General features: G+C 52.3%; 54 protein-coding genes, 1 tRNA gene and 1 other RNA gene (1 of these 56 cut by a window edge). 27 read left to right on the forward strand and 29 right to left on the reverse strand.

The features are described 5' to 3' along the window. On the reverse strand, window positions 1-246 hold the beginning of the coding sequence (ompW, locus tag EBC_RS13680; protein WP_013202403.1) for an outer membrane protein OmpW. 387 nt of this gene lie to the left of the window's left edge; 246 of the gene's 633 nt are visible here — the first part of the coding sequence; it begins with the start codon at window positions 244-246; its stop codon lies beyond the left edge, outside the window. Between the two features lie 339 nt (window positions 247-585). Here ompW and EBC_RS13685 point away from each other — a divergent pair, with 339 nt between their 5' ends. The 3 genes from EBC_RS13685 (at window position 586) to yciA (ending at window position 2,416) form a co-directional block, all read left to right on the forward strand. Then, the gene (locus EBC_RS13685; RefSeq protein WP_013202404.1) at window positions 586-1,323 is read left to right on the forward strand and encodes a YciC family protein; all 738 of its coding nucleotides are present in this window, start codon (window positions 586-588) and stop codon (window positions 1,321-1,323) included. 67 nt (window positions 1,324-1,390) lie between these two features. Further along, entirely contained in the window at window positions 1,391-1,927 is a 537-nt protein-coding gene (locus tag EBC_RS13690) for a septation protein A (protein ID WP_013202405.1), read from the forward strand. Between the two features lie 57 nt (window positions 1,928-1,984). Then, complete coding sequence (yciA, locus tag EBC_RS13695) at window positions 1,985-2,416, forward strand: acyl-CoA thioester hydrolase YciA (RefSeq protein ID WP_013202406.1); 432 nt, start codon at window positions 1,985-1,987, stop codon at window positions 2,414-2,416. Window positions 2,417-2,473: 57 nt separating this feature from the next. Here yciA and tonB read toward each other — a convergent pair whose 3' ends face one another. Then, window positions 2,474-3,214, reverse strand: coding sequence for a TonB system transport protein TonB (gene tonB, locus EBC_RS13700; protein WP_013202407.1), 741 nt, complete (start codon window positions 3,212-3,214; stop codon window positions 2,474-2,476). Between the two features lie 205 nt (window positions 3,215-3,419). Between tonB and EBC_RS13705 the strand changes: the two genes are divergently transcribed. Continuing rightward, window positions 3,420-3,716, forward strand: coding sequence for a YciI family protein (locus EBC_RS13705; RefSeq protein ID WP_013202408.1), 297 nt, complete (start codon window positions 3,420-3,422; stop codon window positions 3,714-3,716). Window positions 3,717-4,021: 305 nt separating this feature from the next. Here the strand turns inward: EBC_RS13705 and EBC_RS13710 are convergent, their stop codons facing one another. The 3 genes from EBC_RS13710 to EBC_RS25790 form a co-directional block, all read right to left on the reverse strand. Continuing rightward, on the reverse strand, window positions 4,022-4,303 hold the full coding sequence (locus EBC_RS13710) for a hypothetical protein (protein ID WP_041692020.1): 282 nt from the start codon (window positions 4,301-4,303) through the stop codon (window positions 4,022-4,024). A gap of 311 nt (window positions 4,304-4,614) precedes the next feature. Continuing rightward, window positions 4,615-4,767, reverse strand: coding sequence for a cold shock small protein YmcF (gene ymcF, locus EBC_RS26400; protein WP_105759746.1), 153 nt, complete (start codon window positions 4,765-4,767; stop codon window positions 4,615-4,617). Window positions 4,768-4,926: 159 nt separating this feature from the next. Next, window positions 4,927-5,100, reverse strand: coding sequence for a YciY family protein (locus EBC_RS25790; RefSeq protein WP_134824267.1), 174 nt, complete (start codon window positions 5,098-5,100; stop codon window positions 4,927-4,929). A 150-nt stretch (window positions 5,101-5,250) separates the two neighbouring features. Between EBC_RS25790 and cls the strand changes: the two genes are divergently transcribed. Together cls and EBC_RS13720 are read left to right on the forward strand one after the other, a co-directional pair. Then, window positions 5,251-6,711: a cardiolipin synthase gene (cls, locus tag EBC_RS13715; RefSeq protein WP_013202410.1), complete on the forward strand. Its 1,461-nt coding sequence runs from the start codon at window positions 5,251-5,253 to the stop codon at window positions 6,709-6,711. A 47-nt stretch (window positions 6,712-6,758) separates the two neighbouring features. Beyond that, window positions 6,759-7,082, forward strand: coding sequence for an HI1450 family dsDNA-mimic protein (locus EBC_RS13720; protein WP_041692021.1), 324 nt, complete (start codon window positions 6,759-6,761; stop codon window positions 7,080-7,082). Window positions 7,083-7,140: 58 nt separating this feature from the next. Here the strand turns inward: EBC_RS13720 and oppF are convergent, their stop codons facing one another. From oppF to EBC_RS13755, 7 genes are all read right to left on the reverse strand, one after another. Further along, window positions 7,141-8,142 (reverse strand): murein tripeptide/oligopeptide ABC transporter ATP binding protein OppF, encoded by a 1,002-nt coding sequence (oppF, locus tag EBC_RS13725; protein WP_013202412.1) that lies wholly within the window; start codon window positions 8,140-8,142, stop codon window positions 7,141-7,143. After that, window positions 8,139-9,155 (reverse strand): ABC transporter ATP-binding protein, encoded by a 1,017-nt coding sequence (oppD, locus tag EBC_RS13730; RefSeq protein ID WP_013202413.1) that lies wholly within the window; start codon window positions 9,153-9,155, stop codon window positions 8,139-8,141. The genes oppF and oppD overlap by 4 nt, the downstream gene beginning before the upstream one ends. Before the next feature lie 11 nt (window positions 9,156-9,166). Further along, window positions 9,167-10,075, reverse strand: coding sequence for an oligopeptide ABC transporter permease OppC (oppC, locus tag EBC_RS13735; RefSeq protein ID WP_013202414.1), 909 nt, complete (start codon window positions 10,073-10,075; stop codon window positions 9,167-9,169). A gap of 14 nt (window positions 10,076-10,089) precedes the next feature. After that, entirely contained in the window at window positions 10,090-11,010 is a 921-nt protein-coding gene (gene oppB, locus EBC_RS13740; RefSeq protein ID WP_013202415.1) for an oligopeptide ABC transporter permease OppB, read from the reverse strand. Between the two features lie 84 nt (window positions 11,011-11,094). Further along, window positions 11,095-12,726 carry an oligopeptide ABC transporter substrate-binding protein OppA gene (oppA, locus tag EBC_RS13745; protein ID WP_013202416.1) on the reverse strand — a complete coding sequence of 544 codons (1,632 nt, stop codon included), beginning with the start codon at window positions 12,724-12,726 and terminating at the stop codon, window positions 11,095-11,097. A gap of 168 nt (window positions 12,727-12,894) precedes the next feature. Next, window positions 12,895-14,451, reverse strand: coding sequence for an ABC transporter substrate-binding protein (locus tag EBC_RS13750; protein ID WP_231853718.1), 1,557 nt, complete (start codon window positions 14,449-14,451; stop codon window positions 12,895-12,897). Between the two features lie 703 nt (window positions 14,452-15,154). Further along, complete coding sequence (locus tag EBC_RS13755) at window positions 15,155-15,802, reverse strand: YchE family NAAT transporter (protein WP_013202418.1); 648 nt, start codon at window positions 15,800-15,802, stop codon at window positions 15,155-15,157. A gap of 488 nt (window positions 15,803-16,290) precedes the next feature. On the opposite strand from EBC_RS13755, the gene adhE reads away from it, so the two are divergent. After that, window positions 16,291-18,975 (forward strand): bifunctional acetaldehyde-CoA/alcohol dehydrogenase, encoded by a 2,685-nt coding sequence (gene adhE / locus EBC_RS13760; protein ID WP_013202419.1) that lies wholly within the window; start codon window positions 16,291-16,293, stop codon window positions 18,973-18,975. A 125-nt stretch (window positions 18,976-19,100) separates the two neighbouring features. Here adhE and tdk read toward each other — a convergent pair whose 3' ends face one another. Further along, window positions 19,101-19,718: a thymidine kinase gene (tdk, locus tag EBC_RS13765; protein ID WP_013202420.1), complete on the reverse strand. Its 618-nt coding sequence runs from the start codon at window positions 19,716-19,718 to the stop codon at window positions 19,101-19,103. Window positions 19,719-20,254: 536 nt separating this feature from the next. Between tdk and hns the strand changes: the two genes are divergently transcribed. Continuing rightward, window positions 20,255-20,662 carry a histone-like nucleoid-structuring protein H-NS gene (gene hns / locus EBC_RS13770; protein WP_013202421.1) on the forward strand — a complete coding sequence of 136 codons (408 nt, stop codon included), beginning with the start codon at window positions 20,255-20,257 and terminating at the stop codon, window positions 20,660-20,662. A gap of 131 nt (window positions 20,663-20,793) precedes the next feature. Here the strand turns inward: hns and EBC_RS13775 are convergent, their stop codons facing one another. The 5 genes from EBC_RS13775 to rssA all read right to left on the reverse strand — a co-directional run bounded on the left by EBC_RS13775 (window position 20,794) and on the right by rssA (window position 26,300). Next, a complete protein-coding gene (locus EBC_RS13775) occupies window positions 20,794-21,801 on the reverse strand; it encodes an NAD-dependent epimerase (RefSeq protein ID WP_013202422.1) in 1,008 nt (335 codons plus the stop codon). A gap of 14 nt (window positions 21,802-21,815) precedes the next feature. Beyond that, the gene (locus EBC_RS13780) at window positions 21,816-23,156 is read right to left on the reverse strand and encodes a UDP-glucose dehydrogenase family protein (protein ID WP_013202423.1); all 1,341 of its coding nucleotides are present in this window, start codon (window positions 23,154-23,156) and stop codon (window positions 21,816-21,818) included. Between the two features lie 26 nt (window positions 23,157-23,182). Further along, a complete protein-coding gene (galU, locus tag EBC_RS13785) occupies window positions 23,183-24,091 on the reverse strand; it encodes a UTP--glucose-1-phosphate uridylyltransferase GalU (protein ID WP_013202424.1) in 909 nt (302 codons plus the stop codon). 194 nt (window positions 24,092-24,285) lie between these two features. Continuing rightward, on the reverse strand, window positions 24,286-25,299 hold the full coding sequence (rssB, locus tag EBC_RS13790; RefSeq protein ID WP_013202425.1) for a two-component system response regulator RssB: 1,014 nt from the start codon (window positions 25,297-25,299) through the stop codon (window positions 24,286-24,288). Window positions 25,300-25,382: 83 nt separating this feature from the next. After that, window positions 25,383-26,300 (reverse strand): patatin-like phospholipase RssA, encoded by a 918-nt coding sequence (gene rssA, locus EBC_RS13795; RefSeq protein ID WP_013202426.1) that lies wholly within the window; start codon window positions 26,298-26,300, stop codon window positions 25,383-25,385. Between the two features lie 101 nt (window positions 26,301-26,401). Between rssA and EBC_RS13800 the strand changes: the two genes are divergently transcribed. From EBC_RS13800 to xthA, 5 genes are all read left to right on the forward strand, one after another. Continuing rightward, window positions 26,402-26,860, forward strand: a complete 459-nt coding sequence (locus tag EBC_RS13800; protein WP_013202427.1) for a YchJ family protein — start codon at window positions 26,402-26,404, stop codon at window positions 26,858-26,860. A gap of 46 nt (window positions 26,861-26,906) precedes the next feature. Further along, entirely contained in the window at window positions 26,907-27,755 is an 849-nt protein-coding gene (gene purU / locus EBC_RS13805; RefSeq protein WP_013202428.1) for a formyltetrahydrofolate deformylase, read from the forward strand. Window positions 27,756-27,958: 203 nt separating this feature from the next. After that, window positions 27,959-28,043: transfer RNA gene (locus tag EBC_RS13810), tRNA-Tyr, on the forward strand. Window positions 28,044-28,083: 40 nt separating this feature from the next. Then, a non-coding RNA gene (locus EBC_RS24820) (RtT sRNA) lies at window positions 28,084-28,180 on the forward strand. A 277-nt stretch (window positions 28,181-28,457) separates the two neighbouring features. Next, the gene (gene xthA / locus EBC_RS13815) at window positions 28,458-29,276 is read left to right on the forward strand and encodes an exodeoxyribonuclease III (RefSeq protein WP_013202429.1); all 819 of its coding nucleotides are present in this window, start codon (window positions 28,458-28,460) and stop codon (window positions 29,274-29,276) included. Between the two features lie 93 nt (window positions 29,277-29,369). Here the strand turns inward: xthA and EBC_RS13820 are convergent, their stop codons facing one another. The 4 genes from EBC_RS13820 to EBC_RS13835 form a co-directional block, all read right to left on the reverse strand. Beyond that, window positions 29,370-29,726: a YnjH family protein gene (locus EBC_RS13820; RefSeq protein WP_013202430.1), complete on the reverse strand. Its 357-nt coding sequence runs from the start codon at window positions 29,724-29,726 to the stop codon at window positions 29,370-29,372. Further along, entirely contained in the window at window positions 29,726-31,639 is a 1,914-nt protein-coding gene (locus EBC_RS13825; protein WP_013202431.1) for a DNA topoisomerase III, read from the reverse strand. Before EBC_RS13825 ends, EBC_RS13820 begins: the two co-directional genes overlap by 1 nt. Before the next feature lie 16 nt (window positions 31,640-31,655). Continuing rightward, window positions 31,656-32,702, reverse strand: coding sequence for a selenide, water dikinase SelD (selD, locus tag EBC_RS13830; protein WP_013202432.1), 1,047 nt, complete (start codon window positions 32,700-32,702; stop codon window positions 31,656-31,658). A 151-nt stretch (window positions 32,703-32,853) separates the two neighbouring features. Further along, the gene (locus tag EBC_RS13835) at window positions 32,854-33,405 is read right to left on the reverse strand and encodes an NAD(P)H nitroreductase (protein WP_013202433.1); all 552 of its coding nucleotides are present in this window, start codon (window positions 33,403-33,405) and stop codon (window positions 32,854-32,856) included. 193 nt (window positions 33,406-33,598) lie between these two features. Here EBC_RS13835 and sppA point away from each other — a divergent pair, with 193 nt between their 5' ends. The 3 genes from sppA to pncA all read left to right on the forward strand — a co-directional run bounded on the left by sppA (window position 33,599) and on the right by pncA (window position 37,184). Beyond that, the gene (sppA, locus tag EBC_RS13840; RefSeq protein ID WP_013202434.1) at window positions 33,599-35,455 is read left to right on the forward strand and encodes a signal peptide peptidase SppA; all 1,857 of its coding nucleotides are present in this window, start codon (window positions 33,599-33,601) and stop codon (window positions 35,453-35,455) included. Between the two features lie 85 nt (window positions 35,456-35,540). Beyond that, the gene (gene ansA / locus EBC_RS13845) at window positions 35,541-36,560 is read left to right on the forward strand and encodes an asparaginase (protein WP_013202435.1); all 1,020 of its coding nucleotides are present in this window, start codon (window positions 35,541-35,543) and stop codon (window positions 36,558-36,560) included. A 9-nt stretch (window positions 36,561-36,569) separates the two neighbouring features. Then, window positions 36,570-37,184, forward strand: coding sequence for a bifunctional nicotinamidase/pyrazinamidase (gene pncA, locus EBC_RS13850; protein WP_041692329.1), 615 nt, complete (start codon window positions 36,570-36,572; stop codon window positions 37,182-37,184). Between the two features lie 79 nt (window positions 37,185-37,263). On the opposite strand, the gene EBC_RS13855 is transcribed toward pncA, so the two are convergent. Together EBC_RS13855 and msrB are read right to left on the reverse strand one after the other, a co-directional pair. Further along, complete coding sequence (locus tag EBC_RS13855; protein ID WP_013202437.1) at window positions 37,264-37,542, reverse strand: YeaC family protein; 279 nt, start codon at window positions 37,540-37,542, stop codon at window positions 37,264-37,266. 5 nt (window positions 37,543-37,547) lie between these two features. Continuing rightward, window positions 37,548-37,958, reverse strand: a complete 411-nt coding sequence (msrB, locus tag EBC_RS13860; RefSeq protein ID WP_013202438.1) for a peptide-methionine (R)-S-oxide reductase MsrB — start codon at window positions 37,956-37,958, stop codon at window positions 37,548-37,550. A gap of 340 nt (window positions 37,959-38,298) precedes the next feature. Between msrB and gapA the strand changes: the two genes are divergently transcribed. Both gapA and EBC_RS13870 read left to right on the forward strand, forming a co-directional pair. Then, the gene (gapA, locus tag EBC_RS13865) at window positions 38,299-39,294 is read left to right on the forward strand and encodes a glyceraldehyde-3-phosphate dehydrogenase (protein WP_013202439.1); all 996 of its coding nucleotides are present in this window, start codon (window positions 38,299-38,301) and stop codon (window positions 39,292-39,294) included. 67 nt (window positions 39,295-39,361) lie between these two features. Next, entirely contained in the window at window positions 39,362-40,240 is an 879-nt protein-coding gene (locus EBC_RS13870; protein ID WP_013202440.1) for a D-hexose-6-phosphate mutarotase, read from the forward strand. A gap of 49 nt (window positions 40,241-40,289) precedes the next feature. Here the strand turns inward: EBC_RS13870 and EBC_RS13875 are convergent, their stop codons facing one another. Continuing rightward, on the reverse strand, window positions 40,290-41,141 hold the full coding sequence (locus EBC_RS13875; RefSeq protein WP_013202441.1) for an aldo/keto reductase: 852 nt from the start codon (window positions 41,139-41,141) through the stop codon (window positions 40,290-40,292). 81 nt (window positions 41,142-41,222) lie between these two features. Further along, window positions 41,223-41,972 (reverse strand): MipA/OmpV family protein, encoded by a 750-nt coding sequence (locus EBC_RS13880; protein WP_013202442.1) that lies wholly within the window; start codon window positions 41,970-41,972, stop codon window positions 41,223-41,225. Window positions 41,973-42,404: 432 nt separating this feature from the next. Between EBC_RS13880 and yeaG the strand changes: the two genes are divergently transcribed. The 6 genes from yeaG to EBC_RS13910 all read left to right on the forward strand — a co-directional run bounded on the left by yeaG (window position 42,405) and on the right by EBC_RS13910 (window position 51,282). Continuing rightward, window positions 42,405-44,339, forward strand: a complete 1,935-nt coding sequence (yeaG, locus tag EBC_RS13885) for a protein kinase YeaG (RefSeq protein ID WP_013202443.1) — start codon at window positions 42,405-42,407, stop codon at window positions 44,337-44,339. Window positions 44,340-44,411: 72 nt separating this feature from the next. After that, window positions 44,412-45,692 carry a YeaH/YhbH family protein gene (locus tag EBC_RS13890; RefSeq protein ID WP_013202444.1) on the forward strand — a complete coding sequence of 427 codons (1,281 nt, stop codon included), beginning with the start codon at window positions 44,412-44,414 and terminating at the stop codon, window positions 45,690-45,692. Between the two features lie 293 nt (window positions 45,693-45,985). Beyond that, a complete protein-coding gene (locus EBC_RS13895; protein ID WP_013202445.1) occupies window positions 45,986-47,713 on the forward strand; it encodes a potassium/proton antiporter in 1,728 nt (575 codons plus the stop codon). Between the two features lie 105 nt (window positions 47,714-47,818). After that, window positions 47,819-48,052, forward strand: coding sequence for a DUF1480 family protein (locus EBC_RS13900; RefSeq protein WP_013202446.1), 234 nt, complete (start codon window positions 47,819-47,821; stop codon window positions 48,050-48,052). A 420-nt stretch (window positions 48,053-48,472) separates the two neighbouring features. Beyond that, the gene (gene wbaP, locus EBC_RS13905; RefSeq protein ID WP_013202447.1) at window positions 48,473-49,939 is read left to right on the forward strand and encodes an undecaprenyl-phosphate galactose phosphotransferase WbaP; all 1,467 of its coding nucleotides are present in this window, start codon (window positions 48,473-48,475) and stop codon (window positions 49,937-49,939) included. A gap of 143 nt (window positions 49,940-50,082) precedes the next feature. Next, complete coding sequence (locus tag EBC_RS13910) at window positions 50,083-51,282, forward strand: multidrug effflux MFS transporter (protein ID WP_013202448.1); 1,200 nt, start codon at window positions 50,083-50,085, stop codon at window positions 51,280-51,282. Here the strand turns inward: EBC_RS13910 and dadX are convergent. Both dadX and EBC_RS13920 read right to left on the reverse strand, forming a co-directional pair. After that, a complete protein-coding gene (dadX, locus tag EBC_RS13915; protein ID WP_013202449.1) occupies window positions 51,275-52,345 on the reverse strand; it encodes a catabolic alanine racemase DadX in 1,071 nt (356 codons plus the stop codon). The two genes, EBC_RS13910 and dadX, sit on opposite strands and share 8 nt — an antisense overlap. 29 nt (window positions 52,346-52,374) lie before the next feature. Next, complete coding sequence (locus EBC_RS13920) at window positions 52,375-53,670, reverse strand: D-amino acid dehydrogenase (RefSeq protein WP_013202450.1); 1,296 nt, start codon at window positions 53,668-53,670, stop codon at window positions 52,375-52,377. 525 nt (window positions 53,671-54,195) lie between these two features. Between EBC_RS13920 and EBC_RS13925 the strand changes: the two genes are divergently transcribed. Next, window positions 54,196-55,731 (forward strand): SpoVR family protein, encoded by a 1,536-nt coding sequence (locus EBC_RS13925; RefSeq protein WP_013202451.1) that lies wholly within the window; start codon window positions 54,196-54,198, stop codon window positions 55,729-55,731. Between the two features lie 55 nt (window positions 55,732-55,786). Here EBC_RS13925 and fadR read toward each other — a convergent pair whose 3' ends face one another. Then, entirely contained in the window at window positions 55,787-56,506 is a 720-nt protein-coding gene (gene fadR / locus EBC_RS13930; RefSeq protein WP_013202452.1) for a fatty acid metabolism transcriptional regulator FadR, read from the reverse strand. A gap of 310 nt (window positions 56,507-56,816) precedes the next feature. On the opposite strand from fadR, the gene dsbB reads away from it, so the two are divergent. Beyond that, window positions 56,817-57,347, forward strand: a complete 531-nt coding sequence (gene dsbB, locus EBC_RS13935) for a disulfide bond formation protein DsbB (protein ID WP_013202453.1) — start codon at window positions 56,817-56,819, stop codon at window positions 57,345-57,347. A gap of 141 nt (window positions 57,348-57,488) precedes the next feature. Beyond that, on the forward strand, window positions 57,489-57,653 hold the full coding sequence (locus EBC_RS25970) for a hypothetical protein (protein WP_173363014.1): 165 nt from the start codon (window positions 57,489-57,491) through the stop codon (window positions 57,651-57,653). The last annotated feature ends 18 nt before the right edge of the window (window positions 57,654-57,671 follow it).

Here is a 57,671-nt window from a genome sequence, read left to right on the forward strand (position 1 = left end):
ATGGCGGAACGGCGTCGCGCCAAGCAGTTCAATACCAATGTTGTCGGTCGCCATATAGGTAAACGTCAACCCAAGCTGGGTATTATTACTGACGTCGAATTCTCCGAGGCCAAGCACGTTATCCGATCCACCGGTAGGTCGAACCGTGGCAGAGCCTGCACGCATAAAGAAATCCCCTGCCTGATGAGCAGAAGCCGCCACGGGCAGTAATGCCACCACCGCCAGAACCAACGCTTTCACTTTCATATCCACTCCTTTGCAAAAAAATACGCTATCGCGCAATCGTTGTTTTTATTGGCGACAGTTTTACGTTAATTTTTGCAAAGATCACCCAAATCAATTCTTTCAAAGTCCTTAAAAAACATAGAGTTGATTTAGATCAATTTTCTGGCTTTATTCAACACCGCGTCGCCAGTCTTTCCCCTCTGCGGGTCAAATCACGGTAAATTGGAGTGCGCTGAAAAATGCGCTTTACTGACCGCTAATACCTTCTTTAATCGAAAGTTATGTAAGTCAGGGTGCCAGGTTGCCCGCAGACCATGTACAATCGCCGGATCGCAATAATCGGCTGTTCAAGGAGTCTACATGTCATTCACGGCAGGTTCGTTATACCGTGACACGGGGAATTTTTTCCGCCATCAACTGGTTACCATCATTCTGATGGCACTGCTCACCTCTTTTATTACCGTGCTGATTGGTCATGCGCTCACGCCTGGCGCCGATCAGTTATCGATCCTGACCGACGGTGACAATGGTTCTGGCATGAGCCTGATCGAAATGGTGCAAAATATGTCGCCCGATCAGCAACGCGTCCTGCTGAAAGCCTCTGCGGCCGGCACCTTTGCCTCGCTGGTAGGCAACACTTTGCTGCTCGGCGGTATGCTCAGCCTGCTGCCGATGGTGTCAGCCGGTCAGCGCGTCAGTGCACTGCGTGCGATTGGTGCCTCTGCGCCGACGCTGCCACGCTTGCTGCTGCTGGTGTTCCTGATGACGCTGATTATTCAGCTTGGGTTTATGGCGCTGGTTGTACCCGGACTAATTCTGGCCGTGGTGCTGTCGCTGGCACCGGTGATCCTGTCAACAGAGAAGGTCGGTATCTTTGCCGCCATGCGGACCAGTACCCGTCTGGTATGGAGCCAGATGAAGGTGGTTGCTCCGGCGATTGCCGTCTGGCTGCTGGCTAAAGTGGTGGTGCTGTTCCTCGCCTCTTCACTGACCATCCTGCCGGCCAATGTCGCCTCGGTGGTACTGAACGCGCTCAGTAACCTTGTCTCAGCGATACTGATCATTTACCTCTATCGCCTGTATATGCTATTACGTTAATGGCCGCTGCGAGCTTCAGGGCTCGCAGTCGCTACGTAATTTCTAAGCCTGGTATCCGGAAGCCTTTATGAAGCAGTTACTCGATTTCCTTCCACTCGTGGTCTTTTTCATCTTCTATAAGCTGTACGATATTTTTGTCGCCTCAGGCGCCTTAATCGCCGCTACCGCGCTGACCTTAGTCATCAGTTGGGTGCTGTATCGCAAGCTGGAAAAAATGACCATTATCACTTTCGTGCTGGTTGCCGTGTTTGGCACCCTGACGCTGGTGTTCCATAACGATGAGTTCATCAAGTGGAAAGTGACCGTGATCTACACGTTATTTGCCGTTGCGTTGCTGTTCAGCCAGTTCTGGATGAAGCAGCCGTTGATCCAGAGCATGTTGGGTAAAGAGCTGACCCTGCCGTCTTTCGCCTGGAAAAAACTGAATATTGCCTGGGCGATTTTCTTCTTCGCCTGCGGTCTGGCAAATATCTACGTGGCGTTTTGGTTATCTCAGGAGTTTTGGGTTAATTTTAAAGTGTTCGGTCTGACCGGACTCACCCTGCTCTTTACCGTCGTCAGCGGTCTGTATATTTATCGTCTGATGCCACAAGAAGAAAAATAATCACAGAGCCCGGCAATCGTCCGGGCTTTTTGCCCTTTTTTACTGAGAAGCCTGACAATGAATGATGACAACAACAGAGTGCCGCAGGGCGAGATGGTGCTGCGTACGCTAGCCATGCCTGCAGATACCAACGCCAATGGCGATATCTTTGGTGGCTGGCTGATGTCACAAATGGATATGGGTGGTGCGATCCTGGCGAAAGAGATTGCCGGTGGTCGCGTGGTGACCGTGCGGGCCGATGGCATGACCTTTCTGAAGCCGGTTGCCGTTGGCGATGTGGTGAGCTGTCACGCACGTTGCATCCGCACCGGCACCAGCTCGATCACCATCAATATCGAAGTGTGGATCAAGAAAGTCTCTTCTGAACCCATTGGTCAGCGCTACTGCACCACGGAAGCGGTATTTGTCTATGTTGCCGTTGATGGTGCCGGGAAATCGCGTCCGCTGCCTGAAGGGAAAAGCAACTTCAGCTACGTCGAACAGGGTTAAGGTTGTCGGGTTTACCTGTTGATCGGACAACAAAAAGGCGGGTCTCCCCGCCTTTTTCTATTCGATGCTGCTGCCGCCGTTAATCTTGAACACGATATTCATGGTCATGTCTTTGCCCGGCTTATTGGCTTCATAACGCCATTTCTTCATCGCCTGCTTCACTTCACGCTCAAACATATTGCGCGGCTCAGCCGACAGAATGCGAATGTTACCCACCTCACCAGAACTGTCTACGTCGAACTGCACACGCACCCGGCCTTCCATCCGCAGTGCAAAGGCACGTGCGGGATAGGCAGGCTTGCCAACGCTCAGGGCCTTAGGTCCGGTAGAAACCGCTGTGGATGGCGCTGGCGACGTTTTCGGCGCGGTTGAAGGCTTAGGCGCCACCGCCGTCTTCTCGTTGTTGAACGGCGAAGCCTGACGCGGTTCAGTGTGCGGCTTAACCTCTTTCTTCGGTTTTACCACTTCCTTCTTCACCGGTTTAGGCTTGGGCTTCGGCACCGGTTTAGGGATTGGCACCGGCTCAGGCTTCGGCGGTTCTGGTGCAGGTTCAGGCACCGGTTCTGGCTCGGGCTCTGCGACTGGCTCGGGCGCAGGTTGCGGTGCAGGCTGAGGTTCCGGCTGCACTTCAGGTGCGACCATGGAGACGCTAATCGGCTGAGACGCTTTGGGCACTTCAACAACCTGGTGAAAAGAAGCATAAAGGATCCCCCCAATCACCGCGGCATGCAGTCCTAATGAGAACAGCGTCGGCAGTGAAATACGGCGGGGTAAAGAATGTTCTGCAAGCGTCGTCATAATATTTCTGCTGTTAGTGTTGAAGCGCAATTGTAAATGCAAATAGCAATCAGTTTCAACAACCTCTCGGCTTTACCGCGGCGATTTAACAAGAAAAACGCACTGAGCTGCGCCTAATCAAGCCAGAGTGCGCTTTAGTTTGCAGATTGGTTAACGATCACTTAACGTGAGTGCCGACGATATTGACCTGACAGGAGTTGTAAACGTGCTCTATGTAATTTACGCGGAAGACAATGCTGATTCTCTCGAGAAGCGTACCGCTGTACGTCCTGCTCACCTTGCGCGTCTGCAACTATTGCAGGATGAAGGTCGGCTGATTGTGGCTGGCCCAATGCCAGTGGTGGACAGTAACGAGCCAGGCAAAGCGGGCTTTAGCGGCTCAACGGTTATTGCTGAGTTCCCGTCACTGGAAGAGGCGCAGTCCTGGGCGCAGGATGACCCTTATATCGCCGCAGGCGTGTATAAGCAGGTTGCGGTGAAGCCTTTCAAACGCGTGTTCTGATTACGCGGATAAATTATGATATTCAATCGGTTGTGATGATTGAATAGAGCCAGAAAATCCAATCGGTACACATCTAAGTACCCACCGTTTTTCTGGCTCATCATTTCATATTCACGTTTATATCGTCAGCCGGCGCATCAGTGACGGGCAATGAAAGGGCTGATAATTGACCTATGAATAGGGCTGCGGTGGGTTAGCGGGTTCGATGGCATATTGGGGAGAGCAGACGGAATGGGCGCTCTTGCCGGGGGCTAAACGTGGTGGAGTCGCATTTGCATTTCTACGGTTTCAACAACCTGGTGCCTTCATTCATTCACCCTCTCCACTTGTCGGAGTTGCGTATGAAGTTTGTCCTGGCCACTGAGGGGCATTAAACGCCGGCTGAAAATGCCCGCACGCATAATATTTCTCCCTTCCGTTGTTAGAAGTCCTGACTCACACTTCACGTACCAGGCGGGAGCGACCTCACCACTGATATCGCTTTTACTTGGGCCTAAAAAATTGATCAGTTCGACAATTTTACCTATGTTTTCTGAAACATTGGCGGAAATGATCATCGCCAACCCTCCGGGCTGCATCTTACTCATCAAACTCTCCACATCCCCAGGAACTTCTGTTTCGAAAAAATGCCGCAGCCATTATACGGGCCATTTTGATGATGAGAATAGGTATCATTACTTACATAATTAATGCCTGTGATCATGCCCTGATCCCTATCGATTTTTTCCCCTCTCTTGCTTACGTTCGGCTCTTATTGCGTAAAACGAATCAAGCTCTTTATGGGAGGTGGCCTAATTAACGTGGAGGGGTTATCACAGATGTAAAAATAAAAATGACATCGCAGAGCTGATTTGAGGGTTCTGCTCAGCGATGGTCGGCACGCATTATCTGTTCTGCATTATGAGACAGGCAATAAAGAGTAACTCACTGTCATTATGGATTTGCAGAAGATGCAGAGTGCGCCGTGGGGATTCTTGCTGGTGACATTGTGCATGGAGAAACGAAACTGGCTGCCGCAACATGATGGGCATTGGTATTTTAACTTAGAGATAGAAACCTACTTTTTTTGCTTAAGAGACAACACCCTAACATCAAAACACGTTCTCGTCACCCCTTGTCACCGAGTTGAAGCCGACAAACGCCTATTTAATGACGCGCCTGGTGTTTGCCGGGTACATTACCTGGAAAGCGATCGTCCCGGCAAATTATTTCAAGGGATCTGGGTAATGAAAAGAATAGACCGGCGTTGTTGCTGGCTCACCTGGTGGCGGATGAGATGCATCCGGCCATATCTGCGGGATTGCCCTTCCAGCCAGCGTGCTCTGCGCCGCTGAATCTGCCGTGACATGCGCCAGCGTGCAACTTCATTTCTACTCCGTCTCATCTTGCCCTCTTCACTTGAAAAACTCGCGCCGCATTATAGACCTTTCTTAATGCCCGCCAGGTCCGATGACTTTAAAAAGGAAAAGGTTTCGCCTGCTGTCATCAACACGTAAACTCCCTCTATTCAAGCGTGAACAGGACTTCCACTTACATGACGACATTTTATTCAGTACTCAGCTGGCTGCTGGTATTTGGCTACTGGCTGCTGATCGCCGGGGTTACGCTACGTATCCTGATGAAGCGCCGCGCCGTACCGTCTGCCATGGCCTGGCTACTGATTATTTATATTCTGCCGCTTGTAGGGATCATCGCCTATCTGTCGTTCGGTGAGCTGCATCTGGGTAAACGCCGCGCCGAGCGCGCCCGCACCATGTGGCCGTCAACCGCCCGGTGGCTGAATGATTTAAAGTCCTGTCACCACATCTTCTCGCATGAAAACAGCGATGTGGCGCGTTCCCTGTTCCAGCTGTGTGAAAATCGTCAGGGCATTGCCGGCGTGAAAGGCAATCAGCTGCAGCTGCTCACGTCTACCGATGAAACGCTTAAGGCGTTAGTGCGTGATATCCAGTTGGCACGCCATAATATCGAGATGGTGTTCTATATCTGGCAGCCAGGCGGCTTGGCCGATGAGGTTGCAGAATGCCTGATGGCCGCAGCGCGTCGTGGCGTGCATTGCCGACTGATGCTGGATTCAGCCGGTAGCGTGCAGTTCTTCCGTAGCCCGTGGGCGGCAATGATGCGCAATGCCGGTGTGGATGTGGTGGAGTCACTTAAGGTCAGCCTGTGGCGCGTGTTTTTACGCCGCATGGATCTGCGTCAGCACCGCAAAATCGTGCTAATTGATAATTACATCGCGTATACCGGCAGTATGAACCTGGTCGATCCGCGTTACTTTAAGCAGGATGCCGGCGTAGGTCAGTGGATCGATTTGATGGCCCGTATGGAAGGTCCCGTTGCCACCGCCATGGGCATCATCTACTCCTGTGACTGGGAGATTGAGACCGGTAAACGCATATTGCCGCCACCGCCCGACGGCAACATCATGCCGTTTGAAGAGGAAAGCGGTCATACCATCCAGGTGATCGCTTCCGGGCCCGGCTTCCCGGAAGACCTGATCCATCAGGCATTGCTCACCGCGGTGTATGCCGCCCGTGAGCAGCTGATTATGACCACGCCCTACTTTGTACCCAGCGATGATTTGCTGCATGCCATCTGCACCGCCGCTCTGCGCGGCGTCGACGTCAGCATTATTGTGCCGCGCCATAACGATTCAATGCTGGTTGGCTGGGCGAGCCGGGCCTTTTTTGCCGAGCTGCTGGCCGCCGGCGTGAAGATTTACCAGTTTGAAGACGGTCTGCTGCATACCAAGAGCGTGCTGGTCGATGGTCAGCTCAGTCTGGTGGGCACGGTGAATCTCGATATGCGCAGCCTGTGGCTGAATTTTGAAATCACTATGGTGATTGACGATGATGGTTTTGGTGGCGATCTGGCCCGCGTACAGGACGATTATATCGCCCGATCGCGGCTGGTTGATGGCCAGCGTTGGTCAAGACGTGCCTACTGGCAGCGTATTGTTGAACGACTGTTTTACTTCTTTAGTCCGTTGCTGTAAAACGAGCGGAATTGCACAGCGCCCGCAGGGGCATTATGGGAAATGTTATGGATTTAAATAACCGCCTTACCGAAGATGAAACCCTTGAACAGGCCTACGATATTTTCCTGGAGCTGGCGGGTGATAATCTTGATCCAGCCGATATCATTTTGTTCAATCTTCAGTTTGAAGAGCGTGGCGGCGCCGAACTCTTCGATCCTTCAGAAGACTGGTCTGAGCATGTGGATTATGATCTGAACCCGGACTTCTTCTGTGAAGTGGTGATTGGTCTGGGCGATGCTGATGGCGAGCCGATCAATGATGTCTTTGCCCGCGTGCTGCTGTGCCGTGAGAAAGACAACAAGCTGTGCCATATCCTGTGGCGTGAATAATTTTTTCAGCGCAGAGAGTTAAAAGGCCGGGCAAATTGCCCGGCCTTTTTCGTTTGGCTTACAGCGGATCGACCTTCAGACAGGATACCGCATGATGGAAGCTTCCCTCCAGCAACGGACGGGTTATCGCGCATTCCGGTCCGGCAATCGGGCAGCGCGTTCTGAATACGCAGCCTGACGGCGGATTGATTGGCGAAGGCAGTTCCCCTTCCAGCAGCTGAATCACCTTGTTTTTTTCCAGGTCCGGATCGGGGATCGGCACGGCTGACATCAAGGCTCTGGTGTAAGGATGCTGTGGATTCTGATACACCTCTTTATAAGTACCCAGCTCCACCGCATGGCCCAGATACATCACCAGAACGCGGTCGGAAATATGCTTGACTACCGCCAGGTCATGCGCGATGAAAATCAGTGACAGGCCCATTTCACGCTGCAGTTTCTGCAACAGATTGACCACCTGCGCTTGAATCGACACGTCCAGCGCAGAAACCGGTTCATCACAGATGATCAGTTTTGGCTCGAGGATCAATGCACGGGCAATACCGATTCGCTGACACTGGCCGCCGGAGAATTCATGGGGATAACGGTTGATCAGGTTTGGCAGCAGGCCCACCTTCATCATCATCGTTTTTACCCGCTCCTTCACTTCCTGGCGCGGCATTTTAGGATGGTAGGTGCGCAATGGCTCAGCGATGATATCGCCAATGTTCATGCGTGGATTCAGTGAAGCCAGCGGATCCTGGAAAATCATCTGGATATCGCTGCGCGCTCTGCGCCACTCTTCTTCACACTGCCCCAGCAGATCGCGACCCAGCCAGGCAACGCGCCCTTCGGTAGCCTTGACCAGTCCGATGATGGCGCGCGCCAGCGTCGACTTGCCGCAACCGGATTCACCGACCACGCCTAACGTCTCACCTTCGTAGAGGCGCAGGCTGACACCATCAACGGCTTTCAGGGTTTTTGACGGTTGCCAGAACCACTGCTTACCGTCTTTGATATCAAAATGGACTTTGAGATCGGCAATTTCTAACAGAACTTTCTTTTCAGCTACCGCGCTCATACCAGCTCCTCCACGGGTTTAAAGCAGGCACGCAGGCGTCCTTCACCAAATGGCTCCAGCGGCGGCGCGGTGGAACAGATTTCCATCGCATGTTGGCAACGAGGCTGGAACGGACAGCCTTTTGGTAAACGCAGCAGGTTTGGTGGATTACCGGAGATGGTCACTAACGAGTCACCTTCCTCTGCATCCAGACGGGGCACCGCATTCAGTAAACCAATCGAGTAAGGATGCGTTGGCTGATAGAACACGTCACGTGCGGTGCCATATTCCATCGTTCTTCCGGCATACATCACCAGCACGCGGTCACAGATCCCGGCGACGACACCCAGATCGTGGGTGATCATAATGATGGCGGTATTGAATTCGCGTTTCAGATCGTTCAGCAGCGTCATGATCTGTGCCTGCACCGTCACATCCAGCGCGGTGGTCGGCTCATCTGCAATCAGCAGCTTCGGCTTGCACAGCAGCGCCATGGCAATCATTACGCGCTGGCGCATGCCGCCGGAGAATTCATGTGGATACATCTTCATTCGCTTGCGCGCTTCCGGCATTTTCACCGCATCCAGCATTCGCACTGACTCTTCGAAGGCCTGAGCACTGTTCATGCCCTTGTGCAGCTTCAGCACTTCCATCAGCTGTTCACCGACCTTCATATACGGGTTCAGTGAAGTCATCGGGTCCTGGAAGATCATCGCAATCTGCTCGGCACGCAGTCTGTTCAGCTTATTCTCTGGCAGATTGAGGATTTCATTGCCATTAAACAGCGCAGAGCCGCCAATACGGCCGTTGTTCGCCAACAGCCCCATCAGGGCAAAGGCCGTCTGGGATTTTCCGGAACCGGACTCACCCACGATGCCAAGGGTTTCACCGGCACGCAGATTGAAGTTCAAATCGTTCACGGCAGTGACATCACCGTCTGGCGTACCAAAGGTGACGCGCAGATCTTTTACGTCCAGCAGAAGGTCGGTTCCCGCTTTTTTTGCCATTGCTGGCTGCATTTCAATTACGCTCATCGGGAAACTCCTTAACGATCTTTCGGGTCGAGGGCATCACGCAGGCCATCGCCGATAAAGTTGAAACAGAACAGCGTCACCACCAGGAAACCGGCCGGGAACATCAGCAGCCATGGCGAGACTTCCATGGAGTTCGCCCCGTCGCTCAGCAGCGCGCCCCAGCTACTCAGCGGCTCCTGGGTGCCCAGGCCAAGGAAGCTCAGGAAGGACTCAAACAGGATCATGCTTGGCACCAGCAGCGAGGCGTACACCACCACCACGCCCAGTACGTTCGGCACGATGTGACGCAGTACGATGCTGAAGGTGGAGACCCCGCCAACGTGGGCGGCTTCAATAAACTCTTTGCGCTTCAGGCTCAGGGTTTGGCCGCGCACAATACGCGCCATATCCAGCCAGGAAACCAGGCCGATAGCGACGAAAATCAGCAGAATATTGCGGCCGAAGAAGGTCACCAACAGGATCACGAAGAACATGAACGGGAAGGAGTTAAGGATTTCCAGCAGGCGCATCATCACCGAGTCGGTTTTGCCGCCCAGATAGCCTGCCAGCGAGCCGTACAGCGTGCCGACCAGCACCGCCACCAGCGCAGAAGCAATCCCCACAATCAGCGAGATACGTCCGCCAATCGCCACACGCACCAGCAGATCGCGGCCCGATGAATCGGTGCCGAAGTAGTGTTTTGACACCATATCCGGCGCAGCTGACATCATGCCCCAGTCGGTATCGTCATAGGTAAAGGACGACAGCATCGGCGCAAAGATGACAAACAGGGCAATCAACAGCAGCACGACCAGGCTGGCTAAGGCGGCACGGTTGTGGATAAAGCGTCGACGCGCATCCTGCCACAGGCTACGGCCTTCTATTTCCAGCTTTTCGCTGAAGGCTTCGAGAGCTTCGCTCTTTTTCTTACTCAACATCATGGCGAGCTCCGCGATTAATAACGAATTTTTGGATCGATAACGGCATACAGCACGTCAACAATCGCATTGAACAGAATGGTCAGCACACCTACCAGAATGGTCAGGCTCAGCACCAGCGAGTAGTCGCGGTTTAATGCGCCATTCACAAACAGCTGACCGATACCCGGCAGACCATAAATGGTTTCGATCACCATCGAACCGGTGATGATCCCGACAAAGGCCGGCCCGAGGTACGAGAGCACCGGCAGCATGGCGGGTTTCAGCGCATGGCGCAGCACGATGCGGCGCATCGGTAACCCTTTGGCGCGTGCCGTACGGATAAAGTTAGAGTGCAGAACCTCAATCATTGAGCCGCGGGTAATACGCGCGATGCTGGCGATATAGGCCAGTGACAGAGCGACCATCGGCAGGATCATATATTTGACCTCGCCACCGTTCCAGCCACCGCCCGGCAGCCATTTCAACGCTATCGCGAAGATCAGAACCAGCAACGGCGCAACCACGAAGCTGGGTATCACCACGCCGGTCATTGCCACCCCCATCACCACAAAGTCCCACTTGGTGTTCTGCTTTAATGCGGCGATGACGCCAGCAGCTACCCCGAGGATCACCGCGAGAAGAAATGCAGCCAGTCCCAGTTTTGCGGAGACCGGGAACGCATGGCCGACCAGATAGTTAACCGAATAGTCTTTGTATTTGAACGAAGGACCGAAATCTCCGTGGGCCAGCTGCACCAGATAGTTGGTGTACTGCTTCCAGATCGGATCGTTCAGATGGTATTTGGCTTCGATATTGGCCATCACCTCAGGCGACAGCGTGCGTTCACCGGTAAAAGGACTTCCCGGTGCTAAGCGCATCATAAAGAAGGAGATAGTAATCAGAATAAGTAACGTCGGAATCGCTTCCAGAAAACGACGAAAGATGAATTTTACCATTGCCCGTACCTGCTGGCTTGTGCCTCAGCACTGCTTAAAATATACACGCTGGGGGAAGGTCGCCCTTCCCCCAAATTGTTGCGATTAATGCTTGATGATATACAGATTTTTGTCGTACACGTTGTCCAGCGCATCTTTACCGGTGTAGCCACCGACGTAGGTTTTCACCAGACGGGCGTTCACGTAGTAGTAGACCGGAACGATTGCTGAGTCTTTATCAAGGATTTGCTCGGCTTTGGCGTACAGGTCGCTACGGCTTTTCTCATCACTGGCTTTCGCAGAATCGGCCATCACTTTATCGAATGCCGCTGACTTATAGTGAGCCGTGTTGGAGCTGCTGTCAGAAATCATGGTGTTCAGGAACGAGCTCGGTTCGTTGTAGTCCGCGCACCATGCGGCACGGGAAACGTCAAAGTTGCCCTGGTGACGCGTATCCAGGAAGGTTTTCCACTCCTGGTTGTTCAGCTTGATGTTCACGCCGAGGTTTTTCTTCCAGATCGACGAGGCGGCAATCGCCAGCTTTTTGTGCAGATCGGAAGTGTTATACAGCAGCTCGAAGGTCAGTGGCTTGTCGGCAGTGTAGCCCGCTTCCGCCAGCAGTTTTTTCGCTTCGGCATTACGTTTGTCCTGAGACCAGCTGAACCACTCTGGCTTGGTCAGGTTGGCACCGTCGGTGGCTGGCGGCGTGTAGCTGTAGGCCGGCAGTTGACCCTGTGCCAGCACCTTGTTAACCATGATGTCACGGTCCAGGCCCAGCTTCAGCGCTTCACGAACGCGTGGGTCGGTGAATGGTGCTTTCTGGTTGTTGATTTCGTAGTAGTAAGTACACAGGTACGGATCAACATGCAGCTCTTTCGGGTTATCGCGCTGCAGTTTTTTGAACAGCTCGATTGGCATGTTGTTGTAGGTCATGTCGCTGCCATCGTTACTGAAGTAGCGGTTAACGTCGCTGACTTCAGACGAAATTGGCAGGAAAGTCACTTTATCCAGTTTGGTGTTGGCGTTGTCCCAGTAGTCCGGGTTACGCACGACCACGATACGTTCGTTGATCACGTGCGCCTGTAATTTGAACGCGCCGTTACCGACCCAGTTTTCCGGCTGAGTCCACTTCTCACCGAATTTGTCCACGGCTGGTTTATAAACCGGAGACATGGATGGGTGGATCAGTAATTTGAAGAAGTAAGGAACCGCTTCGCTCAGCGTCACCTGTAAGGTGTTGGCATCCAGCGCCTTCACGCCCAGTGTGTCAGGGCTTTTCTTGCCGGCGATGATGTCATCGATGTTTTCCAGATGACCGTATTGCAGGTAACTGGCATAGGGCGACGCGGTTTTAGGATCGGCCAGGCGCTGCCAGCTATAAACGAAGTCCTGCGCGGTTACAGGCTCACCGTTGGACCATTTGGCATTCTTACGCAGATGGAAGGTCCAGACTTTGCCGTCTTTGTTTTCCCAGCTTTCTGCCACGCCAGGGATTGGATGCCCCTGAGTATCACTGATCACCAGACCTTCAAGCAGGTCACGGCTGACGTTGGATTCAGGCACACCTTCAATTTTGTGTGGGTCAAGGGACTGAACTTCATCGCCATTGCCCTTTACCAGCTCCTGTTTTGCCGCTAAATCGACGCCCGCAGGCACCGTAGCAGCCATAGCCAGATTGCCTGCCAGCGCAGTCATAATGCCAAGAGCAATCAGGCTTTTTTTCGTGATGTTGGTCATGAGTTACCTACTCCAGTTTTTATCATTGCTAATGTGGTCTGAATAATCATCAGCTACCCCCGTTATCGGGTTATTTGCCTGGCGAACCGGAACGTGGATCCGCCTGGTGATGGTGCTTTACCCTGCCTGTTTCTTTCTTTGCGATCGGTCGAAAACGTTCGCCCAATCTCAATGCTTAACGATGTAAAAATACTTCACGTCGGTCAGATCCTGAGGATCTTTGCCGGTAAACCCGCCAACCCAGGGTTTTACCAAGCGTGCGCTGACGCGGTAATAAACCGGCACGATAGCCGAATCACGATCGAGCTGCTGTTCAGCCTGCTGATAAACGGCCGGACGCTCACGATCAGAAACGGTCAGTGATTTCGCGATCAGCGCATCGAATTTGTCGCTTTTATAAAACGCCGTATTGCTGGAAGAGTTGCTTAACATGGCGTTGAGGAAAGTCGAGGGTTCGTTGTAATCCGAACACCAGGTTGCACGCGCCACGTCGAAATTCCCCTGATGACGGGTATCGAGCATGGTTTTCCATTCCTGGTTATCCAGCGAGACTTTGGCCCCCAGGTTTTTACTCCACATTGATGCAGCGGCAATGGCCTGCTTTTTATTCACATCAGAGGTGTTGTAAAGCAGGCTGAAGGTCAGTGGTTTCGCGCTGCTGTAACCGGCTTCCACCAGCAGTTTTTTGGCCTGCTCGTTACGCTGCTGCTGAGTCAGCTTCATCCAGTCTGGCTGGGTTAATTCGGCACCATCAATAAACGGCGGCGTGAAGCCACCGGCCGGGATCTGTCCCTGGCCCATAATTTTGTCGGTGATGATGCTGCGGTCGAGCGTCAACTTCACCGCGGTACGTACCCGGGGATCGTTAAACGGCGCGCGTTTGTTGTTCAGCTCATAATAGAAGGTGCAAAGCAACGGGCTGATGCGCACCTGCGTGCCCAGCGTTTTCTTCAGCGTTGGGAATAAATCCGGCGGTAAAGCGCTGTTGGTCATGTCGATTTCACCGCTACGGTAGCGGTTAACGTCGCCGGACTCTGACGCGATCGGTAGGAAGGTGGCGGTTTCAATCACCGATTTGGCATTGTTCCAATACAGCGGGTTGCGCTTGACCACGATCTTCTCGTTAATCACCCACTCACCTAACGTATAGGCGCCGTTACCAACATAGTGGCCCGGCAGTGTCCACTGCTCGCCCCACTGCTCTATCGCCTTGCGATAGACCGGTTTCAGCGAGGTATGCGCGGTTAGGGCGATAAAATAAGGAACGGGTTCGCTCAGGGTCACCTGAAGATGGCGATCGTCCAGCGCCTTCACGCCCAGCTCACTGGCCGGCTTCTTCCCCGCCAGGATGTCATCGATATTTTCAATATGGGCATATTGCAGGTAGCTGGCATAAGGCGAAGCCGTTTTTGGATCGACCAGACGCTGCCAGCTGTAGACAAAATCAGCGGCGGTGACAGGCTCACCATTGCTCCACTTTGCGTCAGCACGCAGGGTGAACGTCCAGACTTTCCCCTGCTCGCTTTGCCAGCTTTCCGCCACGCCCGGAACCACATGCCCGTTGTTGTCAGTGGTTGTCAGACCTTCCAGCAGGTTCAGAATGATGTTGCTTTCCGGCACACCCTCAACTTTTTGCGGATCCAGTGAAGACACTTCCGTGCCGTTGTTAATCACCATGGACTGCTGTGCGGCCAGGTTAATACCTGCGGGTACTGAAGCGGCCATTGCGCTGCCGGTACCGATAGTCAAACTCAAGATAACGGCCTGACTCAGATGCTGACGGGAAAACGGAATGCATTTCATTAAGCGTTGATAACCTGTGTTCGTGGATCGGCAGCCAAATCGGAAAAAGTGGTAGTCAATTGCACATCCGATGCCAGTTTTAAACAAAGCATTCGAAAACTATCAGAACGCTGATTTTTACGCCAAAGCAAAATGACAAAAATGTTACCTAATTCTCTTTTATCACAACTAATTAATATGATGAAATGTTATTTAACAAGTGAAATTAACACATAACCTAATGATAAATAGATAGTTAAGTGCATTAACGCCTATAAAACACCCACTTTGACTGGTGTCATAGTGCAAAATTTAATCTAATTTCTTCACTTCGCGCTGTTTTCAGCTTTAGATATTACGATGATGGTTTTTTACAGGATATAAATCTGGTAATGCGCAACTGACACGGCAATATACAGTGTTAAAAAAGTAACAATTCATCAATAAGCATTGCTGGATGAGGGAGTTGCAGACGTTTGCAGTAATTACATTAATAACCGCAACGGCAAGTTAAGCGAAATGAATAATTGCACTAACACAGTGCTTAAAAAGGCCCATTTGCACTGATTTGGTGCTTCATTTTGTTGCAGCCAAAAAAAAAGCGCAGATTATGCGCTTTTCAGGGGGTTTTTCAGTGCGGGTTTTTTTACGTGACTAATCCCGGGAATAAAGCCCGCAATCCGGTGACCACAAACTCAATACCTAATGCCATCAGCAACAGGCCCATAATACGGGTGATGACGTTTATACCCGTCTGACCCAGCACTCTGACCATCAGAGGGGCTGCCCTGAATAACAGCCAGCAGCAGAACGCAAACAGGGCAATTGCCACGCTGAATCCCAACAGGTTTTGCCAGCTGTGATAACGGGTACTCCAGACTATGGTTGAGCTGATCGCACCCGGCCCAGCCATTAAAGGCAACGCCAGCGGAACCACGCCAATACTTTCTCTGATCGCGGACTCTGATTTTTCTTGTTTGTTCTGCTTATCTTCGCCCAGTTTCCCGCTGATCATAGACATCGCAATCGTCACCACCAGGATCCCGCCGGCAATACGGAAGGAATCGATAGAGATGCCAAAGATATGCAGGATGCCATCACCGAGAAACAGCGAGGTCCAGAGGATAATCGCCACCGATACGTTGGCGGTCAGATTGGTTTTATTACGGGCAGCTGCAACCTGATAACTGGTCATGCTGATAAACACCGGAATGATCCCCACCGGATTCACCAAAGCAAACAGCCCAACAAAAAATTTGATATAGCCGGAAAGGTCTAAAAGTGCCGGATTCACGTGATGCTCCTGAAAGGGCCAATTTACTGGCGGCTAATGTACGGGAAAACCCCTGGGTTTGCCATGGCATTACTTCGAATTTTCATCTGGATTAACGCGCATTTATCAGTGCTTTTCACTGTCTTTCAGGCTGCATAAGGTTCTTAAGATCTGCCGCGCAAAACGTAACGACACTTATTCAAACCCCATCCTCGCAAAGGCGATAATTGTTGCTGCTGAAAGGTGTCAGCTTGGGGTAAAGATGATCTAAATCAAAATTGGCTTACCTCTAAGTGAGTAAGCTTTGAATCACCAAATGGAGTGGTAAGTCGATGCCCTGGTCGTGGTGAGTAAAGTCAGGTGCAGACTCTTTCAGTAAACCTGTAGAACTTTTTAGCAGGAATTCAAGTTAGTCACAGCGAGATCACAACACATTAACAACGCATGACTATACTTCCTGATTCTGACTTGTTTACTAATAGAGTTTAACTTCCATCAGGAGATGCATTATGGCCGTTACTAATGTTGCTGAACTTAACGCACTTGTTGAACGTGTTAAAAAAGCACAGCGCGAATACGCCAACTTCACTCAAGAGCAGGTCGACAAAATTTTCCGTGCCGCAGCGTTAGCTGCAGCAGATGCACGCATTCCACTGGCCAAAATGGCCGTTGCGGAATCCGGTATGGGGATCGTTGAAGACAAAGTTATCAAAAACCACTTCGCTTCCGAATACATCTATAACGCTTACAAAGACGAAAAAACCTGCGGTATTCTCGGTACTGATGAGACCTTCGGCACCATCACTATCGCTGAACCTATCGGCCTGATCTGCGGTATCGTGCCAACGACTAACCCAACTTCTACCGCCATCTTCAAAGCGCTGATCAGCCTCAAAACCCGTAACGGCATTATCTTCTCACCACATCCAAGAGCGAAAGACGCGACCAATAAAGCGGCCGATATTGTGCTGCAGGCTGCTATCGCCGCCGGTGCGCCAAAAGATATCATCGGCTGGATCGATGCCCCGTCTGTTGAGCTGTCAAACCAGCTGATGCACCACCCAGAGATAAACCTGATCCTTGCGACCGGTGGTCCAGGCATGGTTAAAGCGGCCTACAGCTCCGGTAAACCAGCAATTGGTGTGGGTGCAGGTAATACCCCGGTAGTTATCGATGAAACGGCAGATATCAAGCGTGCTGTGGCATCTATCCTGATGTCCAAAACCTTCGATAACGGCGTAATCTGTGCGTCTGAGCAGTCCGTCATCGTGGTCGACTCCGCTTATGACGCGGTTCGCGAGCGTTTCGCCAGCCACGGCGGCTACATGCTGCAGGGCAGCGATTTAAAAGCTGTGCAGGATATCATCCTGAAAAACGGTGGGCTGAATGCCGCTATCGTGGGCCAGCCAGCGGTGAAAATTGCCGAGATGGCCGGCATCAACGTGCCTCCAAGCACCAAGATTCTGATTGGCGAAGTGCAGCTGGTTGATGAATCCGAGCCCTTCGCCCATGAAAAACTCTCTCCTACCCTTGCCATGTACCGTGCGAAAGATTTCCACGATGCGGTTAGCAAAGCGGAAAAACTGGTCGCTATGGGCGGTATCGGTCACACCTCTTGTCTGTACACCGACCAGGATAACGAGCGTGAGCGTGTTAACTACTTCGGCGACAAAATGAAGACCGCACGTATCCTGATTAACACCCCGGCTTCACAGGGTGGTATCGGTGACCTGTACAACTTTAAACTGGCGCCGTCTCTGACGCTGGGCTGTGGTTCCTGGGGTGGTAACTCCATTTCTGAAAACGTCGGACCTAAACATCTGATCAACAAGAAAACCGTGGCTAAGCGAGCAGAGAATATGTTGTGGCATAAACTTCCTAAGTCTATCTACTTCCGTCGCGGCTCATTGCCTATCGCTCTTGAAGAAGTGGCGACCGATGGAGCAAAACGCGCCTTTATCGTCACTGACCGCTATCTGTTCAACAACGGTTACGCTGATCAGGTGGTGTCAGTGCTGAAATCTCACGGCATTGAAACTGAAGTGTTCTTCGAAGTAGAAGCTGACCCAACGCTGAGCATTGTGCGTAAAGGGGCTGAGCAGATGAACTCCTTCAAACCTGATGTGATTATCGCCCTGGGCGGCGGTTCACCGATGGACGCCGCGAAAATCATGTGGGTGATGTACGAACATCCGGAAACCCACTTTGAAGAACTGGCGCTGCGCTTTATGGATATCCGTAAACGCATCTACAAATTCCCGAAAATGGGCGTGAAAGCAAAAATGATTGCTATCACTACCACCTCCGGTACCGGTTCAGAAGTGACACCATTTGCGGTAGTGACCGACGATGCGACTGGCCAGAAATATCCGCTGGCTGACTATGCGCTGACCCCGGACATGGCGATTGTCGATGCCAACCTGGTGATGAACATGCCTAAGTCACTCTGTGCCTTCGGCGGTCTGGATGCGGTTACCCACTCTCTGGAAGCCTATGTGTCTGTGCTGGCCAATGAGTACTCTGATGGTCAGGCGCTGCAAGCGCTGAAACTGTTGCAGGAGAACCTGCCGGCCAGTTACAACGAAGGCGCTAAAAACCCGGTAGCCCGTGAGCGTGTGCACAATGCTGCCACCATCGCCGGTATCGCGTTTGCCAACGCCTTCCTTGGGGTTTGCCACTCAATGGCCCACAAACTGGGTTCAGAGTTCCATATTCCACACGGTCTGGCTAACGCCCTGCTGATTTGTAACGTTATCCGCTATAACGCTAACGATAACCCAACCAAACAGACAGCATTCAGTCAGTACGATCGTCCGCAGGCTCGTCGTCGTTATGCCGAAGTGGCTGACCATCTGCGTCTGAGCGCACCTGGTGACCGTACGGCGCAGAAAATTGAGAAACTGCTGGCCTGGCTGGAAGAGATGAAAGCGCAACTGGGTATCCCTAAATCAATCCGCGAGGCTGGCGTACAGGAAGCTGATTTCCTGGCGAAAGTCGATAAGCTGGCTGAAGATGCCTTCGATGACCAGTGTACCGGTGCTAACCCACGCTATCCGCTGATTGCTGAGCTAAAACAAATCATGCTGGATACTTTCTACGGCGTTGAGTACCAGGAAGTGTTTGCCAACATCGCCGAAGCGATTGAAGCCCAACCGGTCGCGGTTAAGAAAGTCGAAAAGAAAGTGAAAAAGTAAAAGTTGCTTAAAAAAAACCCGCCAACCGGCGGGTTTTTTATTGGCGCAATTCGTAAGAAAAACTAATCAACCTTTGAAATAACATGCAGGCTTAGTTTTCTCATAAACTACCTGGATGACGGTCTTTATTTAATCCCGTTCTTACCATGTACTGCCTGTAAACATCCCTGCTCTATCGCTGCTTTGTAATGCTTTCTACAGACGGACACGTAACGCTCATTGCCACCAATGACAACCTGTTCACCTTCTTTAAAAGGTGCGCCATTTTGATCTAACCTTAATACCATTCCCGCTTTTCTTCCGCAGTGACAAACGGTTTTTAATTCAACCAGCTTATCTGACCAGGCTAATAAGTACTGGCTACCGGTAAATAATTCACCGCGAAAATCTGTACGCAATCCATAACAGAGTACAGGTATATCCAGATTATCTACTACATCAGATAAGGCTTTTACCTGTTCACGGGTAAGAAACTGGCTTTCATCGACTAACACACAGTGAACCGGTTCCAGCAGATGCTGAGCGCTAATCTCATCAAAAAGTGCCGACTCGTTATTATACAATTTCGCGGGTGAAGACAGGCCTATTCTCGAACTCACCTTGCCCGAACCGAATCGGTTGTCAATCTCGGCGGTGTAGACGATAGTCCGCATCCCCCGCTCCTGGTAGTTATAAGACGACTGCAACAGGGCGGTAGATTTGCCGGCGTTCATCGCGGAATAGTAGAAATACAGCTGAGCCATTTGCGCTCGCTCCCTTAGGAATGTTTCGAAGAATGCTCAGAATTGTACCACAGGGTACTACGGTCGAAAGGGCTTTAATCATCACGCAACGGTGACGCGACGGGCGTGAGAAAATGTACAACCTGCTGACAATGTTGTTGAAATATCCCTTCTTTTTCCAGATTTAGTTTTTCCAGTCTTTGTCACTTTTAGGCATTAAACGAATAAAAAGGCTAAATCGACTCTGCTAATATTCGCGGAATTTCCTGAAAGATATTGCTGTAAACCTGAAAAAATGTCCACGGTTTACCTGGCTGATTTTATTATACAAGGCGTGAACGCCCGTCGGGCTTTGTCTTACATCTGATAGCGATTACAAAGCAGGCATTATTTTTAGCAGCCAACCTTTTATGCGGATTAATTACAACAGGGGCAGTTGGCGGATTTTCCTTATTCTGAAATCCTTACAAAATTAACTATTGCAGTTCGTATTTACGCACTCTATTATTATCGGGCAGAACAATTCTCCCACCTTTATAATTTTTGAGATTCATATAATGAGCGAAGCACTTAAAATTTTGAACAACATTCGTACCCTGCGTGCTCAAGCCAGAGAATGTACCCTGGAAACGCTGGAAGAGATGCTGGAAAAACTGGAAGTTGTTGTTAATGAGCGCCGCGAAGAAGAAAGCCATGCTCAGGCTGAAAACCAGGAACGCACACGCAAGCTGCAGCAGTATCGCGAAATGCTGATTGCTGATGGCATCGATCCTAACGAATTGCTGTCCACCCTGGCCGCTGTTAAAGCACCAGGCAAAGCAAAACGCGCTGCCCGTCCGGCCAAATACAAATATACTGATGAAAATGGCGAAGCGAAAACCTGGACAGGTCAGGGTCGTACTCCAGCCGTGATCAAAAAAGCTATCGAAGAACAAGGTAAGCAGCTGGACGATTTCCTGCTGTAATCGTGACTTCAAGTGCTTCTGAGAAACCCATCCTTGCGATGGGTTTTTTATTTCCCATTTTTCAAGCCATCACTTTTCCCAAAGCAAAAAAAAAAGGAGCCTCAGCCCCTTTATCCTACGCTGCCGATCGTTCAGACCTTATAGAAAGAACGATACCAACTGACAAAGTTAGCAATCCCTTCTTCGACACCGGTTTGAGGTTTAAAGCCAATGGCATTAAACAGCGCACGAGTATCAGCGCTGGTTTCCAGCACGTCACCCGGTTGCATTGGCAGCATGTTCTTCTTCGCACTGATGCCTAACGCCTTCTCCAGCGCCTCTATATACGCCATCAGCGTGACAGGGTTGCTGTTACCAATATTGTATACGCAATACGGCGCTGAGCTGCTTGCAGGGCTCCCCTGCTCAACGGTCCAGTCTGGGTTCGCTTGCGGGATCACATCCTGCAGGCGAACAATCGCTTCGGCGATATCATCAATGTAGGTGAAGTCGCGGCGCATCTGGCCATTGTTGTAGACATCAATTTGTTCTCCGGCCAGCATGGCGCGGGTGAACTTAAATAAAGCCATGTCCGGCCTTCCCCATGGGCCATATACGGTGAAGAACCGCACCCCGGTGGTTGGAATACCGTACAGGTGAGAATAGGTGTGGGACATTAATTCGTTGGCCTTCTTGGTTGCCGCATACAGCGACACAGGATGGTCAACGGAGTCATCGGTAGAGAATGGCATCTTATTGTTCAGCCCATAAACGGAACTGGATGAGGCATACAATAAGTGGCCAATGTGATTATGTCGGCACCCTTCAAGAATATTCAGGTGACCAATCAGATTCGCATCTGCATAAGCTAAAGGATTATCGAGCGAATAACGTACACCAGCCTGAGCACCCAAATGAATAACACGCTCAAAAGCCTGGTCGCGGAACAGTTGGGCGATGCCCTCTCTGTCAGCAAGATCCAGCTTGATAAAGGTAAACTGCGCATGAGGCTCAAGAAGTTTGAGGCGGGCAAGTTTCAGGTTAACGTCATAATAGTCATTCAGGTTGTCGATACCGACAACCTGGTGACCGGCGGACAGCAGGCGCTCCGCTACGTGGAAGCCAATAAATCCTGCTGCGCCGGTTACCAGATATTTCATACTGCCCTCGTTAGTTATGCAATTTGGATAGAAGCGCCGCGGCCGATTGCATAATAAACAAAACCGCGCTTACTGATTCTTTCTGGATCATACAGGTTACGACCATCAAAAATCACGGGTTCTTTCAGAGCATTTTTAATGACATCAAAATCCGGTGCACGGAAGTTCTGCCATTCGGTACAGATGACCAGGCCATCAGCACCTTGCAGAGCGGCTTCTTTGGTTCCCATCAGCTTCAAATCGCTGCGGTGGCCATAGACGCGCTGTGCTTCGTCCATTGCTTCCGGGTCGAAAGCCTGAACGTATGCACCTGCCTGCCAGAGTGCTTCCATCAGCACACGGCTTGACGCTTCACGCATGTCATCGGTGTTTGGCTTGAAAGAAAGCCCCCACAGTGCAAACGTTTTGCCCTGCAGATTGTCACCGAAATGACGTTTGATGAAGGTTGGCAGCTTGTTCTTCTGCGAATCGTTGACGTCTTCAACCGCCTGCAACAGACGTGGCTTGTAACCAATCTGTTCTGCAGTGCGGATCAGCGCCTGAACGTCTTTCGGGAAGCAGGATCCGCCATAGCCGCAGCCAGGATAGATGAAGGAGTAACCGATACGGGAGTCAGAACCAATGCCCTGACGCACTTTCTCGATATCTGCACCCAGGCGTTCTGCCAGGTTGGAGATCTCATTCATAAAGCTGATTTTAGTGGCCAGCATGCAGTTTGCCGCATACTTGGTCAGCTCAGCACTACGAATATCCATTAAAATCATGCGGTCATGATTACGGTTGAAGGGCTCGTACAGCTCGCGCAGCAGCTCAACAACTTCATCATTGTCTGTACCCACAACAATACGCTCAGGACGCATACAGTCGCTGACTGCTGCACCTTCCTTGAGGAATTCAGGGTTAGACACCACATCAAACGCAATCTCAGCACCACGTGCTTTCAGCGTCTCTTCCATTACCGCACGAACACGGTCTGCCGTTCCAACAGGAACCGTAGACTTGTCGATCACAACTTTGTGATCCTGCATGTGTTCTGCGATGGTGCGTGCTACAGCGGTAACATATTTCAGATCCGCAGAGCCGTCTTCATCCGGAGGTGTTCCCACGGCGATAAACTGCATCGTGCCGTGATTCACACCTTCTTCCGCGTTGGTGGAGAACTTGAGGCGACCGCTCTCATAGTTCTGCATCACCAGAGGCGTCAGGCCCGGTTCAAAAATAGGAATGATCCCTTTCTTCAGATTCTCGACTTTACTTGCGTCGACATCGATACAAAGAACGTCATGTCCGACTTCGGCCAGAACCGCAGCCTGAACCAGACCAACATAGCCGATACCAAATACGGTGACTTTCATTGAATTGTCCCGGTTAGAAATTAAATTTACTTACTATTGCCAACAGTGCTTTCGAGCCACTCTTTAAAGTCGCTACCCAGAGAATCGTGACGTACGCCGTATTCAACGAAAGCCTGCATGTAGCCCAGCTTGTTACCACAGTCATGGCTCACGCCTTTCAGGTGATAAGCTTCTACAGTCGATTTTTCCATCAGCATAGCGATGGAGTCAGTCAGCTGAATTTCATCACCTGCACCTGGAGGCGTTTTCGCCAGCAGTGGCCAGATATCAGCAGACAGAACATAACGGCCAACAACCGCCAGGTTTGAAGGGGCTTTATCCGCTTTAGGCTTCTCAACCACACCGACCATCGGTGCGCTCTGACCAGCAGACAGTTCAGCACCCTGGCAGTCAACCACACCGTAAGCTGTTACGTCAGAAACTGGCTCAACCATGATCTGGCTGCGGCCGGTTTCATCGAAACGACGCATCATATCGGCCAAGTTCTCAGTAGCCAGGTTTGATTCGTATTCATCGATGATTACGTCAGGCAGGATAACGGCGAAAGGTTCGTCACCGACAACCGGGTAAGCACACATTACTGCGTGGCCCAGACCTTTAGCCAGACCCTGACGGACCTGCATGATGGTTACGTGTGGCGGGCAAATAGACTGGATTTCTTCCAGCAACTGACGCTTAACACGTTTTTCCAACATCGATTCCAGCTCGAAACTGGTGTCGAAGTGGTTTTCGATGGCGTTTTTAGAGGAGTGCGTTACCAGCACAATCTCAGTGATCCCAGCTGCGATACATTCGTTAACGACATACTGAATTAACGGCTTATCAACCAGTGGCAACATTTCTTTTGGAATGGCTTTGGTTGCAGGCAACATACGCGTTCCCAAACCAGCTACAGGGATAACCGCTTTTTTTACTTTGGACTTATAGGCAGACATCTAAGTACCTCTCTTTATAGGCCGTTCAAGTTATTACTTGATATGTCGAGTTAAAAACGAGATGAGTATACCAGTGGAACCCTGACGGATTTATCCTGGATGAACCCTTTCAGCAAAAATTAAGACTATTACCCAAGTGTAAAGCTTATCTTTGGCCCTGTCTGCCAGCAGCAAACAGGATTTCTGACGAGTGGTTAATCCGTGGACAACATCAGGCGCAGCCTGCCACCAGCGCCCCAAACCTGGCATTGCCAGGCTTCACAACGCTGGCTTATTTGGTTTAGGTGGGTGCTGCCCAATGTACCAAGTGGAACACCGTTGCTGAGTTGAATTTGATGGGTGTTGACGTTAAGGGTGGCGTTTAAACCAGCGGAAACGAGGATCAAATTCTTTAATCCTTGATGGTAATAGCCGACCAGCAGTGGGAACTGCCCTTTTAGATTGGCCTGGCGTAACAGCAAATTGACCTGTTTTAACAAGCCATTTAATTCAGGCAATCGTGGCGACTGGCCTGATAATTGATCCTGCAACAGTCCATTGAACAGCGCGCGCAGTAATAAAGCGGCCAGCACGCCATTATCGCCCGCGCGGGTCACGTCCAGGCAATAGAATGCCAGATCTTTCTCGGACAGCGCGGCGATATCCAATACCAAGCCCGGCTCTTCGGCCATCGTGAGCTGACGGTAATTGATGCGACAGTTGGCGATAACCTGCTGTACAGGCGGCTGCAGTTGCTTAAGCAGTTTCGACGCGGCATTCGGATCCCGCACCAGCGCATCCCAGTCCTGGAATAGCTGTTCGTCTTCTTCCACTTTTGAAGTGAACATCGATGGATAGAGGCATTCGTAGACGGCCTCGCGTAAGCGGGCCAGATCTTTCAGCGGTTTTAACAACACGTCCTGCACCCCGAGGCGTAGCACCTGGGCAATGTCAGCCATGTTTTCCGTTGCGGAGATCACCAGTATCGGCATGGTGTTGCCTTTACTACGCATATGTTCAACCAGCTTCAACCCGTCCATCTTTGGCATAGCCAGGTCGCAAATCATCAGGTCATGCGCAGACTCATTGAGTTTTTCAAGCGCTTGCAGTCCATCGTCTGCCAGCATTATCTCAGCCCCAAGAGCCGCTAGATAGTTGTCAAGAAGAGAGCGGAAAACGACTTCGTCTTCAACAATCAGAATCTTTTTTCCGCTTAATGGCTTGTCCATCATCCCCCCCTGTACACCGGATTAGTCAATAGTGGCTCATAATCCACATTCTCGCCTCTAAGAATTGCCTGAAGAGTCATATTTCACTCATCCGGCAACGCAGCTTGACGAACCAGCGGCAGTAATTCATCCATCTTCTTCTCTACCGCCAGCTTACCCGCCTCGATAGCCTCTTCTGCGCGATGGAAATCCAGTGTGGAAATCTGAGGGCACAATGGCTGGATCAATACGTCTGGCGGATCGCCTGCCATACGATTTCTCTTCAACCGGTTCTCAAGCACCTGAATAGAGGTGGACATGATTTCCATCGCGCCAGGCGTTTGATTAACCTTGCGGTGGGCTACTCTGGCGAGGCTCTGACGCAGGCGCCCTCCCCAGCTGGTTGCTGCAGCTTCGACTTCATCTGCGGATTGCGGCGTCACTGACAGCAGATCCTGTTGCATCAGGTGCGCGTCGTGTTGCAGGTCAACGGCAATCACGATATCGGCGCCCAGTGCCCGGGTCAGCGACACCGGCACCGGATTGACCACCGCGCCGTCCACCAGCCAGTAACCGTTATAGGCTACCGGGGCTAACAGACCGGGCATGCTGCATGACGCCCGCACCGCCATATGCAGATCGCCTTCAGTCAGCCACAGCTCACGCCCGGTGCTGAGGTTGGTCGCCACCGCGCCGAAAGGCAGATCGCACTCTTCAATGTTTTCGTGATTAACCAGCCGGCGAACGTGGTTGAACACCCGTTCTCCCCGCAGCAGGCCACCGCGACGCCACGAGAAATCCATCAGGCGGATCACATCCCAATAGCTGAAGGAACGAACCCAGGTTTCGAGGATGGGAAGACGTTTACTGGCATACGCTGCGCCCACCAGCGCCCCAACGGAGCACCCCGCGACCACATCGACTTTAATCCCAGCCCGCTCCAGCGCATTGATAACACCAATATGCGCCCATCCCTTGGCGGCACCCGATCCCAGTGCCAGTCCAATTTTTACCTGTCTCATTCTACCCCTGACGATTGCTTAACTTACAAATGGCATCATCGTGACTGCTCGGTTACCATGACGCCCAAAATCTTTCGACTTTTACACTCACTGGAGTCAACGTGTCAGAACTTTGCCCGTGCGGAAGCGGAATGCAGTATAGCGTATGTTGCCAGCCCTTTCTTAAAGGTGACGACATTCCTGCCATACCAGAAGCCTTAATGCGTTCGCGCTACACTGCCTATGTGCTGAAAGATGCCGACTATTTGGTCGCCACCTGGCATCCCTCCTGCGATCCGCAACGTTTTCATGCCAGCCTTGAGCAAAGCTTTGAGGCGACCCGCTGGTTGAGTTTACAGATTATTTCGGCAGAAGAACCTGGGGATAAATCCGAAGGGTTTGTGACATTCTTTGCTCGTTTCTCTGAAAATCAGCGCGAAAGCTTTATTCATGAGCGTTCCCGCTTTGTTCGGGTAGAACAACGCTGGTACTATATTGACGGCACTTACCCTGAAACAGGGCGAAATGACCGCTGCCCCTGCGGCTCCGGCAAAAAATTCAAGAAATGCTGCGGCCAGTAAGGTCGCTGATCTTATAAAGAATTGCTTCGACAGGATCACCACTGCAATGCAAGCGCAAACACTGCAACGAAAAGTATTACGGACCATCTGCCCAGACGCAAAAGGTCTGATCGCCAAGATCACCAATATTTGCTACAAGCACGAGCTGAATATCGTACAGAACAATGAGTTCGTCGATCATCGCACCGGACGCTTTTTCATGCGTACCGAGCTGGAAGGGATATTTAACGACACCACGCTGTTGGCGGACCTGGACAGTGCGCTGCCAACCGGCTCCATTCGCGAGTTAAATTCAGCGGGTCGTCGCCGTATCGTTATTCTGGTTACCAAAGAAGCCCATTGTCTGGGTGATTTGCTGATGAAGAGCACCTACGGCGGGTTGGATGTTGAGATCGCTGCGGTGATTGGTAACCACGAAACCTTGCGCACGCTGGTTGAGCGTTTTGATATTCCGTTTATCCTGGTCAGCCATGAAGGGCTTTCCCGCGAAGATCACGATAACAATATGGCGGCAGAGATCGATCGCTACCAGCCTGATTACGTGGTTCTGGCCAAGTATATGCGTGTACTGACCCCAGGATTCGTGCAGCGTTACCCAAATCAGATCATCAACATTCATCATTCGTTCCTGCCCGCCTTTATTGGTGCACGTCCTTATCATCAGGCGTATGAGCGCGGCGTGAAAATCATCGGTGCGACGGCACACTATGTGAATGATAATCTTGATGAAGGTCCGATCATCATGCAGGACGTCATCCACGTTGATCACACCTACACGGCAGAAGATATGATGCGTGCAGGCCGTGACGTTGAGAAGAACGCGTTAAGCCGCGCGCTGTATCAGGTACTGGCGCAACGTGTATTTGTTTACGGCAACCGCACCATTATTCTATAAGCAGCAACGCATTTCATTTGTAGCAAGGCTGCTGTTTTGTATGACAAAGCAGCAGCCAGAATAAAAAAGCGGCAAACAAACCTTTTTCGTTAAATTCAGGCTTTACAGCCTCCTCTCATTTGATATGATGCGCCCCGCTTACAGGCACAGCAGCAAGGCCAGTGACTGAAGCGCAGTAATTGAGAAATAAAGCAAAACCCTGTGGTGGGGTTCCCGAGTGGCCAAAGGGATCAGACTGTAAATCTGCCGTCATCGACTTCGAAGGTTCGAATCCTTCCCCCACCACCATCTCATTTATCTCCCGCACTCCTATGCAAAGTACCCTTTTCCATATTCCCCACGGGGGAGGATGAGAAGCTTCGACCTCGAAGGTTTGACCCGAAGGGTGAGTCGCAAAGCGACGAAAAATCCTTCCTGCTCCGCAGCCGCGAACTCTTCACCTTCTGCATAAACCATCAGACCCGACCAAACATCGCCTTTAATGCTCTGCCAGGCCAGGCATCCTCACATTTAACATCTCCGGTCATCCTAACCTAACCCTGCCCTTTTATTTTTTACCCTTGGCGCACGCCCCAACTCAACCAACCCCCTACGTCTTTTACTTCCCTTTACCCTACCGACTCCCTCCACTAAATAGGTTTTTAACTCCCGCTTTTTTTGCTACCATCCGAACCCTGTTTCCTTCGATATCTGGTCAGCACAATGAAATTTGTTTCTTTTAATATCAATGGGCTGCGCGCCCGTCCGCATCAGCTTGCCGCCATCATTGAGCAGCACCAGCCAGACGTGATTGGCCTGCAAGAAACCAAAGTGCATGACGATATGTTCCCGTTGGAAGAAGTGTCAAAGCTGGGTTATCACGTCTTCTATCATGGCCAGAAAGGTCACTATGGCGTTGCCCTGTTAACCAAAGACGAGCCTCTTGCCGTACGTCGCGGTTTTGCCGGCGATGATGAGGAATCTCAGCGCCGGATGATTATGGCCGACATTGCCACGCCTGTGGGTACCCTGACCGTGCTTAACGGCTACTTCCCACAGGGCGAAAGCCGCGACCACCCGACTAAATTCCCGGCAAAAGAGAAGTTCTACCGCGATCTGCAGAGCTACCTGGAAAACGATCAGAAACCGACAAATCCGGTGGTGATTATGGGCGACATGAACATCAGTGCCACTGACCTGGATATCGGTATTGGTGAAGATAACCGCAAGCGCTGGCTGCGCACCGGCAAATGTTCATTCCTGCCAGAAGAGCGTGAGTGGATGGACCGTCTGATGGGTTGGGGACTGGTGGATACCTGGCGCGCAGAGAATGCGGAAGCTAACGATCGCTTCTCGTGGTTTGATTACCGCTCAAAAGGGTTTGATGATAACCGTGGACTGCGTATCGATCTGGTGCTGGCCAGTCAGCCTCTGGCTGCCCGCTGTGTGGCAACCGGCATCGACTATGATATTCGCAGTATGGAAAAGCCTTCAGACCATGCGCCAATCTGGGCACAGTTCAACCTGGATGAGGCGAAGTAAGTTTCGCCTGGTTCAGACCGTCAGGTCATCGTGAAAAATAACCACAGAGGCACGGGCTTCTGTGGTTACTATCTCAGAATGCTTAACGGTGGATTACTTGATGGTTTTCCAGATCAGATTATTAGTCCCGTAAGATTTTTCATCCCGCGAACACTGTAATAACACCCCTTCCATCTTCACCACCGATCCTTCGGTATAGCTCCGATTTTCGTAGGTGCAGCAGGTATTGCACGGCGGCTGATTGTTGTTCTGCCCTTGCGTCCAGACTTCCGGCGGCATATCCACCACCACATCCGCATTCGGGCTGTTGCTGTTATTTCCCTGATTGTTACCGCTATGATTACCGCCGTTATTGCCGTGGCCAGTGCCGAGATTCCAGCCCTCACCGGCGGCATACAACGGGCTCACCAGCAACATCCCGGCCAGCATTAATGCGCCTGATAATTTCATCACTCAGTTTCCTTCGCTTTAGTCGCCTTACGGCGCGGCTTTTTCGGTTCAGCCGCCGGAAGTCCACGGAAGGCATGCGCAGCAGGTTGCTGCCGTGCCTGATAAATCAGATTATGCAGCGTCTCAACCAGCGGCAACATAAAGTCCTGGTAGCGGCACTGCTTTTCACTGATTTTGGTCAGCGTGGATTCCCAATGGGCGGTCATGTCGGGACGCGCCGCCATTTCTGGCAGCGAGTGGATCAGCGCCCGCCCGGCGGGACTGGAGTGAATATAGCGCCCTTTTTTAAACAAAAAGGCGCGCTTGAACAACAATTCAATAATCCCGGCGCGCGTAGCTTCTGTCCCTAAACCATCGGTCGCACGCAGCACTTTCTTTAGATCTTTATCCTGAACAAATCGCGCAATGCCGGTCATCGCAGATAATAAGGTCGCATCGGTGAACGGTCGCGGCGGCTGAGTCTGCTTCTCTACCACTTCTCCCCGTTCACATAACAGCTCGTCACCTTTGGCAACCACCGGCAGCGGCGTGCCGTCATTTTCCTCATCGCGTTCTTTACTGCCCAACAGCGATCGCCAGCCGGCCTCCGCCAGGAAGCGAGCCTTGGCGACAAATTTCCCGCCGGCAATATCCAGCTCGATCACGCATTTGCGGTACACGGCATCAGGGCAGAACTGCATCAGGTATTGCGTGGCAATCAGACGATAAATCGTGCTTTCGTTCTCGGTCAGCCTGACCTGAGAACTTCTGGCTGTCGGGACGATAGCGTGGTGAGCATCGACCTTTTTGTCATCCCAGCAGCGATTACGGCGATCGCTGTCAAAATCCGCGGGCGGCGTCAGATCGGGTTGATGGGCATTGATGGCGTTGAGTACCGCATGGCGTCCGGCAAAGTGCTCATCGGGCAGATAGCGACTGTCGGAACGTGGATAGGTGATCAGCTTGTGGGTTTCATACAGCTTCTGGCAGGTATCCAGCACCGTTTGTGCGCTCATGCCAAAGCGTTTCCCGGCTTCAATCTGCAGGCTGGAAAGGGAGAACGGCAAGGGTGCGGTGTCATTCTCTCTTTTATCGTTATAGCTGGTGACATTGGCCGGTTGACCACCAATCCGCGCCAGCACATGATCCGCCAGCGGACGGTGCAGCAAACGCCCTTCTTCATCCTGATAGGGTTCACAAGAATCGCTGGGCTGCCATAAGGCAACAAAGCGTTCATCTTTCGGTGTGACGATATGGGCTTTGACTTCAAAGAAGTCTTTGGCGATGAAGTTTTCGATCTCCTCATCACGGCGAACCACCAGCCCCAGAACGGGCGTCTGGACACGTCCCACGGACAGCAGGCCATCATAGCCGGCGTTACGGCCCAGCAAAGTATAGGCGCGCGTCATGTTGATGCCGTACAGCCAGTCGGCCCGTGCTCTCGCCAGGGCGGAAACACACAGCGGGATAAATTCTTTATTCTCGCGCAAGCGGCTGACGGCTCGCTCCACGGCGGAGGGATTGAGATCGTTAATCAGGCAGCGCTGAACATTGGCGCGCTTTTCCGGCGGCAGAGACAGATAGTCCAGCACCTCGTCCACCAGTAGCTGACCTTCACGGTCCGGGTCACCTGCGTGAACCACTTCCGTCGCCTGCTCCAGCAAGCCTTTAATGACGTTCAGCTGTTTTGCCACTGAGGGACGCGGTTTTAGCTGCCATTTTTCCGGCACGATGGGCAGATCGGCCAGTGACCAACGCGCAAAACGGCTGTTGTAACTGTCTGGTTGCGCCTGCTCCAACAGGTGACCGACGCACCAGGTGACCATCTGGTCCTGGCCGCAGGCAATAAAACCGTCGCCCCGGCGATGAGGTTTAGGGAGGACATCCGCGATAGCGCGGGCAAGACTGGGTTTTTCGGCAATAAACAAACGCATCCGGCAGTGACTTCCTTCAGGAAACTAATTCAATTAACGCACGTCCGGCACTAGCCGGCAGCAGTTCCCCGATAGCCGTGAGGGTGATCCCCATTGCCCCGGCGCTTTCGATAACTACCGCTTCCGCTTCAGGTCTGACCGCTAACAGCAGGCCACCTGAGGTTTGGGGATCGCATAGCAGTTTACGCTGTTCGTCACGCATTGCGCCCAGTAAATGGCCGTAGCTGGCAAAATTACGATCCGTGCCGCCCGGCACGCAGCCTTGCGCAATGTATTCGTCGACGCCAGCCAGTCTTGGCACCCGATCAAACCAGACATTGGCATGCAGGTTGGAGCCGGTGCAGATTTCGCTGAGGTGGCCCATCAGGCCAAAGCCGGTCACGTCAGTCATCGCGGTCACCCCGTCGATGTCGGCGAAAACCGCGCCCGCGCTGTTCAGCTGGCACATCACTTCCGTTGCCAGCCCCTGATGTTCAGGCTTGAGTTTTGCGCGTTTTTCCGCGGTGGTCAGCACGCCAATCCCCAGCGGTTTCGTGAGGAAGAGTTTACAGCCGGCCTGCGCAGAGCTGTTCTTTTTCACTTTATCAGGTGCGATCACGCCGGTGACGGCAAGACCAAAAATCGGCTCGGGTGCGTCAATGGAATGACCGCCCGCCAGTGAAATCCCCGCCCCGGCGCAGACGCTGCGACCCCCTTCAATCACTTTTCGGGCAATTTCAGGCGCCAGCTTGTCCAGCGGCCAGCCAAGGATCGCAATTGCCATGATTGGCTTACCGCCCATCGCGTAGATATCACTGATGGCATTGGTCGCGGCGATACGGCCAAAATCGAACGGATCGTCGACGATTGGCATAAAGAAGTCGGTGGTGCTGACCACCGCCGTGCCGTTCCCCAGATCGTAGACCGCCGCGTCATCCCGCGTTTCGTTGCCCACCAGCAGATGGGGATCGCTGCGTAGTGGATGATCGCTGTGCAGTATGGTCTCCAGCACGCTGGGTGAAATCTTACAGCCGCAGCCAGCACCGTGGCTGTACTGCGTCAGGCGTATCGCGTTCTCACTCATGGGCAACCTCCCTCCTAGTTTACCGGCAATATGGTAGCGCTTTCGTCTGGCGGGAGTAAGTCTCAGGGTATTTTTCCGCGACCGTTCGCTCATTATCCCGACAAAAATCAGGGCTGGCGTTCACCCTGACCGTTCAGAAGAGCGTTGTCACTCAGAAATAACGGATAAATGGCGCCGTATCGGGAGGAATAACCGTGGTGGAAGATTTTAGCTGCGGCGTGCCAAGGTAGAGGAAACCGACAATCACATCCTGCTCGCGACAGTCGAATGCCTGACGCACATCCTGATGCTCAGTCCAGGCACCGCTGCGCCAGATGCCGTTGAAGCCCTGAGCAAGAGCCGCCATCTGCATGGCCATCACCGCACAGCCTGCTGAGACAACCTGTTCCCAATGCGGAACCTTAGCGTTCTCTTCACAATGTGCCACCACGGTGATGATCATCGGTGCACGGAAAGGCGACTGCTTCGCTTTTTCAATCGCCTTCTCTTCCATGCGATCTTCACGCGCAGCATTTTCCAGTAATGCGCTGAAACGCTCACGGCCTTCATTCTCGATGACGATAAAACGCCATGGCTGCATCGTGCCGTGGTCTGGTGCGCGCATGCCGGCTCGCATGATGTTTTCAAGGGCCTCTCCGGCGGGTGCCGGCTCGCTTAAACGTGACGCGGAACGGCGGTTAACCAATAAATCCAGAGCGTCCATAATTCCTCCTGATAATGAGTTTCATTTAGCTGAAACTAGCACAGGATGATGATTTGTTACAGCATTCCGCTTTTTCCTGCTGACAATTTGGCCCCTGCTATTTAGGATGTCAGCATTCCCACCCGGTTTGGGCCGCTCAGCCCGCTGGCATCGCCCCTTTTCCGGGCTTTTTTATCGCGATTATGGAGATAATATGCGCACTTTGTGGCGATTTATCGCTGGATTTTTTAAATGGACCTGGCGATTACTGAATTTCGTCCGGGAATTTATTCTCAACCTGTTTTTAGTGGTGCTGATCCTGATCTGCGCGGGCATCTATTTCCAGTTCAGCAGCTCTTCAACCCCTGCGGAACCGCAAAAAGGTGCGCTGATTGTTGATCTGAGTGGCGTGGTGGTTGATAAGCCTTCCGTCAGCAATAAGCTCAGTAAGATCGGCCGTCAGTTACTGGGCTCCAGCAGCGACAAGCTGAAAGAGAACTCGCTGTTTGACGTTGTCGATGCCATCCGTCAGGCCAAAGGTGACGCCAATATCACCGGTATGGTCTTAGATCTGCGTGACTTCGCCGGGGCCGATCAGCCTTCCCTGCAGTACATCGGCAAAGCGCTGCGCGAATTCCGTGACAGCGGCAAGCAGATTTATGCCACCGGCGACAGCTACAGCCAGGCGCAATATTATCTCGCCAGCTTCGCCAACAAAATCTACCTTTCTCCGCAGGGAACCGTTGACCTTCACGGCTTTGCCACTAACGGCCTGTACTACAAATCGCTGCTGGATAAGCTGAAAGTCAGCTCACATGTCTTCCGTGTCGGTACCTATAAATCCGCAGTTGAACCTTTCCTGCGTGACGATATGTCCCCTGCTGCCCGTGATGCAGACAGCCGCTGGATTGGTGAGCTGTGGCAGAACTACCTCAATACCGTTTCGGCTAACCGCCAGATTACGCCGGAACAGCTGTTCCCTGGCGCGCAGGGCGTGCTGGATGGACTGCAAAAAGTCGGCGGCGATACTGCGGTGTATGCCAAAGACAGCAAACTGGTTGATGAACTGGCTTCCCGCTCGCTGGTCGATCAACAGCTGACCAAAATCTTCGGCTGGGATAAGCAGGCTAAAGATTACAAAGGCACCAGCATCTACGATTACCAGGTGAAGGATAACGGCTCAACAGACGGCAATATCGCGGTGATCATGGCCAGCGGCGCCATCATGGATGGTGACGAAACCGCGGGTAGCGTCGGTGGCGACACGACGGCCATGGAGATCCGTGAAGCCCGCCTTGATCCTAAAATCAAAGCGATTGTCTTCCGCGTCAACAGCCCAGGCGGCAGCGTGACGGCCTCCGAAACGATCCGTGAAGAGCTGGCAGCAGCGAAAGAAGCCGGGAAACCGGTGGTGGTTTCCATGGGTGGCATGGCGGCATCGGGTGGTTACTGGATTTCCACGCCAGCTAACTACATCATCGCCAGCCCAAGCACCTTGACCGGCTCTATCGGCATCTTCGGCGTGATTAACACCGTTGAGAACACGCTGGATTCAATTGGCGTGCATACCGATGGCGTGTCCACCTCGCCTCTGGCTGATATCTCTACCACTAAGGCATTACCGCCGGAAGTGCAGCAGATGATGCAGATGAGCATCGAGAACGGCTATAAGAACTTCCTCGGTCTGGTCGCTCATTCCCGTAACAAGACGCCAGAGCAGATCGATCAGATTGCTCAGGGCCACGTCTGGACGGGTACGGATGCCAAGGCTAACGGTCTGGTGGATGCGATGGGTGATTTCGACGATGCCGTCGCCAAAGCCGCCGAGCTGGCAAAACTGAAGGACGCCAAACTGAGCTGGTATCAGGACGATCCAAACTTTATGGATCTGCTGTTCAGCCAGATGGACGTATCTGTGCGTGCCGCACTGCCTGAAACCCTTAAGGCCTGGATGCCGGCACCGATGGTCGACGTAATGGCGTCAATGAGAAATCAGCCGGGTCTGTTTGATAACCTGAACGATCCGCAAAACCGCTATGCGATGTGCCTGACCTGCGCGCAGGTGAAATAAAACAGCCAGCCCGGCCATCTGGTCGGGCTGCTTTTCCTCTTCTTTCCCCTTATACTTCGCCTTTTCGGCAAGCCTGAGTGAATTCATGCAAAAGAAATCTATTTACGTCGCCTATACCGGCGGAACCATTGGCATGCAGCGTTCCGATCAGGGCTTCATCCCTGTTTCCGGACATTTGCAGCAACAGCTGGCCAATATGCCAGAGTTCCATCGCGCCGAAATGCCCGACTTCACCATTCATGAATACCAGCCGCTGATTGATTCATCAGACATGACGCCGCTGGACTGGCAATCGATTGCGGATGATATTCGTAAAAATTACGATCAATACGACGGCTTTGTGATCCTGCATGGCACCGACACCATGGCGTTCACTGCTTCGGCACTGTCATTTATGCTGGAGAATCTTGCCAAGCCGGTAATCGTGACAGGGTCACAAATTCCGCTCGAACAGTTGCGTTCGGATGGGCAGCAAAACCTGCTAAACGCCCTTTTCGTCGCCGCTAATTATCCAATTAATGAAGTGGCGTTGTTCTTCAACAACACCTTGTACCGCGGAAACCGCACCACCAAAGCACATGCCGATGGATTCAACGCCTTTGCTTCACCGAATCTGGCTCCCTTGCTGGAAGCCGGTATTCATATTCGTCGCCTTAACACGCCACCCGCACCTACCGGAGATGGCGAATTAATCGTTCATCCGATTACCCCTCAGCCGATTGGTGTAGTCACCATCTATCCGGGTATTTCCTCGGACGTGGTCAGCAACTTCCTGCTACAACCGGTGAAGGCGCTGATCCTGCGCTCTTATGGCGTCGGCAATGCCCCACAGAACCCGGCTTTCCTGAAAGAGCTGAAAGAAGCTTCCGCGCGGGGCATTGTGGTGGTAAACCTGACGCAGTGTATGTCCGGTAAAGTGAATATGGGCGGTTACGCCACAGGCAATGCGCTGGCGCTGGCGGGTGTGATCAGTGGCTATGATTTAACGGTGGAAGCGACGCTGACCAAGCTGCACTTCCTGCTCAGCCAGAACCTCTCCAGTGATGAGGTGCGGCGACTGATGCAGCTCAATCTGCGCGGTGAACTGACTCCTGACGAGAAGTGATAAAAAATGATGGCTACCCGGCAGGCTCTGCTTCTGATTGATTTACAGAATGACTTCTGCAGCGGTGGCGCGCTGGCGGTGAAGGATGGTGATGACACCCTCGCGATTGCCAACCTGTATGCGGCAGAGTTCAGCCAGCGACAGCAGCCTGTGGTAGCCACGATTGACTGGCACCCCGCCAGTCACGGCAGCTTTGCGTCGAACGCAGGACACCAACCCTGGACCGAAGGCGAACTGGCGGGATTGCCGCAGGTCTGGTGGCCCGATCATTGTATCCAGCACAGCTATGGTGCGGAGCTACATCCAGCGCTGGAGCAACGCTATATCACTGAGCGTGTCTACAAGGGTGACGATCCTCTGATAGACAGTTACAGTGGCTTTTTTGATAACGGCCGGCGCAAGAAAACGCGTCTGGATAGCGTATTAAAAGCGCAGGGGATTACTGCATTGACCGTGATGGGGCTGGCGACGGATTACTGCGTGAAGTACAGCGTGCTGGACGCGCTCGCGCTGGGCTATACCGTCACGGTGCTCTCTGCCGGCTGTCGGGGAGTAAATCTGGCCGCAGGCGACGCTGAACGCGCTCTGGAAGAAATGGCGACCAAAGGGGCGATCGTTCTTTAAAGATCCCCTCAAACGTCGTCAGTGGCATTTAAGGGGCCACAATGAGCCCCTTCGTCGCAGATTATTCCTGCAGGAATAATTACTGGAGCTTGATGCGAGTCACGTGATCATCGGTGATGCCAAACTCTTCTTTGAGCTGTTTTTTACTTTTCATCACCATCTCGCCACCCTTACCCACACTCATATGTTGCGGATTGTCGTTATGGCGAGCTTGCCAGAGCATCACTAACTGCAGGCTGTTCTCTTTTTGCTCTGGCGTAAGCGCGACGCCATCGGCCCATTTCCCGGTTTCAACCGCGGTCACCAGCCGTTGATAGACTTCCGGGGTCAGCGTGCCGATCATCTCATCAAGTTCCATCGCCGTTATCCCTTAATGTTATTACCATCGTCGTCGGAGAAGCTTAACGACGCGGAGTTCACGCAATAGCGCTCGCCAGTTGGCTGTGGGCCGTCCGGGAACACATGTCCCAGATGGGCATCACAGTTGCCACAGCGGATTTCAATGCGCTGCATGCCATGAGATTCATCTTCAATATACTTAATGGAATCATCGTGATAAGGCTGGTAAAAACTCGGCCAGCCGCAGCCAGAATCATATTTGGATTCCGACAGGAACAGCGGTGAATTACACACGAGGCAGTGATAAATCCCTTCGCCTTTGTTGTGTAACAGCTTGCCTGAGAAAGGCGGCTCGGTGCCACGCTGCTGCGTCACATAGCGCTGCATCTCGTTCAGGTCGGTCTCTGGGGTAAATTCGTTCGGGTCTTTAGCCATTTTAGGGGTCTCTGGCAGTGTGAAACTGAAAATATCGGCTAGTATTCTAACAAATACTTAACAACGTCAGGGCTTTTTTTCGTCTCAGGCGGAGTCTGAAAGTGATCCGAAGACGAAAATGTGATTCAGATCACCCTTTGAATTCATCACCCCTTTATATTCGGGCAAGACGACCCAACATCAAGGTTTAGTGGTGGTCACGGAATATGCTTTTTGACGGATATTCCTGTGTGAAGGTTTGATTTGTCGCAACTATTGAAGCGATTCCGCTTGACGCCTGGTAAGGTTTTTGTAATTTTACAGCCAACCTTTTATTCACTAACAACAGCTGGTGGAATATATGACTATCAAAGTAGGTATCAACGGTTTTGGCCGTATCGGTCGCATCGTTTTCCGTGCTGCTCAGCAGCGTTCTGATGTAGAAATCGTTGCAATCAACGATCTGCTGGACGCAGAGTACATGGCTTACATGCTGAAGTATGACTCTACTCACGGTCGTTTCGACGGCACGGTAGAAGTTAAAGACGGCCATCTGGTTGTTAACGGCAAAACCATCCGTGTTACCGCTGAACGTGATCCAGCTAACCTGAAGTGGGGCGAAATCGGTGTTGATGTTGTTGCTGAAGCAACAGGTATCTTCCTGACCGACGAAACCGCGCGTAAACACATTGAAGCTGGCGCCAAAAAAGTCGTGCTGACTGGTCCATCGAAAGATGACACCCCAATGTTCGTGATGGGCGTAAACCACAAATCTTACGCTGGCCAGGATATCGTTTCTAACGCATCTTGCACCACTAACTGCCTGGCACCACTGGCTAAAGTTATCAACGACAAGTTCGGCATCGTTGAAGCACTGATGACCACAGTTCACGCAACTACCGCAACTCAGAAAACCGTTGATGGCCCGTCTCACAAAGACTGGCGCGGCGGCCGCGGCGCATCTCAGAACATCATCCCTTCATCTACCGGTGCTGCTAAAGCAGTAGGTAAAGTGATCCCTGAGCTGAACGGCAAACTGACGGGTATGGCGTTCCGCGTTCCTACCCCTAACGTTTCCGTTGTTGACCTGACTGCACGTCTGGCTAAGCCTGCTTCTTACAAAGAAATTTGTGCAGCAATCAAAGCCGCCGCTGAAGGCGAAATGAAAGGCGTTCTGGGCTACACCGAAGACGAAGTGGTTTCTACCGATTTCAACGGTGAAACGCTGACTTCTATCTTCGATGCGAAAGCCGGTATCGCACTGAGCGACACTTTCGTGAAACTGGTTTCCTGGTACGATAACGAAACTGGTTACTCCAACAAGGTCCTGGACCTGGTTGCTCACATCGCTAAATAAGCGACGTGAACTGATGATGAGGGCGACTACGGTCGCCCTTTTTTTTGGCTGACGCTAAGGAAAACAGATGAACGAAAAAATCTTTTCGCTTCCGGTTATTACCCAGATAACGCCCTATATTTCCCAGCGAAAAATTGGCGACCTGCCCGTTGTGGTGATCGCACATCCTAAAGTTCGTGCCGCCGTCACCCTACAGGGTGCCCAGCTGATAGCCTGGCAGCCCGCTGACGAAAAGCCGGTGATTTGGCTGAGCGAGAAAACCGCCTGGACGGCCGGCAAAGCGATTCGTGGTGGCGTGCCGATCTGCTGGCCGTGGTTTGGTCCGGCAGGTGAACCCGCACATGGTTTCGCCCGAACGCTTCCCTGGACGTTGTCGGCGCATGATGAAAACGACGACAGCGTGATGCTGACGCTGGTGCTGGAAAGTAATGAGCAGACGAAAAAGTTTTGGCCGCATGACTTCACGCTGTTTGCCCGTTTCCGCTTTGCTGGCCGTTGTGAGATTGAACTGGAAGCCCACGGTGATTTCGAGGCGACTGCCGCCCTGCACAGCTATTTCTGCGTAGCCGATATTGACGGTGTGGAAGTGACTGGCTTAGGTAACAGCTTTATCGATAAAGTGGCTAACGGCAGCGTCGGCAGCTCACCGGACGGCAAACAAACCTATCCCGATCGTGTTGACCGTATTCATACGCAACCGGAAGATTGTAGCGTTATCAACGACAAAATCGGTAAGCGAATAATTGAAGTTTATCACCACCATCAAAGTGACGTTGTCACCTGGAATCCGGGTCCGGAACTCTCCTGCAGTATGGGGGATATGGCTAACGAAGGTTACAAAACGATGGTTTGTGTCGAGACGGCCCATATTTCTCAGCCGATGGTCAGCGCTGGTGAATCCCCTTCACGCCTTGCCGCGACGATTCGGGTACGAAAAGGTAGTTGATAAGTCACGCAGATATACACCCAGGGGAAATCACTCTTCCCCTGGCGTGTTAAACCACGTCTAACGGCATTTTTTCTGTCGGTGGTGGGAAAGCCTGATTGATCATCCCCAACTCTTCATTGCTTAACGTCACCTCTAGCGCAGCGGCATTTTCAGCGACATGCGCTATCGAACTGGCTTTAGGAATAGCAACTATCCCTTCTTTACGGATCGCCCAAGCCAACAATACCTGAGCCACGCTGATGCCCTTTTGTTGTGCAATTGCCGTAAGCACCGGGTGCGTGAGCAGTGCATGGCGGAGTTTTCCTGCCTGAGCCAACGGGCAATAGGCCATTATGGGTATCTGCTGCTGCTGACAGTCTGGAATAAGATCGTATTCAATCCCGCGAGATGCGAGGTGATACAGGACCTGATTTGCCGCACAGTCCGTGCCGCCCTCCTCTGACAACAACTCGCACAAATCGTCGCTGTCAAAATTAGACACTCCCCAACGTAAAATTTTTCCCTGACGTTGCAGCGACTGCATTGCAAGGATGGTTTCCTCCAGCGGCACATTTCCCCGCCAGTGCAGCAGATAAAGATCCAGATAATCGGTCTTTAAACGCCGCAGGCTTCTTTCACAGGCGTCTACCGCATCGACAGCACCGGCATTCCACGGGTAGACCTTTGATACTAACCAGGCGCTTTCGCGACGGCCTTGCAAAGCTTCACCTACCACTGCCTCGGCACCGCCTTCGGCATACATTTCCGCCGTGTCGATAAGCTTCAGGCCCAACTCGAGACCGGCCTGTAATGCAGCGACCTCTTGTTTGCGTTGGTTGGCGTTTTCGCCCATGTACCAGGTTCCCTGACCGATGGCAGGTAAACGGGAATCACCGGAAAAAATAACGGATTTGCTCATTTGAACCTCCTGCACTGATTTTGATCGCCACAATCGTGCAAAAGGGCGCAAAGCGCCCTTATTTAGTGCAATGAAAGCGGATCAGAAGGTGTAACTGACTCCGGTCCAGATTGTGACCTGAGAATTATTGTCCACCATTGGACTGTCTTTCACTTCAGAACTTAAACGGGTATAGCGTCCAGACAGCGTGGCGTTCCAGCTCTGGTTGATGCTGTAGGCCGCCGTCAGTTCCAGATACGGGTTCCAGCTGCCATCAGCCTGATAGCTGCTCAGCCCGCTGCGACGTGATTCGCTCTTCGACACACCATAATAGTAGTCATTCTGGTTGTCGCTGCTGTAAAGCGCACCAATGCCCGGCGTCAGGCTCAGATCGCCAAACTGGAAGCGATAAAGGTAGGTTGCATCCCAAATGAAGCCATCACTGTTGCCCAGCAGATCGCCAGCCAACACGGTACGCACAATCCCCCAATCCGCCGTATGACGGTAAGTCACACCGCCCATCATGGTCATATGGCGTTTATCTAACGCCTTCAGACGCTTGTCTTTGGTGTCATCGGGATCGAAGTTTTGCGGTGAACCGAGGATCGTCAGAGAAAGCTGATCCTGCTGGTCCTTCCACAGGTAATAACCGGCGGTCAGGCTGCGGACATAGAAGCTGTCGCCTTCGTAGTTAACAATAGGGAATGGGTAGTAACGCCCCTCGCCTCCTTTATACGGGCTCTGGCTGTAAATCACCGAGGCACCAAGGGTAAGCGGGTTGGCCGTTGCCGTGAAGGCAGCAAAAGAGCAAGGTAAAAGCACAGCAAGCGCGCTAACTTTGAAATAGTTCACAATTAATTCATTCCATAAATATAACAATCAAGAGGCTAGTTTATCAGTCAACCGGGCTTTGGTTAAAAATTTACACGTTCTGTAGCACGTAGAATCAATTTTAGGGGGTGGGACGCTCATTGAGGGTTTTGGCTTATTTACAAAATTCGGCTAACCCGCATCAGACAAGGTTATCGCTGTCCCGGATTCTGACTTTGTTATTGAAATATCATTGAAAATAACCTGGGGGTCAGGAAATTTCTTAAATGCCAACTACGCTTTATTGAAAGAAGCTAATTTTTACCGGTCAAAGTAACCCTGATTTTTGTGTATCCCGATAAAAAAACGTCAGGTTGGCATAAGGGTTGCTGTACTCATTGATAAGTTCCTTCAGGGGCTAACTTCAATTCGGCTCCTGGTACCTGTGCTAAAAAAGAAAGGACGGGCATCGCTATGAATATATTCGATCACTATCGTCAGCGTTACGAAGCTGCCAAGGACGAAGAGTTCACACTGCAGGAATTTCTTACCGTTTGTCGGCAGGATCGCAGTGCATACGTAAACGCGGCAGAAAGACTGTTAATGGCTATTGGTGAGCCACAAATGGTTGATACTGCTCAGGAGCCACGCCTTTCCCGCCTGTTCTCTAACCGTGTCATTGCACGCTACCCTGCTTTTGAAGAGTTCTACGGTATGGAAGAAGCGATTGAACAGATCGTTTCCTATCTTAAACATGCCGCTCAGGGTTTAGAGGAGAAGAAACAGATCCTCTATCTGCTGGGTCCGGTGGGTGGCGGTAAATCCTCTCTGGCAGAGCGACTGAAATCGCTGATGCAGCGAGTGCCTATTTATGTCCTCAGTGCCGATGGCGAGCGCAGCCCGGTCAATGACCATCCGCTGTGCCTGTTTAATCCGCAGGAGGATGCCAATATTCTTGAGAAAGAGTATGGCGTGCCTCGTCGTTACCTTGGCACCATCATGTCGCCTTGGGCGGCAAAACGCCTGAACGATTTTGGCGGTGATATTTCCCGCTTTAAGGTGGTGAAAGTCTGGCCGTCCATTCTTGAACAGCTGGCGATTGCCAAAACTGAACCTGGTGATGAGAACAACCAGGACATTTCCGCGCTGGTCGGTAAAGTTGATATCCGTAAACTGGAAAACCACGCGCAAAACGATCCTGATGCCTACGGCTACTCTGGTGCACTGTGCCGGGCGAACCAGGGGATCATGGAATTCGTGGAGATGTTTAAAGCCCCGATCAAAGTGCTGCACCCACTGCTGACCGCGACTCAGGAAGGTAACTATAACGGGACTGAGGGGATTTCCGCCCTGCCGTTTAACGGGATTATCCTGGCGCACTCCAACGAATCTGAGTGGGTCACCTTCCGTAATAACAAAAACAACGAAGCGTTCCTTGACCGTGTTTATATCGTCAAGGTGCCTTACTGCCTGCGGGTCTCTGAAGAGATCAAGATCTACACCAAACTGCTGGATCACAGTGAGCTGACCCATGCGCCTTGCGCGCCGGGCACCCTGGAAACCCTGGCTCGCTTCTCGATTCTTTCACGCTTGAAAGAGCCGGAAAACTCCAGCACCTACTCTAAAATGCGGGTGTATGATGGCGAAAGCCTGAAGGATACCGATCCGAAGGCCAAGTCCTATCAGGAGTACCGCGACTACGCCGGTGTGGACGAAGGCATGAACGGTCTGTCGACGCGTTTTGCCTTTAAAATCCTCTCGCGGGTGTTCAACTTCGATCATGCTGAGGTCGCAGCAAACCCGGTACACCTGTTCTATGTTCTGGAACAGCAGATTGAACGTGAGCAGTTCCCACAGGAGCAGTCCGAGAAGCTTCTTGAGCACCTGAAAGGCTATCTGATCCCGAAATACGCTGAGTTTATTGGCAAAGAGATCCAGACGGCTTATCTGGAATCCTATTCTGAATACGGGCAGAACATTTTCGATCGTTATGTCACCTACGCAGATTTCTGGATCCAGGATCAGGAATACCGCGATCCGGATACCGGCCAGCTGTTTGACCGTGAATCACTGAATGCGGAACTGGAAAAAATCGAGAAGCCTGCGGGGATCAGTAATCCTAAAGACTTCCGTAATGAAATCGTCAACTTTGTGCTGCGTGCCCGGGCTCATAACAGCGGCCGCAACCCGAACTGGACCAGTTACGAGAAACTGCGGACAGTGATTGAGAAGAAAATGTTCTCTAACACCGAAGAGCTGTTGCCGGTCATTTCCTTTAACGCTAAAACCTCTACGGATGAGCAGAAAAAGCACGATGATTTCGTTGATCGCATGATGGAAAAAGGGTACACCCGCAAACAGGTTCGCCTGCTGTGCGAATGGTATCTGCGCGTCAGAAAATCATCCTGATAGTTGCCTGAGAAGTTATTTACAAGGGGTCGGTAAAATCCGACCCTGCTTGCAACGATGTTTGGGGGAGTTATGGCCTATTTTATCGATCGGCGTCTCAACGGCAAAAACAAGAGCGCGGTGAATCGCCAGCGTTTCTTGCGCCGCTACAAGTCGCAAATAAAACAGTCGATCTCCGAGGCCATCAATAAGCGTTCGGTAACTGACGTCGAAAGCGGCGAATCCGTTTCTATTCCCATTGATGACATTAATGAACCGAGTTTCCATCAGGGCCGCGGCGGCCAGCGCCATCGCGTCCATCCTGGCAACGACCATTTTGTGCAAAACGATCGCGTCGAGCGCCCTCAGGGTGGCAGCGGCGGTGGTGGCAGTGGTCAGGGCAATGCCAGTCAGGACGGTGAGGGTTCAGATGAGTTTGTCTTCAATATCTCCAAAGATGAATATCTCGACCTGCTTTTTGAAGATTTGGCGCTGCCAAACCTGAAGAAAAATCAGCATCGTCAGCTCAACGAGTACAAAGTGCACCGTGCGGGCTATACCGCCAACGGTGTGCCGGCAAATATCAGCGTGGTTAAATCGCTGCAAAACTCGCTGGCTCGTCGTACTGCGATGACCGCCGGTAAGCGCCGCATGCTTGGGGAACTGGAAACTGCCCTCAAGGAGATTGAAAACGCCGAACCCGCGCAGTTGCTGGAAGAAGACCGTTTACGCAAAGAGATTGCTGAGCTTCGCGCGCGGATCAAGCGCGTGCCGTTTATCGACACCTTTGACTTGCGTTACAAAAACTTTGAAAAGCGTCCTGAGCCTTCCAGTCAGGCGGTGATGTTCTGTCTGATGGACGTTTCAGGTTCGATGGATCAGGCCACCAAAGATATGGCCAAGCGCTTCTATATCCTGTTGTATCTTTTCCTGAGCCGCACCTACAAGAATGTCGATGTGGTGTATATACGTCACCATACTCAGGCGAAGGAAGTCGATGAGCAGGAATTCTTCTATTCGCAGGAAACCGGCGGCACTATCGTTTCCAGCGCATTGAAGTTAATGGATGAAGTGGTGAAAGAGCGTTACGACCCGGCGCAATGGAATATTTATGCGGCACAGGCGTCCGATGGCGATAACTGGGCAGATGACTCCCCACTTTGCCATGAGATCCTTGCTAAAAACATCCTGCCGGTGGTGCGTTATTACAGTTACATCGAGATAACCCGACGCGCTCACCAGACCCTGTGGCGGGAGTATGAGCATCTGCAAGCCACGTTCGATAACTTTGCTATTCAGCATATTCGCGAGCCGGAAGATATCTACCCGGTATTCCGTGCACTGTTCCACAAACAGGCTGAAGAGAACCACTAATCACGCCGCTTTTTTCCTTAAGCCAGTAAGATTTTTACTGGCTTTACTCCACCATTGCCCCTCTCAACTGTGCTAAAATCCCCTCTTGCTCTACTTTTTTCATTCAATCCTGTAAATAACCCACATTTCATGCGCACTGAACGGCATTTACCCGCCTCGTTTTTGCGTTATTCTCTATCCTTAAGAAAAATGTCCACATTGGTTAAATGAAATGCACCGATGTTTTGACATTCACCGGGTTATTACAACAGACTGTTAAAGAAAGCCTTTACCACCTACAGGAGAGTGCCCCCTTGGAAGCCAGCGCAATTTACAGTTTGTTTATCATCGGTTCCGTGCTGGTTGCTGCGAGTATTTTGCTGAGTTCCTTCTCTTCAAAGCTTGGTATTCCAATTTTGGTGATTTTCCTTGCGCTGGGAATGCTGGCTGGCGTCGATGGCATCGGCGGAATTGTCTTCGATAACTACCCGGCCGCCTATCTGATCAGTAACCTTGCCTTAGCGGTGATCCTGCTTGATGGCGGCATGCGAACGCAGGCCAGCTCATTCAAAGTGGCGCTGGGCCCGGCATTGTCTCTGGCCACGGTCGGCGTATTGATTACCGCAGGTCTGACCGGCATGGCCGCGGCCTGGTTGTTTAATCTGAACATGATTGATGGCTTCCTGGTGGGTGCCATTATTGGCTCGACCGATGCGGCAGCGGTGTTCTCGCTGCTGGGCGGCAAAGGCCTTAACGAACGCGTCAGCGCGACGCTTGAAATCGAATCCGGCAGTAACGACCCGATGGCCGTGTTCCTGACCATTACCCTGATTGAGATGATCCAGCAAGGCCAGACCGGCATTGACTGGATGTTTGTCGTTCATCTGATTCAGCAATTCGGTTTGGGGATTGTACTGGGGCTCGGTGGGGGCTGGGCGTTGCAACAGCTGATCAACCGCATCTCCCTGGCCAGCGGTCTTTATCCGCTGCTGGCGGTCAGTGGGGGCATCCTGGTATTCGCGCTGACAACCGTTCTGGAAGGCAGTGGCATTCTGGCGGTGTATCTGTGTGGCTTCCTGCTGGGTAACCGCCCTATTCGTAACCGTCACGGCATCCTGCAAACCTTTGACGGCATGGCCTGGCTGAGCCAGATTGGCATGTTTTTGGTGCTGGGGCTGCTGGTCAATCCTAAAGACCTGTGGAACATTGCGCTGCCAGCGATGATGCTCTCGGCCTGGCTTATCCTGTTTGCCCGCCCGCTGTCCGTTTACATTGGCCTGTTGCCGTTCCGGGGCTTCAGTACCCGCGAGCGCTTTTTCATCAGTTGGGTGGGACTGCGAGGCGCAGTGCCAATCATCCTGGCGGTGTTCCCAATGATGGCCGGACTGCCGCACGCGTCGCTGTTCTTCAATATCGCATTCTTTGTGGTGCTGGTTTCCCTGATGGTTCAGGGCACCTCTTTGGGCTATGCCGCGCGAAAAGCCCGCGTGGTAATCCCACCTACGGCCTCGCCAATCTCTCGTGTGGGTTTGGATATCCATCCAGAAAATCCCTGGGAGCAGTTTGTCTACCAGTTGGGTGCAGACAAATGGTGCGTAGGTGCCGCATTACGTGACCTGAAGATGCCGAGGGAAACCCGGATTGCGGCGCTGTTCCGCGATAATCTTCTGCTGCATCCCACCGGCAATACCCGCCTGAGAGAAGGCGACGTGTTGTGCATCATCGGTCGCGAGAAAGACCTGCCGGAGTTAGGAAAACTCTTCAGCCAGTCTCCGCCGGTATCGCTCGATCAACGTTTCTTCGGCGACTTTATTCTGCAAGCCGATGCCCGACTGCATGATGTTTCTGAAATTTACGGCATCGATCTGGATGAAGAGACGAATGTACAGCAGACGCTGGGCCATCTGATTGCGGGCATGATCGGTGGCGCACCGGTCGTGGGTGACCAGGTGGAGTGGAAAAACATGATCTGGACTGTGGCAGAGAAAGAAGCCAACGAGATTGTGAAGATTGGTGTGCGGGTAGCCGAAGAGAAAGAATAACCGGTCGATAGTTAAGATAAAGACTAATCCTGGTCCTGAATACTCGCTCTCCTGACGTTAACGTCTACGCTTAGAGTTCGTGTCTGGACTAAAGAGGAGACTATCATGGGACATATCGTCAAGATTGGCCGTTATGAAATCATCGATGCAGAGCTGGATGCGCAGAATGTGGAGACCGTCAGCATTCCCTGTCAGACCAATCCCGACCTGAGTTATCAGTTGGACGGATGGGATGGTGAAACCAGCGTACCGGCGTGGATTGACGGCGAGCCTGTCGATCTGGCCATCGGGCATTATGACAAACAGCAGGATCGCTGGATACTAAAAAAACCAGCCTGATCCTTTCTGCCCTGCTCACCGTGACGAATTTTCGTGGCGGTGAAGCCTTCATTTAAATACCCTCTCTCTGTTATTAAACCGTCATACTGCCTGGCTTTTCCCTCTATTTAACCGCTTCGGTTAACGCGTATTAATCCTAATTTTATTTTGCTCACTTTCCCGCCACTTTTAGGATTTTCCCGTATTAACTAACTCAAACAACTCCTGCATACTCGTCCTACTGCTTCATGGTGAAACAGAGTGATATTCACGCTGCTGTATGTTTCATTACTGTCCCATTTGTTCTTCTCGCTCTGAATGCGGCGAGCTACCAAGAATAATTTATTGATTCTAGTGGAATTAGTATCAATACCTTTACTCCTGAACGCGTGCATTAACCTCGTCAGGTTACTGATTCTTAAAGAAAAGAGAGCAGGCACTATGGCAAGTACTCTTGTACTGAATGACCGTCGCCGTGCGTTTAGCGGCACCCGAAAAAACATTATTGCCAAGATCACGTTAAGTCTTTCAGATTTAATCTCTATTAATCTGGCCCTGTTTTTATCCGCGGCTACTGTGCAAGGTATTTGGGGTGACTTAGATATATTTATCCCGCCTCAGGAAGTGAAGATACGCTTCATTGCGCAATTCGTTATGTCGGTGGTTTGTACCGCCTGGTTTTGGATGCGGTTACGTCATTACACCTACCGCAAACCATTCTGGTTTGAATTAAAAGAAATAATTAAAACCCTGGTGATTTTCTCTCTGCTTGATTTGGCGCTGATTGCCTTTTCCAAGTGGGACTTCTCCCGCATGCTGTGGAGCTTCACCTGGGCCTACGCGCTGGTATTGGTGCCGCTGCTGCGTTCAAGCGTTAAGCACGCCATCCTCAAGGCGGGCCAGTGGCAGAAGCAAACCATCATCATCGGTTCCGGCAAAAATGCCCGTGAAGCCTATGCTGCGCTGCAAAGTGAAGAGCTGCTGGGCTATGAAGTCACGGCGTTTGTTGCTCCCAACGGCCATACCGGCGCCGAAAATATGAATGGCGTTCCGGTCATCACCTCGAAAGATATTGTCTGGGATACGGTTGACCTGGAAAACACCCAGTTTATCGTGGCCATGGAATATGAGCAGCAAGGGATGCGTGACAAGTGGCTGAAGCTGCTGTCGAAGAAGAAGTGTCGTTCAGTTTCGGTGGTGCCTACCCTGCGCGGTGTGCCGCTGTACGGCACCGATATGTCCTTTATCTTCAGCCATGAAGTGATGATCTTGCGGGTCAGTAACAACCTGGCAAAACGTTCTTCCCGTTTCCTCAAGCGCACCTTTGACGTGGTGGTTGCCTCTATGCTGCTGCTGTTTCTGGCTCCCGCATTCGGTCTGATTTGCTGGATGGTGGGCCGCGATGGCGGTAACAAGATTTACGGTCACGAACGCGTCGGTCAGGATGGTCACAAATTTAAATGCCTGAAGTTCCGTTCAATGGTCACCAACTCGAAGGAAGTGCTGGAAGAACTGCTGGCCACCAGCGAAGAAGCACGTATTGAGTGGGATAAAGACTTTAAGCTGAAAAACGATCCGCGCGTGACGAAGATCGGAGCGTTCCTGCGTAAAACCAGTCTTGATGAGCTGCCTCAGCTGTGGAACGTGCTGCGGGGCGAAATGAGTCTGGTGGGGCCACGTCCGGTCATTGAAGCAGAACTTGAGCGCTATGCCGGTGACGTTGATTACTACCTGATGGCCAAACCGGGCATGACCGGGTTGTGGCAGGTCAGTGGCCGTAATGATATCGACTACGACACCCGCGTGTACTTTGACTCCTGGTACGTTAAGAACTGGGCATTGTGGACCGATATCGCCATCCTGTTCAAAACAGCCGGTGTGGTGCTGCGTCGCGATGGTGCTTATTAAAACAGTCAGATAAGTGAGAGTCATGCCCGCCCGTGTTGGCATGACTCTCGCCTTTCCATAAAATTCTTCCAACTCCCCTTTTCTTTTCCAGCCGTTATCTCTACCCTGTGCGGCTTGCTTTTAAACGGATGCCGTCACGCACGATGCAAAAATTCACCCTTCTTCTTCTCAGCCTGGTGCTTCTGGCGCCGCTGGGCATTGACCTCTACCTGCCGACACTGCCCGATATCGCTCTCGGTTTGAATACGCCGGTGACCACGATTCAGACCACCATTCCGCTGTTTCTGCTGGTCATGGGCTTAGGTCAGATTGTGGCGGGACCGCTGGTCGATAACTTCGGCAGAAAGCCGATTGCCATTGCCGGTCTGTTGCTGTATTTGCTAGGCAGTATTCTGGCGGCGACGGCGACCGGTTGGCCGCAATTCCTCACCGCACGTATCGTTCAGGGCTGTGCCGTATGCTGTACGGCTGTGGTGGCCTTCAGCGGCGTCCGTGACCGTCTGGAAGGTGATGAAGCAGCCAGAGCTTATGGCTTCCTTAACGGGGCGTTAAATATCGTTCCGGCGCTGGCACCGATGCTCGGCGGCTTCCTGGCGGATGCCTATGGCTGGCGTGCGCCTTTCTGGTTCCTGACCGGTTATGCGCTGGTGATTGGCCTGATGATTTGGCGCTTCCTGCCGGAAACGCGTCCTGCGGGCACGCTGGCGGTGAAAGGGATCCCTTTGCGCCAGTACGCACAAATACTGCGTGAACCCCGCTTCCTGGCGTTTACCTTTGCCAATGCCGGTGCGATGGGCATGGTGCTGACCTATGTTTCGCTCGCACCGCAGGTACTGATGACCGAAGGCAAGCTGACCGCCCTGCAATTCTCGATTGCCTTTGGCGCGAACGGTTTCTGGATCATGTTAGTCAGCGTGCTGGTAAATAAAATGATCCGTAAGCTGGGCCGCCCTATCTGCCTGGCCATCGGCAGTCTGGCGATGGCGGCAGGTGCACTGACTATGCTGGGCGGTATGCTGATTTTCCCGGCCGGGATGCAGACCAGCTGGGCACTGTATATGTTCCCGGTGGCGATTTCGGTAGCCGGACTGGCGTTTACCGTCGGCCCTGCCACCAGCTATGCGCTTGAGCCTTATCAACAGCAGGCGGGCGTGGCGTCGGCGCTGGCAGGATTTATTCAGATGGCAGGCGGTTCATCGGCGGGCTTGCTGGCGATGGCACTGCCGCTGAACGAAAAGTTTGCGCTCAGTGCCATGATGATCATTGGTGCGGTGCTGACCTCTCTGGCGTGGATCAGCAGTAAGAAAGTACGCGGTACCCTGACCGCGCTGAAAACTAGCTGATTTTGACCGGTACGCGGGTGGCCAGAGCGCACATCAGCTCGTAACCTACCGTGCCGGCTGATTCAGCCACTTCATCAATCTTGATGTTACTGCCCCAAAGTTCAACCTGACTGCCAATCCCAGCCTGCAGGCAAGGTGTTAAATCCACGGTAATCATGTCCATTGAGATCGCGCCAACGGTATGCGTTCTCACGCCATCCACCCACACCGGCGTTCCGGTTGGCGCATGGCGCGGATAGCCATCCGCATAACCGCAGGCCACCACGCCAATACGCTGTTCGCCCTGAGCACGATAGCGTGAACCGTAACCGACTCCGTCACCGGTCTTTAAGTTCTGGATAGCGATGATTTCGCTGTTCAGCGACATCACCGGTTGCAGCCCACTGCTGGCGATGTCCTGCCATTTTCCGCTGGGTGACGCGCCATACAGGATTATGCCCGGCCGGACCCAGTCATGATGCGTGTGAGGATGCCATAGCGTCGCGGCCGAGTTCGCCAGTGAACGCAGGCAATCCAGCCCTTCGGCTGCCTGCTCAATACGTCTGAGCGGTTGTTCAATGCCTTCGCTGGTCTCGGCTTCCGCGAAGTGCGCCATCAGCGTCATTTCGCCCACATTTTCCAGACCGCGCAGCTTGTTCCAGGCCTGCTGCACCTGCTCCGGTGCAAAGCCCAGCCGGTTCATGCCGCTGTTCACTTTCAGATAGATATCGAGCGGTGCAGAGAGCTTCGCTTTTGCCAGCGCCTGGATCTGCCAGTTGCTGTGCACGCTGGTGGTCAGGCGATACTGGTCGAGGATCGCCAGCTCATCAGCATGGAAAAACCCTTCCAGCAGCAGGATCGGCTTCTTCCAGCCGCGCTCGCGCAGCAGGATCGCTTCTTCAAGGTTCAACAACGCGAAGCCATCCGTAGCGGCAAAACTCTGCCAGACGCGGTCAATACCGTGGCCATAGGCATTCGCTTTCACCACGGACCACACACGGGAATGAGGTGCAGCCTGGCGGGCAACCGCCAGGTTATGCCGCAACGCGCTGGTGTCGACAGTTGCGACAATCGGACGAGACATAACTTCTCCTGGTTCTCAATACGGGAAGATCAGCGGGCCGCGTGGAGCGTGTGGCCCGGTGTCGGGTAAAATCCCGGCAGATAACGCATCACCGACAGATCGTCTGCAGCAATGGCAGGGGTGCGTCCGGAGATGATATCAGAAAGCAGCTGCCCGGAACCGCAGGCCATGGTCCAACCGAGCGTTCCGTGACCAGTGTTGAGGAAAAGATTCTTCAGCGGCGTGCGGCCAACGATTGGCGTGCCGTCCGGCGTCATCGGACGCAGCCCGGTCCAGAACGTCGCCTGCTCAATATGCCCACCTTCCGGGTAAAGGTCGCCGACCACCATTTCCAGCGTTTCCCGCCGGGCTGGCAACAGCTTAGTGTTGTAGCCAACAATTTCCGCCATCCCGCCGACGCGAATACGATCGTCAAAACGCGTGATGGCCACTTTATAGGTTTCGTCGAGCACGGTAGAGACCGGTGACGCCTGTTCATTTTTGATCGGAATGGTCAGCGAATAGCCTTTCAGCGGGTAGACGGGCACCTTGACGATATCGTTTAACAGCGCGGTTGAGTAAGAGCCGAAGGCCACCACATAGGCATCTGCCGTCACCGTTTCAGCACCACATTTGACGCCCGTAATCTGATTGCCTTCCTGCAGCAACGCATCAACCGGGGTGTTAAAGCGGAAAGTCACGCCAGCGCTGGCGGCCATTTCCGCCAGACGCTGAGTAAACAGCTGGCAGTCGCCCGTTTCGTCATTCGGCAGGCGCAAACCCCCGGTTAGCTTATGCTGAGTGGTGGCAAGTGCGGGCTCCGCATCCGCCAGCTGCGCCGCTTCCAGCAGTTCATAAGGTACACCAGCCTCTTTCAGCACGGCGATGTCTTTGGTGGCGCTTTCAAACTGCTGACTGGTGCGGAAAAGTTGCAGCGTGCCGCCCTGCCGTCCTTCATAAGCAATACCGGTTTGCTGGCGCAAGGCTTTCAGGCAGTCCCGACTATATTCGGCAATCCGCACCATGCGGCTTTTGTTTTCCTGATAGTGGTGCATATCGCAGTTACGCAGCATCTGCCACATCCACTCCAGCTGAAAACGACTGCCATCCGGACGGATCGCCAGCGGTGCATGGCGCTGGAACATCCATTTAATGGCTTTTAACGGCACGCCTGGCGCAGCCCAGGGAGCGGCATAACCCGGAGAAATCTGCCCGGCATTGCCCGCACTGGTTTCCATCGCCACGCCCGGTTGACGGTCAATCACCGTCACTTCATGCCCGGCCTGTGCCAGATACCAGGCGCTTGCCACGCCGACCACACCACTACCCAGAATGACAACTCGCATAACCGCACCACCGCCGTTGAGAAAAGAGGAATTAACTGGATTACTGCGAGCGCTACGGTTTAAAACACTGCAACCACATCAGCAACATCGCACTGACATATTTCACATGTTTTTTACTCTGAAGGGTAATAAAAAGAGGATGAGCAGGTATATTCGGAATTTAATACTGCCAAACAGCGGTTGAAAGCAGCATATCAGTCCAAATCAGGCATTTTTCACTTTTCTCAGCAGAAAGTGATCCGTTCAGATCTTTCACTTATATACAGCACATAATTCTGTTTTGTGAGCCATTTCTCGCATTTAACCTGACGTTAAAATTTTTTTCCCCTGGCGACTCTATTTTCTGTCGAAAATTTCCATTGTATTCATCAGAGCAATCAGAGAGAGTGAACTATCATTGAGGTATTGGCTTTAATTCCAGGCTTGCCTTTGCGGTCGCAGTGCAGCGGCAGGTCGACATGAAAACGGATGTTTTGCCGCTACGTGTTGTAACGTCGAAAACCGGTTTTTAAAAAGGGGTGCGCTATGACGACTATCTTTGACGGTCCCATAAAGGACAGCAAACGACTCAGTGATGGACCAGACTGGACCTTCGATCTGCTTGATGATTACCTGAAAGAGATCGATCGCGTCGCTAAGCTCTACCGGCTTGAAACCTACCCTCATCAGATCGAAGTGATCACCTCTGAGCAAATGATGGATGCCTACTCCAGCGTGGGGATGCCTATCAACTATGCGCACTGGTCCTTCGGCAAGAAATTTATCGAAACCGAACAGCGCTACAAACATGGTCAGCAAGGCCTGGCGTATGAAATCGTCATTAACTCCAATCCTTGTATCGCCTATCTGATGGAAGAGAACACCATAACCATGCAGGCGCTGGTGATGGCCCATGCCTGTTATGGGCATAACTCATTTTTCAGAAACAACTACCTGTTCCGCAGCTGGACCGATGCCAGTTCGATTGTCGATTACCTGATCTTCGCCCGTAACTACATTGCCAAGTGTGAAGAGCGCTACGGTCTTGAGGAAGTCGAGAAACTGCTCGACTCCTGCCACGCGCTGATGAATTACGGAGTCGACCGCTATAAGCGCCCACAAAAAATCTCCCTGCAGGAAGAGACCGCTCGCCAGCAGAGCCGTGAAGAATATCTGCAAAGCCAGGTGAACATGCTGTGGCGTACCTTGCCACGCCGCGAGAAGGAATCCTCGCAGGCGGAAGCCGCACGCTACCCTTCTGAGCCTCAGGAAAATCTGCTCTATTTTATGGAAAAAAATGCGCCGTTGCTGGAATCTTGGCAGCGTGAGATTTTGCGTATTGTGCGTAAGGTCAGCCAGTATTTCTATCCGCAGAAACAGACTCAGGTCATGAATGAGGGCTGGGCAACATTCTGGCATTACACCATCCTCAATCACTTGTATGACGAGGGTAAAGTTTCCGAACGCTTTATGCTGGAGTTCCTGCACAGCCACACCAATGTGGTATTCCAACCGCCTTATAACAGCCAGTGGTATAACGGCATCAACCCTTATGCGCTGGGCTTTGCCATGTTCCAGGACATCAAACGTATCTGTCAGGAACCGACTGAGGAGGATCGTTACTGGTTCCCGGATATTGCCGGCAGTGACTGGCTGGAAACGATGCACTTTGCCATGCGCGAGTTTAAGGACGAGAGCTTTATCAGCCAGTTCCTGTCGCCGAAAGTGATGCGCGATTTCCGCCTGTTTACGGTGATGGACGATGACCGCAATAATTTCCTCGAGATTGCAGCCATCCATGATGAAGCCGGCTATCGGGCTATTCGCCAGCAGCTTTCAGCGCAGTACAACCTCAGTAACCTTGAACCGAATATTCAGGTCTATGATGTTGACCTGCGTGGCGATCGCTCTCTGACGCTGCGCTATGTGCCTAACAGTCGTGCGCCGTTAGACAAGAGCCGCAGAGAAGTGTTGAAGCATGTACACCGTCTGTGGGGCTTTGACATCCATCTTGAGCAGCTTAACGACGATGGCAGCACCGAGTTACTCGATCGCTGTCCGCCGCGCACCTCTACCCTGTAGATTTTGCGTATAAAAAAAGCCGGTTCAACTGAACCGGCTTTTTCTTGCGCTGCTGTTAGCGACGCTGCGGAGGCAAATCCGTTGGCATAGTATTCTGCATACCGTGCCATATCTCGCCGCTCCGGCGACCGTAGTCACGGACGGAATCGACAATTTTATCAAACTGTTCGTTCTGACAAATGGTCAGTAACTGCTGATAAAAATCACGTGCCAGCTGACGCGCTTCCGGGTTGGAAAAATAATGCCGTCCTACCCGCGTATACAGCCCTTTCAGGCCGTTCAGGATCAAACCATAAATAGGATTGCCTGAAGCAAACGCCAGACCGCGGAAAATGCTGTAATCGAGGTCGGTATAGGCTTCGGCTTTGTCTTCTACATTCTGCGCGGTCAACAGCACTTCTTTGGCTTTATCCGGATAGGTGCGGATCGCACGGCGGATAAAGATTGAGGAGATGTTGGTGCGAACCGACAGCAGATTATCGATCAGCTGTGGAACGCTATCGTGATCGAGGCGCGCCAGCGTTTCCAGAATGCTCAGGCCGGAGGTCTCCCAGAAGTTATTCACTTTGGTCGGTTTGCCGTGCTGAATGGTTAGCCAGCCATCGCGTGCCAGACGTTGGAGCACTTCACGCAAGGTAGTACGGGTGACACCAATCAATTCAGAAAGCTCACGCTCTGCGGGCAAAATCGAACCCGGCGGGAAGCGACTGTTCCAGATGCTTTCTATAATGTACTCTTCAGCGAAACCCGCAGGGCTCTGCGCCTTAATGACCATAGCGTTTTGTTTCCGTTGCGTTCATGACTGCAAATATTGGGCTCATCATACCAGATGCCCTGGCGATGACATAGACCGCCACTGGCCTAAAACGGCACCCATCCCGCAAATATCCGAAAAAAGAGCCGACGCTTTCACGGGCCATTTTTCGTCCTGAATCGCCCTACTCGCTGCAAGCGCTCAAAAGCAGGTTTATTGCCACTCTGTTTAACTTAAGTCATTTTATGCAATAAAATTTCTTCCCCTGTGGCTGGCACGGTGAGTCATTTAGTTTACACTGCCGTTTGAACGCCCTTCACATGGAATGAATATGTTGCGATATCTGAATAGCTGTTCCCGCGGCCGTGGTGCCTGGTTACTGCTGGCCTTCACCGCTTTTGCCCTGGAAATGGCCGCACTCTACTTTCAGCATGTCATGATGCTGAAACCCTGCGTAATGTGTATTTATGAGCGTTGTGCCCTGTTTGGCGTGATGGGTGCTGGCCTGGTCGGCGCGATTGCGCCAAAAACCCCGCTGCGCTGGGTCGCCATTCTGGTGTGGCTCTACAGCGCCTGGGAAGGCGTCCGCCTTTCATGGGAGCACACCATGATCCAGCTGCACCCGAACCCGTTTGTCACCTGTGATTTTGCCGCCCGTTTCCCAGGCTGGCTGCCACTGGATAAATGGCTGCCATCCGTATTTGTAGCAACCGGTGACTGCACCGAGAAGCTGTGGACGTTCCTGACGCTGGGCATGCCACAGTGGTTAGTTGTGGTCTTTGCCGCGTACCTGATTGTGGGTGTGCTGGTATTGATAGCGCAACCCTTCAAGCCGAAGCGCCGGGATTTGTTCTCGCGCTAAGCGTTAAGCAACCCCACCAAGATCAAGCCCGCCTCTCGCGGGCTTTTTTGTGGCTGAAAATCACATGGCCAGGCAAAATATTTGTCGGATGGTGATTGCGCTACTAAGCTGAAAATACGCAAGAAAAGTCCAAGGAGTGTTATGAAACGAATCGCATTTGTGCTGGCACTGGCTCTCTCTTCTGCTGTCCTTGCAGGCTGTGCCCCAAGGGACAACCTGCATGCTCCGCCACCTGCACCACCGGGTGGTCATCAACTTCCCGGCGCGCCTGGCGGCAGCGACCCATCGGGTCAGCCTCAGGCTTAACGCGGACTTTTCAGGTGG

The organism is Erwinia billingiae Eb661 (genome assembly GCF_000196615.1).
In the GTDB taxonomy this organism is placed as follows: domain Bacteria; phylum Pseudomonadota; class Gammaproteobacteria; order Enterobacterales; family Enterobacteriaceae; genus Erwinia; species Erwinia billingiae.

What these genes read in the sequence shown, in the direction of transcription:
- EBC_RS13775 (WP_013202422.1), bottom strand. Translation starts at nt 21,801, where the DNA reads ATGAAATATCTGGTAACCGGCGCAGCAGGATTTATTGGCTTCCACGTA.
- purU (WP_013202428.1), top strand. Translation starts at nt 26,907, where the DNA reads ATGCAAGCGCAAACACTGCAACGAAAAGTATTACGGACCATCTGCCCA.
- EBC_RS13920 (WP_013202450.1), bottom strand. Translation starts at nt 53,670, where the DNA reads ATGCGAGTTGTCATTCTGGGTAGTGGTGTGGTCGGCGTGGCAAGCGCC.
- pncA (WP_041692329.1), top strand. Translation starts at nt 36,570, where the DNA reads ATGGCTACCCGGCAGGCTCTGCTTCTGATTGATTTACAGAATGACTTC.
- EBC_RS13900 (WP_013202446.1), top strand. Translation starts at nt 47,819, where the DNA reads ATGGGACATATCGTCAAGATTGGCCGTTATGAAATCATCGATGCAGAG.
- sppA (WP_013202434.1), top strand. Translation starts at nt 33,599, where the DNA reads ATGCGCACTTTGTGGCGATTTATCGCTGGATTTTTTAAATGGACCTGG.
- EBC_RS13870 (WP_013202440.1), top strand. Translation starts at nt 39,362, where the DNA reads ATGAACGAAAAAATCTTTTCGCTTCCGGTTATTACCCAGATAACGCCC.
- ansA (WP_013202435.1), top strand. Translation starts at nt 35,541, where the DNA reads ATGCAAAAGAAATCTATTTACGTCGCCTATACCGGCGGAACCATTGGC.
- EBC_RS13825 (WP_013202431.1), bottom strand. Translation starts at nt 31,639, where the DNA reads ATGCGTTTGTTTATTGCCGAAAAACCCAGTCTTGCCCGCGCTATCGCG.
- tdk (WP_013202420.1), bottom strand. Translation starts at nt 19,718, where the DNA reads ATGGCTCAGCTGTATTTCTACTATTCCGCGATGAACGCCGGCAAATCT.
- EBC_RS13910 (WP_013202448.1), top strand. Translation starts at nt 50,083, where the DNA reads ATGCAAAAATTCACCCTTCTTCTTCTCAGCCTGGTGCTTCTGGCGCCG.
- rssB (WP_013202425.1), bottom strand. Translation starts at nt 25,299, where the DNA reads ATGGACAAGCCATTAAGCGGAAAAAAGATTCTGATTGTTGAAGACGAA.
- dadX (WP_013202449.1), bottom strand. Translation starts at nt 52,345, where the DNA reads ATGTCTCGTCCGATTGTCGCAACTGTCGACACCAGCGCGTTGCGGCAT.
- oppB (WP_013202415.1), bottom strand. Translation starts at nt 11,010, where the DNA reads ATGGTAAAATTCATCTTTCGTCGTTTTCTGGAAGCGATTCCGACGTTA.
- galU (WP_013202424.1), bottom strand. Translation starts at nt 24,091, where the DNA reads ATGTCTGCCTATAAGTCCAAAGTAAAAAAAGCGGTTATCCCTGTAGCT.
- EBC_RS13780 (WP_013202423.1), bottom strand. Translation starts at nt 23,156, where the DNA reads ATGAAAGTCACCGTATTTGGTATCGGCTATGTTGGTCTGGTTCAGGCT.
- adhE (WP_013202419.1), top strand. Translation starts at nt 16,291, where the DNA reads ATGGCCGTTACTAATGTTGCTGAACTTAACGCACTTGTTGAACGTGTT.
- yeaG (WP_013202443.1), top strand. Translation starts at nt 42,405, where the DNA reads ATGAATATATTCGATCACTATCGTCAGCGTTACGAAGCTGCCAAGGAC.
- wbaP (WP_013202447.1), top strand. Translation starts at nt 48,473, where the DNA reads ATGGCAAGTACTCTTGTACTGAATGACCGTCGCCGTGCGTTTAGCGGC.
- EBC_RS25970 (WP_173363014.1), top strand. Translation starts at nt 57,489, where the DNA reads ATGAAACGAATCGCATTTGTGCTGGCACTGGCTCTCTCTTCTGCTGTC.
- dsbB (WP_013202453.1), top strand. Translation starts at nt 56,817, where the DNA reads ATGTTGCGATATCTGAATAGCTGTTCCCGCGGCCGTGGTGCCTGGTTA.
- EBC_RS13925 (WP_013202451.1), top strand. Translation starts at nt 54,196, where the DNA reads ATGACGACTATCTTTGACGGTCCCATAAAGGACAGCAAACGACTCAGT.
- oppC (WP_013202414.1), bottom strand. Translation starts at nt 10,075, where the DNA reads ATGATGTTGAGTAAGAAAAAGAGCGAAGCTCTCGAAGCCTTCAGCGAA.
- tonB (WP_013202407.1), bottom strand. Translation starts at nt 3,214, where the DNA reads ATGACGACGCTTGCAGAACATTCTTTACCCCGCCGTATTTCACTGCCG.
- oppD (WP_013202413.1), bottom strand. Translation starts at nt 9,155, where the DNA reads ATGAGCGTAATTGAAATGCAGCCAGCAATGGCAAAAAAAGCGGGAACC.
- selD (WP_013202432.1), bottom strand. Translation starts at nt 32,702, where the DNA reads ATGAGTGAGAACGCGATACGCCTGACGCAGTACAGCCACGGTGCTGGC.
- EBC_RS13720 (WP_041692021.1), top strand. Translation starts at nt 6,759, where the DNA reads ATGGATTTAAATAACCGCCTTACCGAAGATGAAACCCTTGAACAGGCC.
- EBC_RS13685 (WP_013202404.1), top strand. Translation starts at nt 586, where the DNA reads ATGTCATTCACGGCAGGTTCGTTATACCGTGACACGGGGAATTTTTTC.
- oppF (WP_013202412.1), bottom strand. Translation starts at nt 8,142, where the DNA reads ATGAGCGCGGTAGCTGAAAAGAAAGTTCTGTTAGAAATTGCCGATCTC.
- EBC_RS13855 (WP_013202437.1), bottom strand. Translation starts at nt 37,542, where the DNA reads ATGGAACTTGATGAGATGATCGGCACGCTGACCCCGGAAGTCTATCAA.
- EBC_RS13835 (WP_013202433.1), bottom strand. Translation starts at nt 33,405, where the DNA reads ATGGACGCTCTGGATTTATTGGTTAACCGCCGTTCCGCGTCACGTTTA.
- cls (WP_013202410.1), top strand. Translation starts at nt 5,251, where the DNA reads ATGACGACATTTTATTCAGTACTCAGCTGGCTGCTGGTATTTGGCTAC.
- EBC_RS13710 (WP_041692020.1), bottom strand. Translation starts at nt 4,303, where the DNA reads ATGAGTAAGATGCAGCCCGGAGGGTTGGCGATGATCATTTCCGCCAAT.
- EBC_RS13890 (WP_013202444.1), top strand. Translation starts at nt 44,412, where the DNA reads ATGGCCTATTTTATCGATCGGCGTCTCAACGGCAAAAACAAGAGCGCG.
- EBC_RS13820 (WP_013202430.1), bottom strand. Translation starts at nt 29,726, where the DNA reads ATGAAATTATCAGGCGCATTAATGCTGGCCGGGATGTTGCTGGTGAGC.
- gapA (WP_013202439.1), top strand. Translation starts at nt 38,299, where the DNA reads ATGACTATCAAAGTAGGTATCAACGGTTTTGGCCGTATCGGTCGCATC.
- rssA (WP_013202426.1), bottom strand. Translation starts at nt 26,300, where the DNA reads ATGAGACAGGTAAAAATTGGACTGGCACTGGGATCGGGTGCCGCCAAG.
- fadR (WP_013202452.1), bottom strand. Translation starts at nt 56,506, where the DNA reads ATGGTCATTAAGGCGCAGAGCCCTGCGGGTTTCGCTGAAGAGTACATT.
- oppA (WP_013202416.1), bottom strand. Translation starts at nt 12,726, where the DNA reads ATGACCAACATCACGAAAAAAAGCCTGATTGCTCTTGGCATTATGACT.
- EBC_RS13750 (WP_231853718.1), bottom strand. Translation starts at nt 14,451, where the DNA reads ATGGCCGCTTCAGTACCCGCAGGTATTAACCTGGCCGCACAGCAGTCC.
- EBC_RS13875 (WP_013202441.1), bottom strand. Translation starts at nt 41,141, where the DNA reads ATGAGCAAATCCGTTATTTTTTCCGGTGATTCCCGTTTACCTGCCATC.
- msrB (WP_013202438.1), bottom strand. Translation starts at nt 37,958, where the DNA reads ATGGCTAAAGACCCGAACGAATTTACCCCAGAGACCGACCTGAACGAG.
- xthA (WP_013202429.1), top strand. Translation starts at nt 28,458, where the DNA reads ATGAAATTTGTTTCTTTTAATATCAATGGGCTGCGCGCCCGTCCGCAT.
- EBC_RS25790 (WP_134824267.1), bottom strand. Translation starts at nt 5,100, where the DNA reads ATGAGACGGAGTAGAAATGAAGTTGCACGCTGGCGCATGTCACGGCAG.
- hns (WP_013202421.1), top strand. Translation starts at nt 20,255, where the DNA reads ATGAGCGAAGCACTTAAAATTTTGAACAACATTCGTACCCTGCGTGCT.
- EBC_RS13690 (WP_013202405.1), top strand. Translation starts at nt 1,391, where the DNA reads ATGAAGCAGTTACTCGATTTCCTTCCACTCGTGGTCTTTTTCATCTTC.
- yciA (WP_013202406.1), top strand. Translation starts at nt 1,985, where the DNA reads ATGAATGATGACAACAACAGAGTGCCGCAGGGCGAGATGGTGCTGCGT.